Consider the following 46,851-nt stretch of genomic DNA (forward strand, 5'->3'; position numbering starts at 1 on the left):
CGACCTCCTCGTTTCAAGGCCGCGCAGGATCGGCCTGGAGGTCAGGCGCTACAAGGCGTCGTAGTTCGGACGGTTACGTGGCTACCGTCGGAGCTCACCGACCAGGGGGCCTGCTGGAGGTCGGGCGACCAGCCCTCATCGAGGAGGGAGGTCGAGCAGTCGGTGATCACCTCGACCTTGCCCGCCGGGCAGGAGAGGGCTGCCGTGGCGTCAACCGGCGACAAGGCTCCGAAGAGGAGCAGGAGGGCCGCTAGAACCGGGGGGGGGCTCTCATCTTGCCGACACCGTCCTCTCTCCTGCGGGGAGGCGAACCGAAGGGAGCGTGACAGGTCGGTGTGGGTATCGTGTGATCGGGCCCCCCGCCCACTCGCGGATCAGTCTAGGCGATCGGGGATCGCCCTGTCGCTGTAGGAGATGTAGGGAATGGTCGCCCATCTGGGATACCCTGCGGCCCGACGATGAAGCACCCCGAGATCCCCGGCCGTCAGGCCGCCATCGACGCTCACCGGGCCGCCGGTGGAGGCCTCGCGGCGGTCTATCCCATCCACCCCCCGCGGGCCCTCCTGCGCGCCTTCGGCCTCCTGCCGGTGGAGATCTGGGGGCCGCCGGGCGTCGACTGTGCCCGGGCCGACGGGCACGTGCAGGCCTACGCCTGCTCGATCGTCCGGGGCGGGCTGGCCTTCCTCCTCGACGGCAAGCTCGACGACGCCGACCTGATCCTGGTGCCGCACGGCTGCGACAGCCTCCAGGGGCTGGGCAGCGTGCTCATCGACTTCGTGAAGCCGAAGGCCCCGGTCGAGACCTTCTACCTGCCGCGAGGCGCGGAAGGAGGGCCCTCGCGGGCCTTCGTGAAGGAGGAGCTGCGCCGCTTGCACGACAGCCTGGTGAAGCTCACCGGCAAGCAGCCCACCGAGGCCGAGCTCCTCGAGGCGCTGGAGCGTGAGGTGGACGCCGACGATCTCCTGGCCGCGCTGCTGGCCGGCCGGCGCAGGCTCGAGCTCTCGAACGCGGAGTTCTACCGGCTGGTGCGCGCCCGCGAGTACCTGCCGGCGGAGGACTTCTCCCGGATCGTCCGAGAGGTCCTCGAGGGGGCGAGCGAGGAGGAGAGCGGGGCGCCCGGCGTCGTCCTCTCGGGGCTGGTGCCCGAGCCCAGGGCGCTGCTCGAGCTCTTCGACGAGGCCGGGGTGCTGATCGTGGGCGACGACCTCTGCAGCAGCGGGCGGCGGCTCTATCCGGCGGGGGAGGGGAGCGACGCGCTGGCCCGCATGGCCGACCGGCTGATGTCGGCGGCCCCCGACTCCACCCGGGGGGACGGGGTGCAGGCCCGCGCCGACCACCTGCTCGGCCTCTGCGCGGCCGGCGGGGCGAAGCAGACGCTCTTCCTCATCGTGAAGTTCTGCGAGCCGGAGCTCTTCTACCTGCCGCAGCTGCGCGAGGCGCTCACCGCCGGCGGGGTCGCCAGCCAGGTGCTGGAGGTGGACGTGACCACGCCGCTCGCGGATCAGACCCGCACCCGGATCGAGGCCATGCTGGAGGTGATGTCATGAGCGCGAAGTATCCGCGGGCCGAGACCAGCGGCCTGAAGAAGGCGCAGTACCTCCTGGGCGCCAAGGTCGCGGGCGGCGCCCTGCTCAAGCTCGACCGGATGAAGCTGGCGCGGAAGCTCGCCCGCCCCCCGAAGCCCGGCCCCTTCGGGCCGCCCCTGAAGTCCTCGGCCTGGCTCAAGGAGCTGATCACCGGCCACTACCTCAAGGGCCGCTTCGCCAGCGGCGCGCGGCCCGTGGCCTGGGTCACCAGCGGCGCGCCGGTCGAGCCCCTCATCGCCCTGGGCTTCTTCCCGATCTACCCGGAGAACCACGGGGCGGTCTGCGGGATCCGCCGCAGCGCCGAGGAGATCTGCGAGGAGGCGGAGAGCGCCGGCTACAGCCGGGACATCTGCTCCTACGCCCGCACCGACATCGGCAGCATGCTCTCGGGCAAAACCCCGGTGGGCCGCCTGCCGCCGCCGGACCTGCTCGTCTGCTGCACCAACATCTGCCAGACGGTGCTGCTCTGGTACCGGGTGCTCGCCCAGCACTTCGGCTGCCCCCTGGTGAACATCGACACCCCCTTCCTCTACGGCGAGGCGCAGGAGCACCAGATCGCCTTCGTGGAGAAGCAGCTCGAGGAGCTGGTGCGGGCCGCCGAGGAGGTGTCGGGCAACCGCCTGACCGAGAAGAAGCTTCACCAGGTGACGCGCTACTCCAAGCAGGCGACCGAGCTCTGGGCCCAGATCATCCAGATGGGCCGGCACCGCCCGGCGCCGATCACCGCCTTCGATCAGTTCATCCACCTAGCGCCCATCGTCGAGATGCGCGGCGAACCCTTCACCGTCGACTACTACGGCGCCCTCCTCGAGGAGCTGCAGGAGCGGGCGGCGCAGGGGGTCGGCGCCCTGAAGGAGGAGAAGATCCGCCTCGTCTGGGACAACCTCCCGGTCTGGCACAAGGTGCGCTGGCTCTCGGAGGTGCTGGCCGAGTCGAACGCCACCCTGGTGGCCTCGACCTACACCAACGCCTGGGGTGAGCTCACCGAGTTCATCGATCCCGAGAACCCCATGCGCTCGGCGGCGCTGACCTACCTCCACCCGATCCTCAACCGCGGCACCGGCCACAAGCTCTCCCTGATGAAGGGGATGGTGGAGTCCTTCGAGGCGGACGGCGTCATCCTCCACTCGGATCGCTCCTGCAAGCCCTACTCGATCGGCCAGGTCGATCAGCGGGAGCGCCTCACCAAGGAGGCGGGGGTGCCCGCGCTCCTGCTGGAGGCGGACCACAACGATCCCCGGGCCTTCTCCGAGGAGCAGTCGCGGGCGCGGGTCGAGGCCTTCCTCGAGGTGGTGGAGGCGAAGGCGTGAGGCAGGAGATCGTCGGGCTGGGCGTGGACGCGGGCTCGACCACCACCAAGCTGGTGGGGGTCGACGGCCGGGGAGAGCGCATCTTCGATCGGATCGAGCCGACCCGGCCGCAGCTGCAGCTGCAGGTGAAGGGGCTCCTGGCCGTCGCCCGGGCCTCGGGCGCGAAGGAGGGGACCCCGGTGGTGGCCACCGGCTACGGCCGCAAGCTGGTCGAGGACGCCGACAAGCGGGTCACGGAGATCACCTGCCACGCGCGGGGCGTCTTCCGCAGCGTCCACCACGGCGGCACGCTCATCGACATCGGCGGGCAGGACGCCAAGGCGATCCGCTTCGACGACAAGGGCGCGGTGCAGGACTTCGCCATGAACGACAAGTGCGCGGCGGGCACCGGGCGCTTCCTGGAGGTGGTGGCCGGGCGCCTGGGCCACGATCTCGACGAGTTCGCCCACCTGGCCGCGAACGCCGGCGAGACCACCGCCATCTCCAGCACCTGCACGGTCTTCGCCGAGTCGGAGATCATCTCGCTGATCGCCCAGGGGGAGACCATCGAGGCCATCGCCCGCGGCCTGCACACCTCCCTGATGGGGCGGATCGCGGCGCTGGCCCGCAGCGTGACGGTCACGCCGCCCCTGCTCCTCTCGGGGGGCGTGGCCCGCTCGCCGGCGGCGCAGCGCTACCTCGGCGAGGCGCTGGGGCTGCCGGTGGAGGTGCCCGAGGGGCCCCAGCTGATGGGCGCCTACGGCGCGGCCCTGATGGCGCTGGACATCGCCGACGGAAGGGGTTGAGGACGTGTCGAAGGGAATGCTGGAGCTGCGCTTCGCGATCGAGGAGCGAGGGTCGAGCAGCCGCCGGGAGGTCCTCGGCGGCCTGACCACCTTCCTCACGATGGCCTACATCGCCTTCGTCAACCCGGCGATCCTCTCGGCCGGCGGCATGCCGCGGGAGGGGGCCTTCCTCGCCACCTGCCTCGCGGCGGCGGTCGGCTGCCTCCTGATGGGGCTGCTGGCCAACCTCCCGGTGGCGCTGGCGCCGGGCATGGGGCTCAACGCCTTCTTCGCCTTCGGGATCTGCCTGGGGGCCGGAGTGCCCTGGCAGACGGCGCTGGGGATCGTCTTCTGGAGCGGCGTGCTCTTCCTCCTGCTGACGGTCACCGGCGCCCGCCGGGCCATCGTCAAGGCGATCCCGAAGAGCCTCCGCTTCGCCGCCGCCGCCGGCATCGGCCTCTTCCTGGCCCTCATCGGGCTGGAGCACGCCGGGCTGGTGATCGATCACCCGGTCACCCTCGTGACCCTGGCCTCGCCCACCAGCGCGCCGATCCTGGTCGCCCTCTTCGGGCTGGCGGTCGGCGTCGTGCTGATGGCCCGGGGCGTGATCACGGCGGTCTTCTGGAGTCTCCTGGCCTCGACGCTCCTCGCCCTGATCCTCGGGGTCGTGCCGCTGCCGGAGGCGGTGCTGGCGCTGCCCACGGGATCGCTGCCGGGGGCCGAGATCGACCTCCTGGGCGCGCTGAAGCTGCAGTACCTGCCCCTGATCTTCGTCGTGCTCTTCTTCGACGTCTTCGACACCCTCGGCACCCTGCTCGGGGTCAGCCACGAGGCCGGGCTCCTGGACGAGGAGGGTGAGCTGCCCGTCCTCGATCGCGCGATGGGCGCCGACGCCGGGGCGACCCTGGCGGGCGCGCTCCTGGGGACCTCGACCGTGACCTCCTACATCGAGTCGGGGGCCGGGGTGGCGGTGGGCGCCCGCACCGGCCTCGCGGCGCTGGTCACCGGCGCCGCCTTCCTCCTGCTGATGCCCTTCGCGCCCCTCGCGGCGGTGGTGGGGGCGCCCATCGAGGGCGGCCTGCACCCGGTGACCGCGCCGGCGCTGATCCTGGTGGGCGTCCTGATGGCCCGTACCCTCGCCGAGATCCCCTGGAAGGAGACCCTCGAGGGGGTGCCGGCCTTCTTCACCGTCGTGCTGATGCCCCTGACCTTCAACATCACCCACGGGCTGGCCGCCGGCATCGTCTGCTGGGCCGGGATGCGGCTGGTGGCGGGGCGCGGGCGGGAGGTGCACTGGGTGCTCTACCTGATCTGTGGGCTCATCGTGCTGCGGTACGCGCTGCTGGCGGTCTAGCCCATGCGAGCTCTTCGCTTCGAGGGTGAACACCCCAGGGTGGCCACGGTGGACACGCCGGTTCCCGGTCCAGGCGAGGCCCTGGTGAAGGTCCGCCTGGCCGGGGTCTGCAACACCGACCTCGAGATCGTCCGGGGCTACATGGGCTTCACGGGCACCCTCGGCCACGAGTTCGTGGGGGAGCTCGCGGACGGCCAGCGGGTGGTGGGCGAGATCAACCTGGGCTGCGGCGCCTGCCCGGCCTGCGCGGCGGGCCTCTCCCGTCACTGCCCCACGCGAACCGTGCTGGGGATCCTCGGCAAGGACGGCGCCTTCGCCGAGCTGCTCACCCTGCCGGAGCGGAACCTCCACCCGGTCCCGGCGTCGATCACGGACGAGCAGGCGGTCCTGGTCGAGCCCCTGGCGGCGGCCCTGGAGATCCTCGATCAGGTGACGATCGAGCCCGCGACGCGGGTGCTCCTCCTCGGCGCCGGCAAGCTCGGCCAGCTCATCGCCCGGGTGATCGCGAGCACCGGCGCCCGCCTCACCGTCCTCGGACGCAGCCCGGCCAAGCTGAACCTCCTGGAGGCCGAGGGGATCGCGGTCACGACCGAGCCGCCGCCGGCGGGGTCCCAGGACCTGGTGATCGAGGCGACCGGCAACCAGGCCGGGCTCGAGCTCGCCCTCCAGGCGGTGCGCCCGCGAGGCACGGTCGTGCTCAAGAGCACCTTCGCCGGCACCCACACCTGGAACGCGGCCAAGGTGGTCATCGACGAGCTCACGATCGTGGGCTCGCGCTGCGGGCGCTTCGAGGCGGCCCTGCGCTGGCTGGAGGAGACCGGCGCGGATCTCTCGCCCCTCGTCTCCGATCGCTTCCCGCTCTCGAGAGGAGACGCCGCCCTCGACCGCGCGGCCGAGGACGGCGTCCTCAAGGTGCTGCTGGATCCGGCCGGCTGATCCGCTACTGGCAGATCCCCGGGCAGTCGGCGCCACCCGCGTTCGGGTCGCAGTCGTCGCTCGGGTCGTCGACGCAGAGGAGACCCTGGGCGCAGGGCAGCCCGGCGAAGCCGCCGCAGGCGTCGCCCACCTGACCCACGCAGCTCGGATCGCCCGAGGCGCAGGTGGCGTCGGGCTCGCAGATCCCGGCGCAGTCGGCGCCGGTGGCCGGGTCGCAGTTGTCGGTCGGATCGTCCACGCAGACGTGGCCCGGGGCGCAGGGTACGCCGGCGAAGCCGCCGCAGAAGTCCCCGGTGACGCCGCAGGCCGGGATGCTGCTCCGGCACTGGCCCCAGGCGTCGCAGGACTTCAGGACGGCGGTCTCGGCGCAGGTGGGATCGTTCGGATCACAGAGGGTGCAGCCCTCGCCGCAGGCCTTCCCCCGGCAGGGATCGTAGGGGAGGCCGTCGGTCTGGCAGACGCCGTACACCATGCAGGGGGCACCGCAGGGCATCGTCGGATCGTTGGCGCAGTCGGGGCACCAGGTCTCCATGATGCAGTAGGCGCCGGAGGGGCAGTCGGCGTCGGCCTGGCACTCCGAGGGCGGCGCGTTGGTGCCGCACTCGGGGAAGGCCCAGCTGCAGCCGCCGCTGGCGTCGCACCACTTCACCACGTCGGTCTCGGCGCAGCTGGCGTCGGCGGGGTCGCAGAGCTGGCAGGTGTCGCCGCAGGCCTTGCCGGCGCAGGGCTGGTAGGTCCCGCCGCAGGCCGGCGGAGCGCCGCCGGCGGTGGCGCTGCAGGCGCCGTTCGCGTCGCAGAAGCCCATCAGGCCGTCGGGGGTGGCGCAGAGCTCACCGCAGGGGAGCCCCGCGCAGTCGCTGCTGGTGGGCTGGCAGGCCCAGCCGGCGTAGCAGGGCATGGCGCAGGCCGGATCGGCGTCGACGCAGGGCGGGCAGTACTCGTAGGGGAGGCAGGCCTCGCCCGGCGCGCAGTCGGCGTCGGCGTTGCACTCGGGCGGCGGCACCACGCCCCCGCACTCCACGGCGCCGGAGGGGTCGGGCATCACGCAGGCGCCCCAGCCATCGCAGACGCCCATCACCGCGGCGCAGCCCTGGTTCGGGTCGGCGGGATCGGTGGCGTCGCAGGGGTTGCAGAGCTCGCCGCAGAGCTTCCCGGCGCAGGGGTCGCCCGGCGTGGGGAGGCAGACGCCGTGGCTGTAGCAGACTCCGTCGCAGGTCGGGTCGTTCGGATCGGAGCAGCCGGTGCACCAGGCCTCGCCCACGCAGATCTCGCCCGGGGCGCAGTCGAGGTCGCCCTGACACTCGGGGGGCGGGGGCGGGAGGATGCCGCAGTCGACCTGGGCCGGGTCGGCGTAGACGCAGGCCCCGAAGCCGTCGCAGGTCATCAGCACGCCGGGCTCGACGCAGCTCGTGGCGTCGGGCGGACAGAGGGAGCAGGGCTCGCCGCAGGCCGCGCCGGCGCAGGGGACGTAGGCGCCACAGGTGGGCTGGTTCATGCCGCAGAGGCCGGCGTCGTTGCAGGTGAGGACCACCGCGGGCTCGAGGCAGCCGGTGGCGTCCGGCGGGCAGAGGCTGCAGGTGTCGCCGCAGGCCAGGCCGGCGCAGGGATCGTAGGCGCGGCCGGCGCAGGTGCTGCCGTCGACATCCGGCGCGCCGGGCACGCAGGCGCCGTTCGCGTCGCAGTAGGTGGGCGCCCCCATCGGGATGCAGCTCGGGTCGCCGTCGGGGCAGGTGTTGCAGGGCTCACCGCAGGCGCGCCCGAAGCAGGGGGCCGAGATGTCGATGGCCCCGTAGTTGGAGAAGTGCCGCAGGTTGCCGGTGAGGGTCCGGGCCGCGGGATCGTAGGTGCTGCCCTCGATCACCTGCGGGGCGGCGCCGTCGAGGTTCGCCAGCACCAGGGTGCCGCCGGGCTGGTAGTCACCCACGTCGAAGCGCATCGTTACCGGGCCGTCGAAGGTCAGGCCCTCGGGCCCCAGGCGGTAGGCGCGCCCCACCAGGCCGGTGGGCGTGAGGTCGGAGAAGCCGACGGTCACCAGGGTGCCCTCGGCGACCGCGCCCCGGGTGAAGTCGACCGTCAGGCGGCCGTCGGGGCTCACCGCGACGCGGGTGCCGCCCTCGATCGTGGTCTCGGTCTCCTCCTGGACCGCGTTCTCCACGGGGCAGCCGGCCGAGAGCAGGAGCAGCCCGGTACAGCCCAGGGCAGCAGCCAGATTCCAGTACTTCCGCTTCATCTCGTTTCCCTCCAGGAAGAGTGCGACCGTTCGAGAGCTTGGTTGCCGAAGGGCCGCTCGACCTTCAAAAATAACAGGGGCGCTCAGGGCGCCAGGCGCCGCAGGAGGGCCTGGTGCCGGGCATCCCAGGCCGGGGAGAGGCTCTCGAGCCGGGTGGCGGAGAGCAGGCGCCGGGCCGCGGCCGGGTCCGACGCGAGGCGCTCCTCGGCCAGGCGGATCCGCAGGCGCTCCAGCTCGGGGCTGTGCAGGCCCTCGGCGGCCAGCAGCGCCTCGAGGGCGGCGCCGGGCTCGCCCTCGCGGCCGAGGAGCTCGACGCTCAGGGCCACCCGCTCCGGGGCCAGCATCCCCTCGGGGAAGCGGCGCTCCGCCTCCTCCAGGGCGGCCAGCGCCGCGCCGGCCTGGCGCTGCCGGTCGCGCAGGATGGCCAGCTGCAGCAGGCTCTCCTCGGCCAGGCCTTCTCCGGCGGGGTGGTGGGCCACGCGGGCGTAGGTCGCGGCGGCCTCCTCCAGCTGGCCCGCGCGGCGGTGCCCGTCGGCCATCACCGCCAGGGCCGCGGCCTCGATCTCCTCGCTGACGGCCTGGTCCAGGACGCCCCGGGCCAGATCCACCGCCTCGCTCGGGGCCTGGCGCAGCACGCGGCGGGCCTCGGCCAGCTGGCGGCGCTGCTCCCGGGGGCGATCCGGATCGGCGACGTGGGTGGGCGGCGGGCTGAGCTCGACCGGCGCGGGCGGCGGCGCGGGGGCCGCGACCGGCGCCGGGCGGTCACGGCGGGGGCGACGCTGCCGGGCCCGCTCGCGGAGGGCCAGCTCGGCCAGATCGTCGGGATCGACCCCCGGGGCCTCGGCGGCCTCGGCGGGGGCCGGCGGCGGGGCGAGGGTGGGGGCCGGAGGGGCCTCCTCCTCGGGCGGGAAGACCGCCCGGTCGCCGGCGCGCAGCTCGAGGCGGCGGCGGCCGTCCGGGCTCACCGCGAGGACGACGCCGTGCTCGACCTCGACCACCGTGCGGCCCTCGGCCCGCTCCACGCTGAAGGCGGTCCCGACCACGGTGACGAGCGCCTCCTCGGTGTGGACCGCGAAGGTGCGGCCCTCGCGCAGGGGCGTGACCTCGGCGTGCACCCGGCCGGCCCGCAGGCGGACCTCGCGCACGTAGCGGTCCCGCTCCCTTCGCCCGGGGGCGGCCCGCAGCTCGAGCTCGCTCTTCGGGGCCAGGGAGAGGCGGGAGAGGTCGGTGGCGATCCGGGTCTCGCCCCGGGTGAGCAGGGAGGTCGCCAGGGGGACGGGATCGTCGGTGGAGAGGAGGCCGGCCTCGGGGTGGCCGAGGGTGGCGAGGGAGCCCTCGGTGACCACCGCGCGCTCCCGGGCGTCCACCTGGAGGAGGAGGGCGAGGACGGCCGCGGTGGCGGCGAGGCCCAGCCCCAGGACGAGGCGCTGGGAGAGGGAGGGGCGGGGGCTCGCCGGGAGGGCGGTCGCCACGCGCAGCTCGGCCAGGATCCGCGCCTCGACCCCGGGGCGGGGCACCGGCGCGTGCTCGGCGAGCTCTTGGCGGATGCTCACCAGCCCCCCGGCGGCCTGCTGGCAGTCCGGGCAGCCTTCCAGGTGGGCGGCCAGGGCCTCGGGCGAGCCGGTGCGCAGGGCCGGCGGCAGGAGGAGCTCCTCGGTCCGGGGGCAGCGCGCGCTCATCGCGAGACCTCCTCGTCCGGCGGCAGGGCCGCCAGGATCTCCTTGCGGGCGTGGTGGAGGCGGGTCCAGACCGTGCCCTCGGGGATCCGGAGGGCCCGGGCGATCTCCGGCCCCGGCATCCCCTCGAGCTCGTGGAGGACGTAGACCGCTCGCTTGCCCTCCTTCATCGAGAGGAGGACCTCCCAGACCTTGCGGAGGCGGTCCCGGGACGCGGCCGAGCGCTCCGGCGCGTCGGCGGCGCTCTGCCTCGTCTCCGCCTGCAGCTCCAGGGCGAGGGCCTCCCGCAGCCGGCGGCGACGGCCCCGGCCCCGCATCCACTGCAGGGTCGTGCGCATCGCGATCCCGCAGAGCCAGGTGGAGGGCTTGCAGTCGCCCCGGAAGCTCGCGAGGCCCCGGTGGGCCTGGAGGAAGGTGAGCTGGGTGAGGTCCTCGAGGTCCGCGGGGGAGGCCCCGGGCCCCAGGCTCCGCCCGACGACCCGGTAGACCATCGCGAAGTGGGCCCGGTAGAGCCGCTCGACCGTCAGCTCCACCTCACCGGTGGCAGCCTGCGCCCGGGAGGCGGCCTCGGGGCCTGGGAGGGTCATCGCGTAGAGCATTCACGAGATGAGTTGCCGGGACCAGGGGCGCCCTTCAAAAAATCGCGCGCAGGCCCACCTCGAGGACCGGCATCAGGAAGCCCTCCTCGATCCCGGTGCGCTCCTCGCCCAGGCTCGGCGGCAGCACGACCCGCCGGGGCAGGGGCCGCAGGGCGAAGCCCGCCCGCCCGAGGAGCTCGACCCGGGGATCCCCCGGATCGAGGGCCAGGTTGGCCGTCACCTGGGCCCAGGGGGCCGGATCGAAGAAGTGGGAGACGACCCCCTTCGAGCCCGGCGCCGCCGGGAAGCGGGCCCGGGCGGAGGTCCAGCCCAGGAGCAGGCCGGCGGCGGCCCCCAGCCCGAGCTCGCCGCGCACGCCCCGCAGGAGGCCCAGCTCGACCTGCGCCGCGAGCTGGGCGTCGGTGATCCGCGCCTCGACCTCGGCGGTGGTGATGGTCTGGGGGGGCGCCGCCTGGAGGCGGACCGAGAGGCGCAGGAGGTCGGTGCCCACCCCGGACTCCAGGGCCACCCCGGGGTGAGGCAGCGCCGGGCGCTGCCACCAGGGGAGAGTGGCGAGGAGGGCCAGCGCGGCCCGGCGCCTCGCCGGGGCCGGCGCGGCGGGCTCTCGCTCGAGCTCGGCCTCGACCGGTGCCGGCTCCAGCTCGACGAGGGCCTCGGGGGCCACGTCGTCTCCGGGGCCGAAGCGGGCCAGGGTGCGCGAGGTGAGGAAGACCACCACCCGCAGGGCGGCCTCCTCGCCGCCGCCCAGGGCGAGCTCCCGGGAGAGGAGGAGGCGCCCGCCGGGGCGACGCAGCTCCAGGCGCCAGCCCTCACCGGCGGGCAGCACGATCACCCGCATGGCGTGGGGCTGCTGGAGGGCGGCCCGGGCTCCGGGGAGCTCCTCCTCCAGGGCCAGCTCCAGCGCGGGCGGCGCCGGGCCGCGGATCAGCAGGTAGTGCGGCCCGCCCTCGGCCCGGAGGGCGGCCGGGCCCCCGAGGGTCACGAGCAGGACGAGCAGGGAGAGGGCGCGGCGCATGTCGGCCCCCCGACGCTCCCTCAGGCCTCGGCGCCCGAGCCCGAGATCATGAAGCCGCCCGGGGTCAGGCCCAGGCGGCGCAGCGCCTCGTCCCAGCGCTCCTCGAAGGGCACGTCGAAGACCAGGTCCTCGGTCAGGCCCAGGGGCAGCCAGGCCCCGGCGTGGGTCTCGAGCTCGAGCTGGCCCGGTCCCCAGCCGGCGTAGCCGAGGATCACGTGGAAGGGGCCGGCCCGCCGCCCGCTGACGAAGTCCTCGAGGATGTCCCGGGTGGCGGCCACCGCCAGGTGCTCGCCGACGCCGAGGATGTCCTCGCCCTCGTCACCCTCGAGCTCCTCGTCGCTGCGATGGAAGAGGAGCCAGACCGCGGTCTGCTGCACGGGCCCGCCCACCAGCACGTCGTGGGAGCCGAGGCCCGACTCCCGGGCCAGCTTCGCCAGGTCCTCGTCGACGTTCTCGAGGAGGGTCTCGAGGTCGATGGTCGCCGGGCGGTTCACCACGAAGCCCAGCGCCCCCTCCTGGTTGAACTGCGCCATCAACACCAGGGTCTCGGCGAAGTTCGGATCCTCCAGCTGGGGTCCCGAGATCAGGAACCCCGGCGCGACGGTGGCGACCTCGGTCATGAGATCAGTCTACTCGTCCTTCGGCACCGCTTCGACCTCGACCATCTCGATGGCGCCGCCGAGCTCGCCGAGGGCCTCCTTGATCAGGCTGGCCGGGCCGACGAGGCCGATGACCTCGTTGCCGATGCAGGGCTCGAGCTGCGCGGCGACCACCTCGGCGTTCACCTTGGAGAGGCGGTCCGGCACGAAGGCCAGGCTCTGCGGGGCGGCGCCCCAGGCGGCGCGGCTCATCAGCTCGCCGGTCATCGCCTGCAGGCCGAGGTAGCGGCTGTGGGAGGAGCGGGCGATCTTCCAGCGGGCCTTGTTCAGGCGGGCGGGATCGATGCCGCCGTCCTTCAGCTCCTGCATCCGGGAGAGGATGGTCTTGATGGCCGGGATGGCCTTCTGGACCATGATGTTGCCGCCGACGCCCAGGGTGGCGGCGCCGCCGGGCAGGGCGTTGATGTAGGCGCGCACGCCGTAGCTCGCGCCCGACTGCTTGCGGATGGTCTGGAAGAGATCGTCCGAGAGCATCGAGGAGAGGACGTCGCGGATCTCCTCGGTGTCGGCGGTCGCCCGGGGAAGCTGGCAGGCGAGGGTGAGCTCGACCTGGGTGGCGTCGGGTCGGTCGGCCAGGAGGATGGTGCGCTTGGGCGGCGAGGGCAGGGAGGGCAGGGGATCGATGGCGGTGCCCGGGTTCGCCGGACGCCACTTCTCGAAGCGCTCCCGCACCTTCGCCTCGGCCTCGGCCAGATCGATGTCACCGACCACGAAGAGGGTGGCGTTCGCCGGCGCGAAGACCCGGTCGATGTAGGTCTTGTAGAAGTCCTCGGTCAGCGGCTCGACGGCGTCGAGGTTCGCCTCCCGGATGCCCAGCGGGTGCTGGGGCATCAGCTTCGCGGCCACCGCCTTGGAGAGCTGGTAGCGGTGGTTGCGCTTCATCAGCTTCTGCTGGCGGCGCAGGGTCTCGAACTGGATCCGCCGCTCGTCGATCTCGATGTAGGAGCGCACCGTCTCGACCTTGGTGGCGAGGATGTCGAGGGCCGCCGGCAGGTTGCCGGAGGGGGTCGAGGTGGAGAAGTAGTCGGCGGTGGCGGTGGTGCCGCCGCCCTCGCGGCCGGCGACCTCGAGGGCGGGCCGGGCGTCGTCGCGGATCCAGACGTAGTCGCCGGCGAAGTAGGGGGTGATGCCGTAGTCGCCGCCGCCCATCCGCAGGGTGGTCTGCACGAAGGGCGTGTTGCCGTGCTTCTTCAGGACGACCTTGAGCTGGTTGGCCAGCCGGAAGGTCTTCATCGTCGTCTCGTCCGGCGCCACGGTGGCGGCCTTGACTTGATCGTCGCTGAGCTTCTCGAAGAAGGGCTTGAGGGCCTCGGACTCCTCGAGGAGGGCGCCGGACCAGGCGGCGTCCGAGTCGAGGTTGATGTCGGGCTCCTTCTCGTCCTTGTCGAGGGGCTCGATGATCATCGCCACCGCGCGGTCGCGGTTCAGGTACTTGTAGGCGAACTGGCGCATCTCGAGGTCGTTGAAGCTGTTGAGCTCGACGATGGCCTTGGAGAAGGCGTTGGGCTCGCCGGTGTAGTGGATGCTGTCGGCGACCTCGAGGGCACGCATGAGGCTGGCCGTCGAGAGGAAGACGTCCGCCATCCGGTAGGTGCGCATCCGCAGGAAGGCCATCTTGGTGAGGTTGGCGGAGGAGACGTCCCAGGCCTCCCAGGCGCCGTCGATGGCCTTGCGGGCCACGACCTCGGGATCCATGTCCTCGGTGGGCTGGATGATGCAGATGACCTGGGTGCCGTGCATCCCGCCGTTCGGGAAGCAGCCCATGCCCTCGACCTTGTCCTCGTCGTGGAGGGAGTCCTTGCGCAGGTAGGCGCCCACGGCGTTGTTGAGCATCGTGGTGGCCGACTGCATCAGCGCGTCCTGGCCGCGGTAGGAGCCGGGCAGGGACCAGGCGACCAGCACGTTGGTGGAGGTGACCGGGCCCTTCACCCGCTTGATGCTCTTCGAGTAGGGCATCGGCGGCGCCGGCGGCGCGGGGGCCTCACCGGAGAGGCGCACCTTCGGGGCCGCCAGCTCCAGGGGGGCGTCCGGGGCGGAGCCCGGGGCCGCGACCAGCTCGCGGGGGAAGGTCTTGCCGAGCAGCTCCGGCACCTTCGCCGGATCGAAGTCGCCCACGTAGACGGTGGTCGCGTTGTCCGGGCGGTAGTTCTCCTTCACCCACTTCTGCACGTCGGCCAGGGTGATCGAGGTGAGGCTCTCGTGGGAGCCGATGATCGAGCGGTGGTAGGGGTGATCCTCGGGGAAGAGGAGGGGGTTGAGATCCTCGAGGGAGCGCCCGAGCTCCTCCATCTCGACCCGCTGCCGCAGCTCGTTGCGGACGACCTCGATCTCGACCTTCACCACCTCCTCGGTGACGTTCTCGAGGGGGTTCTGGATGCGGGCCGCGTCCAGCCGCATCAGATCCTCGAGGGCCGCCTTCGGGGCGATGGCGAAGTAGGTGGTCTGATCGGAGTTGGTGAAGGCGTTGGAGACCGAGCCCAGGGAGTCGAGGGTCTCCCAGACGGTGGGGACGCCCTCGCCGTGGCGGGCCCGGAAGATCAGGTGCTCGACGAGGTGGGCGAGGCCCTCCTTGCCGATCGGATCCTGGGTGGCGCCGCTGCCGAAGGTCGTGACCGTGACCACCGAGGCCTGGTCGTGATCCTCCTGGAAGAAGAGGCGCAGGCCCGAGGGCATCGGGAAGTCGAGGCCCTGCAGATCGTAGGGCTTGAGCTTGGGCTCGTAGAGGCCCGCGGTCTTGATGGCGGCGCAGCCGGCGGTGAGGCCCATGAGGGCGAGGAGGACGGCGAGGCGGCGCAGGATCGGGCGGTTCTTCATGACGGGCTCCCTTCTTCGAGCCCGGCAAGGTAGACGCCTACGGGGCGAAGGTCCAGCGGCTGCAACCCCACCGCTCGAGGGCCTCCTCCAGGCCCTGCTCCAGGGAGGCGGCCTCGGCCGCGTCGCCCTCCGCGAGGGCGCCCTGGCGGGCCAGCAGGAGCAGGAAGCGCTCGGCGTGGCAGTCTCCCCGCTCGCGGCAGGCCACCACGCTGCGCTCGAGCACCTTGCGGCGCTGGGCCGCGGAGGTGACCAGCAGATCGAGGCCCCGCAGCTCGACCTCCAGCCGCCAGCGGCCGCTGCGCCGGGCGTGGCGCCAGTTCAGCTCCAGCAGGCTCTCGGCGGCGCGCCCGGGGGTGCCGGTGAGGAGCCGGCAGGCGGCCCCCAGCACCTCGGCCCGGGCCACCTCGTCGCCGGCCTCGATCTCCTCGGCCTCCTCCTGGATCTCGGCAAAGCGGCGCTCGAGCCCGGAGAGCTTGCCGGCGAGGAGGCGCTCGACGGCGTCGTCGAGGCGGCAGCCCACCGACTCGTAGCGCATCCCCACCCCGGTGTAGGCCTCGATGGTCCGGCGGCGCAGGGTGGAGGCCTCGCTCCAGCGCCCCTGCAGCTCGTGGAGGTAGGTCGTGCGGGCCGCCAGATCGGCGGTGAAGCGGGTGTCGCCGGTGGAGAGGGCCGCCTGGCGCACCGCCTCCAGGTACTCGGCCACCTTCTTGGGCTGCGCCCGGAAGTAGGCCACCAGCCCGCGATCGAAGGACATCGCGGCCCGGGCCGCCCCCTCGGTGCTCTCGTGGGGAGGCAGGACCTCGAGGGCCTGCTGGTAGTGCCCGAGCTGGATCATCACCGTGGCGAGCGCCGAGCGGATGCCGAAGAGCGGTGCGTCCGGGGCGACCCGGAGGGCCTCCTCCAGGTACTGCCGGGCGTCGGGGTAGAGCCCCCGGCCCCAGGCGTTCCACCCCTGCACCATCAGGAACTTGGCCTGGAGGAGCCCGTCGCCGAGGGCGGCGGCGCGGGCCAGGCCCCGGGTGATCGCCTCGTCGCTCTCCGGGTAGCGGGCGAGGCGGGAGTGGATCGAGGCGAGATCGTAGTAGAGGCTCGCCTCGTCCTCGTCGAGGCGCAGGCGGCGGGCGTCGTGCACCAGCCGGGTGGCCAGCTCGAGGGCCTGCTCGCGCTCGAGGGTGAGGGCCAGGGCCCGCACCCGCACGATCTCCAGCTTGCAGCGCAGCAGCTCGTCGTCGGTGTGCTCGAGGCCCAGGGCGGTGAGCTCGAGGCAGCGGGTGCTGGCGCCGAGGCGCGAGGCCTCCTGCGCCGCCTCGTAGGCCAGCTGCGCCAGGCGATCCGTCTCGCCGGCCTCGACGAGGTGCTCGAGGAGGGCCTCGGGGTGGACCTCTTCCCGCGCCTCCAGCTCGCGCAGGACCCGGCTGTGCAGCCCCTGCCGGGCCCGGAAGGGCAGGGTCTCGTAGGCCGTGCGTCGCTCGAGATCGTGGGTGAAGCGGAGGTGATCCCCGACGCGGCCCAGGAAGCCCTCGCCGACGAGGTGGCGGATGGCGCCGGCCACCGCCTCGGGGGGGACGTCCTCGACCACCCGGGAGAGGAGCTCCGGCTCCACGTGCATCCCCAGCACGCTCGCGGCGAGGAGCACCCGGCGCTGCACGGGGCTCAGGGAGTCGATCCGCAGCCGCAGCGCCGCCTCGAGGGAGGCGGGGAGGGCGCCCGCCTCCTCCTCCCGGTGGCGCACGAGGGCCTCGACGTAGAGGGGGTTCCCGAGGGAGCGCTGGGCGATGAGCATCGCCGGCCCCTCCTCGAGGCGGGGATCGAAGTGCCGGGCCAGCTCGCTGGCCTGCAGCTCCGGGAGGGGAGGGACCTCCAGGACCGTCCCCAGGGAGACCTCGGGGTTGCGGCTCGTGGCCAGGAGGAGGAAGCCCAGGCGCTCGGCCAGGAGGGCCAGCTTCACCACGCTCTGCAGCTCGTCGGCGGCCGCCAGGTGGAGGTCCTCGAGGATCAGGAGGGTGCTGGCCGCGCCCGCGGCCTCGGCCGCCTCGGCCAGGTCCCCGAGGGGATCGTCGCCGACCTTGCCGCCCAGCGCCCGGGTGAGCTCGTGGATGGCGCTCTGGGACTCGCTGCCCCCGAAGTGCCCGAGCACGGGCGAGAGCCCCAGCGCCAGGGCGAGGCGGGAGGTCTCCCGCACCAGGCGGCTCTTGCCGATGCCGGTGGGGCCCTGCAGGGTGAGGGGCTCGGCGGCGGCCTGCTCCAGCCAGGCGGTGAGGCGGGCGAGGAACTCGCGGCGGCCCACCATCGGGGTGCGCTCCTCCACCTCGTAGCTGGCGAGGCGCTCGACCCCGGCCTCCGGCGTGAAGACCTTCATCTTCCGCGAGAAGCCCTTGGGCTCGATGGCGGAGAGCTCCTTGAAGCGCAGGTCCTCGAGGGCGGCGCGGGTGTTCTCGTCGCAGACGAGGGTGCCGGCCTCGGCGGACTGCAGCAGACGCGCCGCGAGGTTCACCGGCGCGCCGATGGCCGTGTGCTCGTGCCGCCGGGGCGAGCCGAGGACGCCGGCGAAGACCCGGCCGGTGGTGAGGGAGGCCGTGAGGGCGCCCCGGGCGGTGAGGGCCCGGGCGGCCATCAGGGCGCGGCGCGCCGGATCGGGCTGGGCCAGGGGGAGGCCGAAGAAGGCGATGAGCAGGGTGCCCTTCTCGGCGGACTCGATCTTCTGGAGGTAGCCGCCCTGCCGCTCGATGACCCCGGCGGCGTGATCGAGGGCGGCCTCGACGGCGGCCAGGCCCGGATCCGTGTGGTCGGTCTTCTCGAGCCGGGCGAAGAGGGTGGTCACCGTCCGGTGCTCGCCCAGCTCGGGGGGCAGGAGGAGGGCGTCCCAGATCGCGGGGGCGAAGAAGGCGCGCAGGGTGCCCTCGGCGGCCTCCTCCTCGCGGGCCGGGATCGGCTCCTCCTCCGGCGCCAGGGGCGCGGGCCGCGGGGCGGGGGAGGGCAGGCGCACGGCGCCGAAGCCCTGGCCGGCGTCGGCGACCGGCAGCTCGTCGTGCAGGGCCGGCGCCCAGACCTCGCCCTCGGCCGCCAGCTCCATGGCCGTGGCGGCGGTGCGCACCGCGAAGCCCAGGGTCACGGGCTGCCGGGTCCGCTCGGTGCCCACGGTGCCCACGCTCACCGGGCCGTCGGCGACGCCGACCCGCACCGGGATGGGGCTGTCCTCGATGATCCGGGCGGCGACCTCCACCGCCCGGCGCAGGCGATCGGGCCGGGAGGGGCCCTCGAAGAGGGCGGTGCAGCAGTCGCCGCCGAAGGCCACCACGTCGCCGCCGTTGTCGAGGATCGGGGCGAGCACCGCCTGGAACCAGGCGCCCAGGCGATCGAAGACCTCCTCGGTGCCGGCGGCGCCGCGCACCTCGAGGCGGGTGGTGAGGGAGGTGAAGCCCGCCATGTCGACCAGCAGCACGCACGCGTGGAGGCTGCGCGGCTCGCGCAGGGACTCACCCCGCCCGGCGGCCTGGAAGACCCAGCGGGGCAGGTAGGCGCGGGCGGCGGAGAGGAGAGCCTGGTGTTCGGAAGCGCGGGCCATGGGGTGGGGCAAAGGTAGTATCCTTCGGCCCATGAGCGAAGAGCGCGGACAGAAGCTCCTCAGCGCCGTCGAGCGACTGGTGGCGGACACCGAGAAGCTGCTGGCGATCGTCGCCGAGCACCAGGAGCGGGTCGACGCCGGCCGCCACGAGGACGAGGCCGCCTACCGCAAGGCCGTGGCCGGGGAGCTGATCTCGACCTTCTCCAACCGCACCGCGCTCTCGGGCGGGGCCGCGGCCCTGCCGGCCGTGATCCCGGGCCTCGGGAGCGTCGTCACCCTCGTCGGCGGCACCCTGGCCGACATGGCCCTGATGCTGAAGTTCGAGGTCGAGCTGGCCCTCTGCCTCACCGCCCTCTACGGCTACGACATCCACCAGGACCGCGAGCGGCAGCTGGCCTTCCTCCTGGCCGGGGTGAAGACCTACGAGGAGCGCGAGCAGCGCCACGTGGTCCTCGACGCCGCGATCGCCGAGGGGACGGCCATCTGGAACTACTCGGGCCGCGAGATCACCAAGGGCGTGACCTCGGTCTTCACCAAGATCGCCCTGATCGGCGTGAGCCGGGGCTTCCTGCGGGTGCTGCCGGTGGTGGGCGTCGCCGTGGGGGCCGGGATGAACAAGGCCCTCACCCGCCGGGTGGGCAAGCGCTGCCAGGAGGAGCTCGCCCGCCGGGTGCAGTTCGAGGACGTGAAGGTCGCCAACAGGTAAGGGCCTGCGGTCTTGCCGGGGTCGCGGCGGGCTGCTCTCTTCCGGCGCCTATGAACCGGTTCATCCTGGTGGGGGCTCTCCTCGTTCCCTTCTCCGCGGCGGCGCTCACCGCCGACGTGGGCGAGATCGCCGTGATCGAGGATCTGCAGGGGACGACCTTCTGCAACCCGGATACCGACGAGAACTGCTTCCCGGCCCCCGACGTGCTCTGCCGGGAGACCGCGAAGATCTTCTTCGAGACTCACTGCGACGACTACGACGGCCTGGTGGTCTTCCGGCAGGCGTCGATCGCGGGCAACCCGATCCTCGCCAGCATCCTCAACGTGCAGCAGGGGACGCCCGTGCTGCAGGAGGAGCAGGGCATCGGGCGGGTCGCCTGGAACCAGACCGCCGCCTACGGCAGCGCGGGCCGCCTCGAGCAGTGCGTCTCCATGGCCGGGCTCTACTCCATCCCGGACAACCCCGAGGACCGGGCGACCGCCCTGCTGGGCATCCCGATGGGGATCTCCGGGCTCGAGCTGCTCGCGCACGAGTACGGCCACCACTGGCTGCTCTCGGTGCAGTACGACCAGGACGACGGGAACGGCCCGCAGGGCGACCTGCGTGGCTACGAGAGCGGGCCGAACCAGCACTACAGCGCCCGGGTCCACTCCGAGTCCGTGATGTACGGCTCCTTCATCACCGACAACGGCGGCGGCAGCTTCGACCTCTGCGGCGGGGACCGGAAGTTCGGCCCCCTCGATCAGTACCTGATGGGCCTGCGGGGACCGGCCGAGGTCCCGCCGATCCTGCTGGTGGACGACGGAAGCGGGCAGGGCGATCCGGCCACCGGCGCCGCCCCCAACCAGTGCTACGGCGCCACCGGCACCGCGAAGTACGTCACCATCGACGACATCGTCCGGGTGGAGGGGCCGCGGATCCCCGCCTACGGCGCCGAGCGCACCCACCACAAGATCGCCTTCGTGCTCGTCACCCCCGCCGGGGTCGACGCCACCCCGGCCGAGATCGCCAAGGTGGAGACCTACCGCGCGGCCTTCGAGGCCTGGTGGCCCTGGGGCACCGACTATCGCAGCACCATCGACACCACCCTCGAGCCGCCGGGCAACTGCGGGATCACCCCGCCCACCGACGGCGGCACCCCCGACGGGAGCGTCGCGGATGGCGGCGTCCCCGACAGCGGCACCCCCGACGCCGGCACGCCGGACGCCGGCCTCCCCGACGGCAGCGAGCCCGACGCGGGTGACCCCGACTCCGGCTTCGACCCCTGCCTCCTCGGCGGCTGCGAGGACGGCGGCACCCCCGACGGCGGCGGCCCCGACATCGAGACCCTCGATCCCGGCGGCTGCTGCTCCACCGCCCCGCGGGCGGCCGATCCCCTGGCGCTGGCCGTCGCCCTCGGCCTCCTCGCCCTCGCCCTGACCCGGCGCCGGCGCTAGAGCTAGAGCTAGAGCCCGTTGCGCGCCAGCAGGTGCGCCAGGTCGGGGGAGGTGCAGAAGGGCGTGGGGTCCGCCTCCAGGCGCAGATCCGCCAGCACCGTGAGCAGCCGCCACCCGCGCTCGGTATGCACCCCCACCGCCCAGATCGGCAGGGTCAGGATCTCCCCGAACTCGGTGCCCCCCGTGATCTTCCCGGTCACGATCGTGACCGGCGCCGCGCCCTGCAGGCGCCCCGGGCACTCCACCGCCCGACCCACCTCGAGCTCGCCGGGGTTCCGGAAGAGGGCCTGTCCCCCCCGGTTCTCGACCCAGCAGTCGTCGCAGCGGCGCCTCCCGCGGGCAAGCCGCCAGGAGCAGCCCCACCAGCACCACCAGCCCGACCGCCCCGAACCTCCCGCGCTCCGTGATTCCTGCCATCTACGCGTCCTCCAACCCGGAAGCGCCCCTCCACCCCCAAAGGTTCAAAGAGAATGGTACCCCCGGCTCGCCCTACAAATCCCCCCCGAGCAACTGAAAGGCCGATCCAGGCCCTCCGATGGGGCAGAGCCGCCGCACAACCAAAGAGAAAAGCCGCACCTCCAACGGAGATGCGGCCTTTCAGTTGCGGGGGGGGGATTTGAACCCCCGACCTTCGGGTTATGAGCCCGACGAGCTACCTGTCTGCTCCACCCCGCGGTATTCGTTGGGCGGCGGAATCTAGGTGGAGGCGGACCCGGTGTCAAGCGGAACGTCCCAGCCTTCGAACTTCTCCTTCCGGGTCCAGGCGAGGAGGGCCTCCAGGAGGAGCCAGATCGCCAGGACCAGGAGCAGGCCGCCGACCACCGTCAGCAGCCAGGAGTGGCTCGGGGAGGCCGGGTCGGCGAAGCCGATCAGGTTCTCCACCATCGCGAAGAGGGTCACCGCCAGCATGTAGAACATGGGCACAGCGGTGAACCAGGGGTTCTTGCCCCGCTGCTTCAGGTAGAGGCTGACCACCAGGAGGGTGAGGCCCGCCAGGAGCTGGTTGGTGGTGCCGAAGAGGGTCCAGAGGGCGAGGGCCACCGGCTTGCCGCCGACCTTCAGGGTGGCGAAGCCCAGGATGACGAGCACCGCGGCGAGGGAGGAGACGATCCGGCGCTCGAAGATCCTCGGCAGGTGGAGCGATCGGACCATCTCCTCGATGTTGAAGCGCAGGAGGCGGGTCGCCGAGTCGAGGGTGGTCAGGGCGAAGCTCACCACGATGATCGCCACGAAGGAGGCGGCCAGGTCGCGGGGCAGGCCCAGCTCGGTGAGGAAGGTGGCGGCGCCCCCGATGAAGGCGTCGATCTTGGTGGCCAGCCCCGCCGAGGACTTCCAGGTGGCGTAGTGCTGGTGCCAGACCTCCGAGGAGCTCATCCCGGCGGTGGTCGCCAGGACGGCCAGCAGGGCCAGGAGGCTCTCGCCGATCATCCCGCCGTAGCCGATGGGGCGGGCGTGGCTCTCCCGGTCGAGCTGCTTGGCGGTGGTCCCGGAGGAGACCAGGCCGTGGAAGCCGGAGACCGCGCCGCAGGCGATGACGATGAAGACGAAGGGCAGCATCGGCGGCGCGCCCTCGGGGTCGGTGTTCACCGCCGGGGCCTGGAAGGTGGGCGCGAGCACGAAGAAGCCGAGGTAGGCGAGGGCCAGCCCCAGGTAGAGGAGGAGGGAGTTGATGAAGTCCCGGGGCTGGAGCAGCGACCAGACCGGCAGGACGCAGGCGGCCAGGGCGTAGGCCATCAGGATGAAGGTCCAGGTCAGGGGCGAGGGCCAGGCCTCGGCCGGCAGGCCGAAGGTGGGCGCCATCATGGCCAGGCGCACGCTGCCCAGGGTCAGGAGGAAGGCGAGGATCGTGGGCCAGCCCAGGCCCACGCCCTTCTTGAAGGTGAGCCAGCCGACGATCAGGGCGGCCACCATGATGAAGGCCGAGGGGCCCACCGCCTGGGGGTAGCCCGGGCGCCCCGGGGCCAGCTCCACGGCGAAGAGGCGGGCGATCACGAAGACGAAGACGCCCATGGCCAGGGCGATGCCGAAGAAGATGATCGCGTGGAAGAGGCCCATGGCCCGGCGGCCAACCACGCCCTCGGCGACCACCCCGATGGAGAGGCCCCGCGCCCGCAGGGAGACCACGAGGGCGGCGAGATCGTGGACGCAGCCGATCAGGATCGCGCCGCCCACCACCCAGAGCATGGCCGGCAGCCAGCCCCAGATCACCGCCACCGCGGGGCCGAGCATCGGGGCCAGGCCGGCGATCGAGGCGTAGTGGTGGCCGAAGAGGATCCCCGGCCGGGTGGGCAGGTAGTCCACGTCGTCCCGGAGCTGGTGGGCCGGGGTGGGGCGGGCGTCGTCCAGGCCGAAGATCCGCGTGGAGAGGAAGCGCGAGTAGAAGTGGTAGCCCGCCGCGTAGGCGACGAAAGCCAGCAACACCGGCCCTACGGCGTTCATCTCTGGTTCCTCCCCGGCATCGATCCCGGATGCTGTGTCGCTCGTATAGCACGGCGCGCGGCGGAGCCTCGACCTCCGGGCCCGGCGGTGCGTTCCCGAACCTCCTTCGAGGGTGTAAACTCCCGCACCCCCTGGGGCCTCGATCTCGAGAGGTCCTGGCCTTCACGAGGCGGCCGAGCCGCAGCCCCGATGGCCTGCGCGCCGACAGCCCAAGCAGAAACGACACCTCGATGACTAGCAGTCTCCGATCCCCTCGACTCGCCCTCTCCGGCGCCCTCCTCCTCCTCGCGCTCGCGACCACCGGTTGTCCCAAGAACGGCGACGATCCGGTCTGCGGCAACTCGATCACCGAGGGCAGCGAGACCTGCGACGACGGCAACACCACCGACGGGGACGGCTGCTCGGCGCTCTGCCAGACCGAGTCTACCTCTCCGGTCTGCGGCGACGGCGTCCTCGGAGCGGGCGAGGAGTGTGACGACGGCAACACCACCGCCGGCGACGGCTGCTCCGACACCTGCACGAGCGAGGTCGTCCCCGGCTGTGGCAACGGCATCCTCGAGGCGGGTGAGGACTGCGACGACGGCAACACCACCTCCGGCGACGGCTGCTCGGATCTCTGCGCGGTGGAGATCCCGCCGGGCTGTGGCAACGGCACCCTCGATCCGGGAGAGGAGTGCGACGAGGGCGCCCAGAACGGCAGCGGCAACTGCCAGGCGAACTGCACCCTGGCCGAGGTGGTCGTCTGCCAGACCCTCACGCCCCTGGCCTCGGGGGTCTGCGAGGTCACGGCCGGGAACGCCAGCCGCCTGATCGTCGGCAACGTGCTCGGCAAGAACACCCTCTTCCGGGGCGGCGAGGTCCTCGTCGACGGCTCCGGCGCCATCACCTGCGTCGGGTGCGACTGCGCCGCCCAGGCGGCGGGCGCCACCGTCGTCACCTGCCCCGAGGGCGTGGTCTCCCCCGGGCTCATCAACGCCCACGACCACATCACCTACGTCAACAACTGGCCCTACACCGACAGCGGCGAGCGCTACGAGCACCGGCACGACTGGCGCAAGGGCACGAACCAGCACACGCCGATCCCCTACGACAGCGGCGCCACCTCGAACCAGGTGCGCTGGGGTGAGCTGCGCTTCTTCATGGGCGGCGCGACCGCGGTGAATGGCTCGGGGAGCGCCTCCGGCTTCATGCGCAACCTCGACCGCGCCGCCCAGGAGGGCCTCGGCCAGCCCGAGGTCTACTACCAGACCTTCCCCCTCGGGGACGGGAGCGGCACCCAGCTCGATCTGGCCGACGGCTGCGGCTACAGCTACCGGGACACGAACAGCTCGATCCAGGGCAACGACGCCTACACGCCCCACATCTCCGAGGGCATCGACGAGTACTCGCTCAACGAGTTCGTCTGTACCCAGTCGAACGACCCCGGAGAGGACCTCCTCGAGCCCTTCAGCGCCTACATCCACGGCATCGGCCTCACGCCCTTCGAGTACTCGCAGATGGCCCTGGAGGGCACCGGCCTCATCTGGTCGCCCCGATCGAACATCACCCTCTACGGGGACACCGCGCAGGTCGCGGTCGCCTCGCGCCTCGGGGTCACCGTGGCGCTGGGCACCGACTGGATTCCCACGGGCTCGATGAACCTGCAGCGAGAGCTGCAGTGCGCCGACAGCTGGAACCGAGACCGCCTCGACGGCCACTTCACCGACCGGCAGCTCTGGCTGATGGCCACCCGCAACGCCGCCGAGCTCCTGGCCGTCGACGACGCCATCGGCAGCCTGGCCCCGGGCCTGGTGGCCGACCTCGCCATCTTCGATGGCAGCGCCCACCCGGACTACCGGGCGGTCATCGACGCCCAGCCGCAGGACGTGGTCCTGGTCATGCGTGGTGGTGAGGTGCTCTACGGTGACGATGCCCTGGTGAGCACCCTCGGCCCCGGGGGCTGCGACACCCTGGACGTCTGCGGAACCGGCAAGCGGGTCTGCGCCACGGCCGACACCGGCAGCTCCCTCGCGCAGCTGCAGGCCGACAACAACGGCCAGTATCCGCTCTTCTATTGCGGCGCTCCCCAGAACGAGCCCAGCTGTCATCCCGTGCGGCCCGCAGCCGTGAACGGCAGCACGGTCTACACCGGTGAGCTGACCGCCGCGGATCCGGACGGCGACGGCATCCCCGACGCCTCGGACAACTGCCCCAACGCCTTCAACCCGGTGCGACCGGTCGACAACGGCGCGCAGCGCGACCACGACGGCGACGGGCTCGGCGATGCCTGCGATCCTTGTCCCCTCGACGCCGACACCCTGAACTGCTCCACCCCGGATCCGGCCGACATCGACGGCGATGGCGTCCCGACGGTCTCGGACAACTGCCCCAACATCCGCAACGCCGACCAGCTCGACGGGGACAACGACGGGCGGGGCGACGTCTGTGACGCCTGCCCGGCCGACTCGAACCCGGCCCCCCGAGCCTGCCCGGTATCGGTCTACGACGTGAAGCAGGGGGTCGCCACCGGCGTGGTGGCGCTGCGCAACATGCTGGTCACCGCCTGCTCCTCGAGCCGCGGCTACTACGTCCAGATGAAGGACGGAGACCCGGGCTACCTGGGCTCCGACTACTCGGGCATCTTCGTCTATTCGCCGGACGTCTCCTGTGGCACCACCGTCTCGGAGGGCGATCGGGTCGATCTCGATCCGGCGACCGTCGAGGACTGGTGGGGCCAGATCGAGCTGACCTACGCGACCGTCACTGTCCTCTCGAGCGGCGAGGCCCTGCCGGCGCCCGTGGTGGTCACCCCGGCCGAGGCCGGCGGCACCCTCCCCACGCCCCTCGAGTCCGTCCTCGTCCGGGTGCAGGGCGTCTCGGTCACGGAGGTCGAGCCGGCCCCCGGTCCGGGCGACGCCAGCCCCAACAACGAGTTCGTCGTCGACGGCCAGCTGCGGGTCAACGACTACATCTACCTGACGACGCCGCTGCCGACCGTGGGGGAGACCTACTCGAGCATCACCGGCGTCCTCGACTATCGGAACGGCAACTCCAAGCTCGAGCCGCGGCGGGCGGCTGACCTGAGCAGCGGGCCCCCGGTGCTGCGGCCCTTCGACGGCGCCACCCGCTTCCTCCGCGAGGGCGTCACGGCGAGCCCGACGATTCCGGCCGCGCTCGAGGTCGTCCTGAGCGCCCCGGCGCTCACCGACACCTTCGTGACCCTCACCTCCGGCGATCCCACCGCGGTGGGCGTGGTCGGGGGCGGCGTCACCGTGCCCACCGGCAGCACCCGCGCGGTGGTCCTCCTCGATGGCCTGCAGCAGGCCGCCGCCGTGACCCTCACCGCCACCCTCGACACCGCGACCTTCATCACCGACGTGCGGGTCGTCGGCGCCACCGAGGTGCCCCAGGTGATCGAGGTCCGCCCCGCCGGCGCCTCGGTCCCCCTCGGTGGCACCGTGGACCTCGAGGTGGTCCTCGATCTGCCGGCCTCGCCCACCACCGGTGAGTCGGTCGTCCTCTCCTCGGCGCCGGGCACGTCCGGGAACGTCCCCGCGACGGTCGTCGTCGCCCCCGACACCCTCACGGCGACCTTCACCTTCACGGCGACCACCACCGAGGGGGCCGAGACGGTCACGGCGACCCTCGGCGCGAGCAGCGCCAGCACCGACGTCTACGTCGTCGCCAGCGTCGGCGGCCTCGTGGTCAACGAGGTGGACTACGACCAGGTCGGCACGGACAGCCTGGAGTTCGTCGAGCTGCTCAACGGCTCGTCGGCCCCCCGGGATCTCACCGGGCTCGCCCTGGTCCTGGTGAACGGGAGCGGAAACGCCGAGTACGATCGGGTGGTCCTCGACGGGATCACCCTCGCCTCCGGCGAGTATCTGGTCATCGGCTCCAGCGCGCTGCTGGCGACCGTGCCGGGCGGGGTCCAGACCCTGGCCTTCGGCGCCGCGACCAACAACATCCAGAACGGCGGCCCGGATGCCCTGGGCATCCTCGACGTGGCCGCGGGTACCCTGGTCGACGCCATCTCCTACGAGGGCCTCGTGACCGCGGGGATCGTGTCCGGCGTCACGGGGACCCTCGACTTCGTGGAGGGCACCTCCGCCACGGCCACAGACAACAACAGCACCGAGGCGTCGATCTGCCGGCTGCCCAATGGCACCGACACCGACGACGCGGAGGCGGACTGGGCCGTCTGCGCCACGCCCACCCCCGGCGCCGCGAACCTGCAGTAGCGGCGACATGGCGCCTTGACCGGGGAGCCCGGAGGCATAGATACCCGGCCCATGCTGGGAATCGATCTGAAGGGGAAGCGCGCCCTCGTCGCCGGGGTGGCCGACGACGGGGGCTTCGGCTACGCCATCGCGAGGGCCCTCGCCGACGCCGGGGCCTCGGTCTGCGTGGGCACCTGGCCGCCGGCGCTGGGCATCTTCGAGAAGCTCATCGCCCGGGGGAAGGTCGACGGCGCCTTCATCGAGCGGGTCTACCCGCTGGACGCGCTCTACGACACCCTCGAGTCGGTGCCGGACGAGGTGCGGGAGAGCCGCCGCTACAAGGACGCCGGAGACTTCTCGATCCAGGGCCTCGCCGACCGGCTCGTCGCCGACTTCGGCGAGGGGGGCCTCGACATCGTGGTCCACTCCCTGGCGAACGGCCCCGAGGTGAAGAACCCCCTCCTCGAGACCAGCCGGGCCGGCTACCTCGAGGCCATCAGCGCCAGCGCCTACTCCTACGTCTCGATGCTCCAGCGCCTCGGGCCGGTGATGGCGCCCCGCGGAAGCTTCCTGGCCCTCACCTACATGGCCAGCGAGCGGGTGGTCCCCGGCTACGGCGGGGGGATGGCGACGGCGAAGGCCGCCCTCGAGTCGGACACCCGCACCCTGGCCTACGAGGCCGGCCGGAAGTGGGGCCACCGGGTCAACGTGATCTCGGCCGGGCCCTACGCCTCCCGGGCCGCCTCGGCCATCGGCTTCATCGGCGAGATGATCGAGTACTGCAAGGCCAACTCGCCCCTGCCCGAGGCCCTCGAGGCCCGGGAGGTCGGCGCCACCGCGGCCTTCCTCGCCAGCCCCCTGGCCAGCGGCATCACCGGCACCACGGTCTACGTGGACAAGGGCTACCACGCCATGGGCAAGGCGGTGGCCGGCGACGCCAGCCCCGCGTAGCGCGGCCTAGCGCCCCTTCGCCGGGCGGATCAGGTAGTGCCGGCGGCCCACCTCCTCGAAGTCGAGGCGGGTGTAGAGGCGCAGGGCCGGCTTGTTGCCCTGGTCGACGATCAGGCTGACCCGGGTGTGGCCGCGGTCCACCAGGTAGTCGATGGCGGCGCGGGTGAGCGCGCGCCCCAGGCCGCGCCCCTGGTGCTTGGGCCGCACGCCGATGGACTCGATGTGCCCGCCGTCGGCGGTCTCTCGCAGGAAGAGGTAGCCCACGCGCTCGCGGTTCACCTTGGCGAAGCGCACGTGCTCCGGGCGGAAGTCCACCGGGCGGTGCTCCTCGAGATCGTCGGCGTCGTGCCGGATGGCGTCGTCCTGGCCGGCGTAGGCCTCGTTGTGGATGGAGGCCCAGTCGTGGAAGGCCGAGGCGCCGACGAAGCGCTCGATCTTCAGGCCGGGGACGTCCTGATCGGGCAGAGGCCGCCCGGGCAGCTCGCGCTCCATCACCAGGCGGGTGTAGCCCTTCTTGAAGCCGGCCTTGGTGGCGAAGCGCCGGCCGGCCTCCGAGGACTCGTCCACGGTGGTCGTGGCGAACCAGCCGGGATCCCGGGAGGGATCCACCGGCTCGCCCAGGGTGGCCTCCAGCAGGCGGGTGCCGATGCCGGTGCGGCGGTACTCGGGGTGCACGACCACGTAGACCGCGCGGTAGCTCCCGCCCTCCACCCGGGGGGGATCGAAGCGGTAGGAGAAGCCCACGATCTGGCCCGAGGCGGTCTCGGCCACCCGGAAGTGGCTCTCGCTGTCGGCGTAGGGATCGGCGCAGACGTAGCGCCAGCGGGGAGCGTCGAGGTGGGGAGCCCCGGGGTCGAGGGCGCGGATCGCCTCGGCGGCGGCCACGATGCGGTTGACGTCCTCGGGCAGATAGCGCCGCAGGTGGACGGGTCCGGCCTCTGCCGCCGCCTTCTTGCCCCCGGCTCGCCGGCCGGCTTTCTTCTTGCCAGTGGCCACGACCCGGGAATCGTCTCACGACGTCGGTTCTGGAAACAAGCGGCCTTTGTGTGGCCCCCGTGATAAGGCGAGAGAGATGGCTCCCCCTCTCGAAGAAGGCGCACGGGCCCTGGCCTCCCTGGTGATCGACCGCTCCCTGGCGACCCCCGCCGAGGCGCTCCTGCCCCCGGACCTGCTGGCCCGGGTGGTCCTGACCTCCCTGCGGGAGGCGGACGCCGAGCGGCTGCGGGAGAGCCTGGAGGAGGGGTTGGAGCGGCACCGCGGCCGGCTGCAGGAGGTCGCGGCGAAGCGCGGCGACGAGCCCCTGCACGCGCTGCTGCCGGCCGGGGCGGGCAAGCCGCTGGCGGCCCTGGCGGCCGAGGCGCCGATGCCCGAGCGGGAGACCCTGGCCACCCTCCTGGACCACCCGGCGATGCGCGACATCCTCCGGGCCGTGCTGGTCGACACCCTGAGCGGCTTCGCGACGAAGGCCGGGGCCCTCCTCTCCGAGGCCTCGAAGCTCCCGGGCGCCTCCCGGATCCCGGGGAGCGGGCGCCTCTCGGGGGTGCTCGGGGTGGCCAAGGGCGTCGGCTCGGCGCTGGTCGACGAGCTCTCCCGGAAGCTGGAGGGGAGGGTGGGGCCCTTCGTGGACGAGGCCCTCTCCCGGGCCGTGAAGGTGGGGCTCGACGCCATGAGCGATCCCGCCCGGGCCGCCTCCCTGCGGGAGTGGCGCCGCAGCACCGCCGGCGCGGTGCTGGACCTGCCCCTGGAGCTGGCGGTCCGGGAGGCCGGACGCCTCGATCTTTCGGCCCTCTCCCGGGCGTTGACGGGCCTCGTCCTGCAGGTGGCTCGCTGGGAGGAGGCCGAGGAGAAGCTCACCGAGCTGTTGCGGGTCAGCGGGGGCGAGCGCTGGGCGATGCCCCTGGGCGAGCTCCTCGAGGCGGAGGGGATCCAGGCGGCGAGCTGGCGCAGCGAGGTGGAGGCCCACCTGGCCGGGCACCTGGCGGACCTGCTGGCCTCGGAGGAGTGGGCGGCCTGGCTCGGGAAGCACGGTCCGGGGGCCTGAGGGTGAGCCTCCGGCGCAGCGATCGGGCGGGCTTCGTCGAGCGCCTGACGGACTTCTTCGCCCGGGTGCGGGGTGGGGGGCTCGTGCTCTCGCCCCTGGACCTGACCCTGGCCCGGCGCTGGGAGTCCGAGGGGCTGCCCCTGGAGCTCGTCTGCCGGGCCATCGAGGCGGCGGCGGAGGCGCACCGGCAGGCGAACCCGGCCCTGCCCGTGCCGCGGCACCTGAAGTACTATGCCGCGGCCGTGGACGAGGCCGTGGAGGCCGCCCGAGAGAAGTCCCTCGGGAAGCGAGAGTGATGACGATGGTGGAAGCGATGCCAGAAGAGATCTGCCCGGTCTGCGAGGGCTCGGGACGTGAGCTCTTCGAGCGCGAGGGCGCGACGGTGGTGCGCACCTGCGCCTGCCAGGCCGCGCGGGTGGGGCAGCGCCTCTTCGAGGCGGCGCGGATCCCCCGCATCCTCCACGACTGCGGGATCGAGCAGGCCCCCCTCGAGGCGAACGACCGCTTCTTCCTCCCCCAGAGCAACCCCCAGAAGAAGGCCCTGGAGGCCGTCCGGCACTTCGTCGAGACCTACCCCGAGGAGCGCGGCTCCCGGCGCGGCTTCCTGCTCATGGGCAAGCCCGGCACCGGCAAGAGCCACCTCCTGGCCGGCGCCCTGCGGGAGCTCACCCTGCGGCACCACATCCCCTGCCGCTACGTCGAGTTCTTCCACCTCCTCTCCGAGCTCAAGGAGGGCTACTCCCGCGGGAAGTCCGAGCTGGAGATCATCGCCCCCCTGGTCGACGTCGAAGTCCTGGCCGTCGACGAGCTGGGCAAGGGGCGCGGCTCGGAGTGGGAGCTCTACGTCATGGACGAGATCATCTCTCGCCGCTACAACGCCGGAAAGGCTACGCTTTTCGCCACCAACTACACCCTCGACAAGAGGACCACGCTGGAGACCATGGGCCGCTACGTGAAGACCGGGACGGCGCGCGACGCCGAGCGCCTGACGGCCGAGACCCTCGAGGAGCGGGTGGGGGTGCGGATCTTCAGCCGGCTCTACGAGATGTGCGAGCTGGTCGACATGGGCTCCGAGACCAAAGACTACCGACGTGCGTGACGAGCTCTTCCAGAAGTCCTGCGGGGTCGTGCCGGTGCGCCTCGTCGACGGCGAGCCGCGCTACCTGCTGCTCCACTCGGGGCTGGTGCGCAACCCGAAGGCAACCTGGGAGTTCCCCAAGGGCTCGATGGAGGAGGGCGAGAGCCCCATCCAGACCGCCCGGCGCGAGTGCCGGGAGGAGACGGGCCTCTGCGAGGTGAGGGTGGTCGAGGGCTTCTTCGCCCTGGACACCTACTCCTTCCGGCGGGAGGGCCGCCGCATCCAGAAGCAGGTCTCTTACTTCCTGGGCATCGTCGACGACCCCTCGGGCCTCAAGGCGGAGCCCGACGGCCGGGAGCACGTCCTCGACGCCGAGGGGGAGTGGGCGCGCTGGCTCTCCTACGAGGACGCCCGCACGACCCTCTACCACGAGGGGCAGCGGGCCGTGCTCGCCTGCGCCCACGCCCACCTCGTCGCGTTGAAGATCCTCGAGGAGCGCGCCGCCCCGGCCCCGGCTCCCCAGGAGGCCCCGTGATGCGCTGTCCGATCTGCGAGGCCCCCGCCGGCCCCCGCTCCGGAAACCCCGCGGCGCCCTTCTGCAGCGAGCGCTGCCGGCTGATCGACCTGGGCCGCTGGCTCGACGGCGACTACCGCATCCCCGGGTCGCCCGCGGCGGTGCCCGAGGAGGTGCCGGGGCAAGAGGAAGATCCTGAATGGCCAGGATATTCGTGACCCGCCGGCTCCCCGGGGACGCCCTCGAGCGCCTCCGGGAGGCCCACGAGCTCGAGATCCGCGACGCCGACACGCCCATCGGCCGGGAGGAGCTGATCGCGGGCGCCCGCCGCTCCGAGGTGGTGATCTGCGCGCTCACCGACCGGATCGACGCCGGGGTGCTCCACCCCGGGCTGAAGGTGGTGGCGAACTACGCCGTGGGCGTGGACAACATCGATCTCGCGGCCGCGCGGGAGGCCGGGGTGGTCGTGACCAACACCCCGGACGTCCTGACGGACGCCACCGCCGACCTCGCCTTCGCCCTGCTCCTGGCGGCGGCCCGCCGCCTGCCCGAGGCCGAGCGCTTCCTGCGGGCCGGGCGCTGGGAGGGCTTCCGCGCCTCGGCGCTCCTGGGCCGCCGGGTGGCCGGAGCCCACCTCGGGGTGGTCGGCGCCGGCCGGATCGGCCAGGCCGTGCTCTCCCGGGGGAAGGGCTTCGGGATGGAGCTCTCCTACTGGAGCCGAGAACCAAAGGATCCGGCCCGGGTCAGCGGCGCAACCCACCGGCCCCTGGACGAGCTGCTGGAGCGCTGCGACTTCGTCAGCCTCAACGTGGCGCTGACCCCCGAGACCCGGCACCTCCTCGACGCCCGGCGCCTCGAGCGCATGAAGCCCGGGGCGGTGCTGGTGAACACCTCCCGGGGTCCGGTGGTGGACGAGGCGGCCCTGGCCCGGGTGCTGGCCGAGGGGCCGCTCTTCGCGGCCGGCCTCGACGTCTACGAGGAGGAGCCCCGGGTCCACCCGGCGCTCCTCGAGCTCGAGAACGTCGTGCTCATCCCCCACCTCGGCAGCGCCACCGACGTCTGCCGGGAGGCCATGGTCGAGCTCTGCGTGGACGGGGTCGAGGCGGTCCTCGCCGGGCGCGAGCCCGCCAACCGGGTGATCTAGATGTACGTGGACCTGCACCTGCACCTCCTGCCCGGGGTGGACGACGGCGCCCGGGACCTGGACGAGTCCCTGGCCATGGCGCGCCTCCTCTGCGAGCGCGGCTACGAGCGGGCGGCGGTGACCCCTCACATCCGCCCCGGCTTCTTCGACAACGAGGCGGGGGCCCTCCGGGAGGTCCTCGCCGGCGTGCGGGCGGCCCTGAGCGAGGCCGGGATCCCGCTGGAGCTCGTGGAGGGGGCGGAGCACTACCTCTCCCCGGAGGTGATCGAGCTGCTGCTGGCCGGCGAGGGGCTGCCCCTGGGCGGCACCACCCACGTCCTGCTGGAGGCCCCCCTGGAGGGACCGGTGCCGGTCCTGGAGCAGGTCGCCTTCCAGCTGGAGGTCGGTGGCCTGCGGCCCCTCTTCGCGCACCCCGAGCGCTGCGCCTGCCTCCAGGACCTGGAGCGGGCCCGCGGCCTGCACGAGCGCGGCGTGCGCTACCAGCTGGATCTCGGCTCCCTGGCGGGGGCCTACGGCCGGGCGCCGAAGAAGTGGGCCCGGCGGCTCCTGGAGGAGGGGCTCTACTCCGTCGCGGGCAGCGACCTGCACCGCGCCGAGCAGGGCAGGAAGCTCCTGGCGCGCTGGCAGGAGACGCTGATCGACCGGATCGGGGAGGACGCCGCCCGGCGCCTCCTCTCCGAGAACCCCGGGCGGCTGCTCCGAGGGGAGGCCCTGGCGTGAAGCACGGCAAGTCGCTCCTCCGGGCCTTCATCGGCTGCGTGGTCAGCGCCTTCTTCATCTGGCTGACCCTGCGCGGCAAGGACCTCGGCGCCATCTGGGAGTCGGCCAGGAGCGCCGACTACTCCTACCTCGTCTACTACGTGGGCACCCTGCTGCTCATCCACCTGCTGCGGGTCTTCCGCTGGGGGATCCTCCTCGAGCGGCTGGGGGCCGTGCGCTTCTCCCGCCTCAACCGGGCCGGGGCCATCGGCGCCGCCGCCCTGATGACCTTGCCCTTCCGGCTGGGGGAGTTCGCGCGGCCCTACCTGATCTCGGACCGGGGCGCGCCGCCGGGGGAGGGTGAGACCCCGATCCGGATGAGCGCCGCCCTCTCGACCATCGTCGTCGAGCGGATCATGGACGGCCTGACGACCTCGGCGGTGCTGATCGTCTCGCTCCTGCTCACGGTGGGGCAGAGCAACGAGACCGAGCAGGTGACCTGGCTGCGCTACGGGGCCCTCGGCATCGCCGCGATCTTCGGCGGCGCCGGCGTCACCCTGCTGATCCTGCTCTGGCAGCGGGAGCGCGCCGTGGGCCTCATCCGCAGGATCGTCGCCCTGGTCTCGGAGCGCCTGGCGGAGCGGGTGGTGGCGATCCTGGACGGCTTCCTCGGCGGCGTGGCGCAGTTCCCGCGGCCGGCCCGCTTCCTGCTCTTCCTCGTCCTGACGGTGGTCTACTGGGGCGTGAACGGGGCGGGCATGGTCCTGCTGGCCCGGGGCTTCGGGATCTACCTGACTCTCGAGCAGGGCTACGCCGTGCTGGGGGTGCTGGTCATCGGCGTGATGATCCCCGCCGGGCCCGGCATGGTGGGCACCTTCCAGTTCTTCGTGCTGCTCGGCCTGGGGCTCTTCCTGCCGGCCGAGCAGGTGGCGGAGTCGGGGATGGCCTACGCCAACGTGCTCTGGGCGGCGCAGTTCGGGCAGCAGGTCGGCCTCGGCCTGATCTTCCTGCTGCTCAAGCCCGGCAGCGTCCGGGCCTTCGTCCCCGAGCCGGAGCCCTAGAGAGCAGGGAACCGAACCCGCAGGGTTCGCCCGCACACCTTCTCCGACAGGCGGTCGATTTGTTGACGGGATCCGATCGCGTGATACGGCCTGTAACAGGATCGATCATCACGCTGCAGGAGGAGCCGTGAGCGAATACACCCCCGAGAACCCCGAGACCTTCGACCCCGAGGCCCAGGACATCGTCTCCGGCCCCGAGCGCCAGCCCCGCCGGGGCAGGAGCGTCCCCACGAACGTGCTCATCCCGATGGTGCACCGGGAGGCCCTCCGCCGGCTCTCGGCGGTCACCCGGGTGTCCCAGAGCGAGTACCTGCGGGAGGCCGTCACCGACCTGCTGCGCAAGTACCGGCACGTCGTGGACGAAGAGCGGTCCCGCAAGGACCGGCTGGCTGGATAGGGCGAACCCTTCGGGTTCGGGCCCCTCTCTCTATTGGAGCTCGGCCGCGAAGCGGTGGCGCAGGGCGATCCGGCCCCGGGCGGGGATCTTCCCCGCGGAGCTGGTGCCCACGTCCAGCTTCACCAGGCGGCTGCGCTCGATCATCAGGGTGGCGGCGCCCAGGGGCAGCTCCTCGAGGTACTTCGCCTTGATGGTGAAGGCGCCGTCGTCCTTGGCCCGGCAGACGACCCGGCTCTCGGCGGCGGAGAGGACCACGAAGAGCTCGTCCTCGGGATCGGTCGAGGCCGGGGCCCAGGTGAGGTCGAGGTCGGTGGTGGAGGGCAGCACGGCCGTCCCGGGGCCCGGGGTCACGAAGCCCAGGGTCTCCATGGAGAACTCGGCGGGCGCGATCAGGTTGACCGAGAAGGGCGGGGCCTCCATGCCGTCGGTGCGCAGCTGGTAGCCGCCGCCGGGCTGGTAGTCGATCTCGCCGGACTCGAAGCGGGCCGTGTAGCCGGTGCCCTCCCCGAAGGCGGGGGCGGTGGCGGTCAGGGCCTGCTCGCCGGCGGGGCCCCCCAGGTAGGCGGGCCCCGGATCCATCAGGCGCAGCACCGCCACGTCGGAGGCCACCCCGGTCTCTACCCGGCAGACCTCCAGCGCGGCGTCCACGGCCGGGGCGGCGACCGCCGAGATCCCGGCCCGGTCCAGGCCCATCCAGGCCGGCGCCTTGTCGGCGTCGATGACCACCGCCGAGGCGAGGGTCACGGCGTAGGTCGGATCACCGCTGCGCTCGAAGGCCACGTCGAGGTAGGCCCCGAGGGGACCCTGCCCGCAGGCTGCGCTGGAGGCGGCCAGGGCGAGGAGAGCGAGGGAGGAGAGTGGGGCAGCGGGACGTAGCATGGGCCGGATCCTCGACGCCCTCCCGGCAGGATGTCAACGGCGGCCGGTCGGCCTAGGACACCCGGCGGAGGCGATGGGCCGCGAGCTGGTGGGCTGGCGTGACCAGCCGGCGGAAGGCCAGCAGGGCGGCGATGAGGGAGCCGATGGCCGCCCCCGCCGCGATCATGAACATGACCACGATCTGGTACTTCACCGCCTGCATGGGGGGCTCGCCCGCCAGGATCTGGCCGGTCATCATCCCGGGCAGGGTGACGATCCCCGCGACGGTCATCACGTTGAGGATGGGCACCATCCCGGTGCGGGCGGCCTCGGCGACGATCGGCCGGGTGGCCTCCCAGCCGGTGGCCCCCAGGGCCAGCCAGCCCTCGACCTCGACCCGGCGGGTGTCGAGATCGGCGGTGATCCGATCCAGGCAGAGCGAGAGGCCGGTGAGGGTGTTGCCCAGCACCATCCCCATCAGGGGGATGAGGTAGCGGGGCTCGTACCAGGGGTCCACGCCGATCACGATCTCGGTGACGGTGAAGGTCACCAGGACGCAGCTCACCGAGACGGCGAGGAGGGCGTCGAGCCAGATCCCCCGGTAGCGGCGGCCCGTCCGGCGCACGCCGGCGATGCCGGCGTTGACGACCATCGAGAGGAGGATGGCCGCGATCACCCACCAGCGGTCGAGGGCGAAGACCCAGCGCAGGACCAGGCCCACCAGGAGGAGCTGCACCACCGTCCGCGCCGCGGCGACGGCGATCCGCCGCTCCAGCCCCAGGCGCAGGGCGAGGGAGACCCCGCCGGCGACGGCCACCAGGCTGCTGGAGAGGAGGATGTCGAAGGCGGTGATCGGCAGGGTGTTCACGGTGTCCCCACCGGGAGGGTGCGGGTGCAGAGGCGCTCGGCGAGCTCGGGGTCGTGGGTGACGAGCACCGCCGCGCGCTCACCGCCGGCGTGCCAGCGCTGGAGCGCCGCCGCCGCGGCCTCCTTGGCCTCGGGGTCGAGGGCGCTGGTGGGCTCGTCGAGGAGCAGCACCCGCGGCTCGAGGTAGAGCGCCCGGATCAGGCTCATCCGCTGCTGCTCGCCCACCGAGAGCTCGCCGAGGGGCCGGTCGAGCGCCCCGGGCGGCAGCTCGAGGGAGCCCAGGAGCGCGTCGAGCCGCGCCTCGTCGAGGGCCACGCCGCCGCCGCTCTGGAAGCCGGCGATCCGCGTGAGCACCTCCCGGCCGGAGCAGGCGAAGGCCGGGGGGAGCTGGGGCAGGTAGACCACCTGGCGGCGGTAGGCGGGCAGGGCGCTGGCCTCGACCGGGCGGCCCTCGAGGGCGAGAGTGCCCTTCGCCCGGGCCTCCAGGCCGGCCACCGCGCGCAGGGTGGTGGTCTTGCCGCTGCCGGAGGGGCCGCCCAGCCGGACGAACTCGCCGGGCGCCAGGTGCAGATCGAAGGCCCCGGGGAGGAAGGGGACCTCGATGCCGGTGGCCTTCAGCATCGGGCGCCCCGACCTAGAAGTGCTCGCCGAGGTCGGCGTGGGGCCGGGCCACCCGCTCGATCTGCTGCAGCATCCCGGGGGTGGTGGCGGCGGCGGCGGCCTCCAGGGCCGCGTCGAGATCCTCGAGGCTGCCCGAGAGGAAGAACCAGCCCTTGCCGCCGAGCTGGTTGGCCAGCTCCAGGCGGGTGGCGGTCACCGCGGCGGCCTTGCAGGCGGCGTCCAGCGCGGCCACCGCCGAGGCGGAGGTGAAGCACTCGACGATCGCCACGGCGTCCCACTCGACGCCCACCGGCTCGCCCTCGAGGAGCGAGAGGAGGTTCGCGTGGGGACTCGGCAGGAAGACCTCGTCCAGGAGGGTGCTGCCGGCGACGGCCTTGCCCTCGAGGTAGGCCGCCTCGACCTCGCCCACGCCGCCTCGCAGCCGGATCAGGTAGCGGCCGGGGGAGACGCTCCGGGCCTCGACGATCTCGACCACGGCCTTCTTGGCCATGGCGTCCACCGCGAGGAGTCCGCGGGCGATGGAGTCGAGCTCCAGGAGCGCGAGAGCGTGTCCTTCCATCGCGTCCGTCAGACGATCCGGAAGTGTTCCTTCAACACGCAGCGCCGCTCGCGAGTGAAGGAACGGGCCGTGGTCAGCCCCTCACCGGTGGGCGAGGCGATGGTGAAGGAGGTGAAGCCCTCGCCCCCGTAGCCCATGCCGGCCAGGCAGGGGGCGTTCTTCACGAAGATCGAGGTGTTCACCGCCCGGGCCATCTTGCTCATGGCGTCGATGTTCCGCGAGTACATCGTCGCGGTGTGGCCGTAGCCGTGCTCGACGCGCACCGCCATCTCGATGCCGGCCTCGACGTTCGGCACCCGCACCAGGGGGTGGAGCGGCATGAGCTGCTCGTGCTGGACGAAGGGGTGGGCCTCGTCGACCTCGGCGATGACCAGCCGGGGGTCGCCGCTGACCTTCACGCCGATCCCCTCGAGGAGGACCTTGGCGTCCTTGCCGATGAAGTCGCGGTTGATGTGGTTGTCGGGGGTGACGATCAGCTTCTCCATCTTGGCGAGCTGAGCGCCCTTCACCTCGACGCAGCCGAGGTCGATGAGGCGCGCCTTGAAGGCGTCGAAGACCTCGTCGACGATCAGGGTCTCCTTCTCGGAGATGCAGACGATGTTGTTGTCGATCGAGGCGCCGGCCATCAGGTTGCGGGCCGCGTGATCGATGTTGGCGGTCTCGTCCACCAGGCAGGGCGGGTTGCCGGGGCCCGCGCAGATGGCGCGCTTCCCGGACTGCATCGCCGCCTTCACCACGGCGCCGCCGCCGGTGACCACCACCAGGCGGATGCCGGGGTGGGTCATGAGGGCCTGGGCGCTCTCGATGGTGGGGGTGCCCACCATCGCGATCAGGTTGTCGGGGCCGCCGGCCGAGACGATGGCCTCGTTGAGCAGCTCGACGTGGAAGCGGCTCGTCGCCTTGGCGCCGGGGTGGACGTTGAAGACCACGGCGTTGCCGCCGGCGATCATGCCGATGGCGTTGCAGAGGATGGTCTCGGTGGGGTTGGTGGAGGGGGTGATGGCCCCGATGACCCCGTAGGGCGCCCGCTCGATGATCGTGAGCCCGTCGTCCCCGGAGTAGGCCTCGGGACGCAGGATCTCGGTGCCGGGGGTCTTCTCGACCACCAGCGTGTTCTTCTTGATCTTGTCCTCGTAGCGGCCGAGGCCCGTCTCGTCGACGGCGCGGCGGGAGAGCTCCGGGATGTGCCGCCGGGTGACGTCGCGCATGGCGGCGATCATCCGGTCCCGGGTCTCGAGGCTGGTCATCCAGTGCAGCTCTTCGTAGGCCGCGTGGGCCGCGGCCACCGCCGAGTCGATGTCCTCGAAGATGCCCTTGCGGCCCCGGAGGATCGCCGGCGGCGGCTTGATGGACCGCCCGATGACGTAGTTGGGGGAGGCCGGCGACTCGGCCAGGGCGAAGCGATCCTCGAGGAAGGTCGGGCTGCGGTGCGCGCCGGCCGCGCCGGCGGCGATCGTGGCGGTGCCCTCCACGACCGGCAGGGAGCCGGCGCTCGGACCGACGTTGCTGCCGAGGGTGCCGTCGGCCACGAGGCGGCTCACCACCGCCTCGACGATCTGCCGGACCCGGGTCTCGTCGTACTGGCTCATGCGGACCTACTTCCGATAGGTGGTCGTCTCGCCGACCGCGACCTCGTCGACGATGGCCATGATGGTCGCGTCCACCGGCCGGTCCCTCGTCTGGAGGGTCTGCCGGGCGGAGGAGCCGCTCGCGTAGAGCACCACCTCGCCCACGCCGGAGCCGACCGCGTCGGCGGCGACCACCGTGGCCCCGGTGAGCTGCCCCCGCTCGTCCATGGCCTTGACGACCATGAAGCGCAGGGACTCGAGCGTCTCCTCCTTGCGGGTGGAGACCACGGTCCCCACCACCTTGCCGAGCAGCATCTAGGGGTCCTACTCGCCGTCGCCGTTGCGACCCAGCGGAAGCACGGCGTCGATGTTGGCGTGCGGACGAGGGATCACGTGGACGCTGACCAGCTCGCCGACGCGCTCGGCGGCGCGGGCGCCCGCCTCGGTGGCGGCCTTCACCGCGGCGACGTCGCCCCGGACCACTGCCGTCACGTAGCCACCACCGATCTTCTCGTAGTTCACGAGGTCGACCTTGGCGGCCTTAACCATGGCGTCGGAGGCCTCGACCATTCCGACGAAGCCCCGGGTCTCGATCATGCCGAGCGCATCAGCCATTTCTTTCGTTCCTCTCGTTGCTGGGGGGTAGCCCCGTTTGAGTCGTTACTTCTTCTGCACCTCGACGCCCTCGATGCTCTCGATGGCGGCGGTGCAGGCGGCAGCGGCCGAGTCGATCTCGGCCTCGGTGCCGCTCATGTAGAGGCGGCCGAAGGCGCCGAAGAAGCGCATCTCGACCAGCTTCACGTCGGCGGCCTTCTCGGCCTCGTTCGCCGCGAAGGCGGCGTAGCCGGCCGGCTCGCACTCGAAGATGAAGAGGGACTCGCCGGGCAGGATCATGCTGCCGTAGCGGATCCGGTTGAGGAGCTGCGCCTGGTAGGGCTCGACGTTCCGGATGATCTGGCTCGTCGCCACCCGGGGGCGCATTCGATCGGTCTCCTTGAGACCGAGGTGGTCCAGGATGGCCTCACCCGCCGAGCGGACCTCACCCTGATCCTCGTGGTGGAGCTCGAGGGCGCCGAAGGCCCGCTCGACCACCATCGCCGCCGGCGCGACCTTGGTGGCCTTCAGCGCGGCGTCGGTGAGGGTGTTGATCGCCATCCCCGGGGCGATCTCGATGAAGAGGGACGCGACGAAGGGCACGGGCAAGAAGCCGCGCGATCCGGTCCCGATGAAGGACGCCAGCTGGGGCTGCATGGAGTCCAGGAAGCTGTAGGTACGTAGCGTGACGCTCAAAGTTGCCACCTCCGGCGGCCTGCGGTGGTAGCACCGTACCCGGGGGCGGTCAACGGAGGTCCGAGGCCGCTTTCCCCGGATGCCCGCCTACAGGTATCAAGGAAGGGTGAGGAAGCTGCTGGCAACCCTGCGGGCCCCCGGGGTGGGGCTCCTGACGATCCTGGTCCTGGGGTCGCCCGCGTCCCTGTGGGCGCAGGAGGCAGGGGAGGAGTCCGCCCGCCCGGTGGCGGTCGTCGGGGAGGAGGGCAGCGCCTACCGCCTCCAGACCCGGCCCGGGCGGATCGTCCTGGGCAAGGATCAGAAGATCACCTTCCTGGTGGAGGCCCCCGAGCCCGAGGGACCCCGGCGGCCCCTGCGCGCCAGCGTGAACGTGGGGCAGGTGGGCAAGATCGTCCGGCAGAAGCCCGGCCGCTACGCCGTGACCTACCTGCCGCCGAAGAAGGCCTTCCCCCAGGTGGCCATTCTGGCGCTCTGGCGGGAGACCGGCATCGACGCCTCGGTGGCCTTCTTCCGGATCCCCCTCCTGGGCAGCGCCAAGATCCCCATCGACGCGGTGCCCGGCGCGACGGTCGTCGCCGACGTCGGGGGGGTGGTCTCGGCGCCGGTGAAGGCCGGGCCCAGCGGCAAGGTCGAGCTGAAGCTGGTGGTGCCGCCGGGGGTGCCCGTCGCCCTGCTCAAGATGTCGGTGCCGGGGGAGGCCGATCGGGCCGGCACCTATCCCCTGACCGTGCCGCCCTTCAACCGCATGACGATGGCCGCGGTGCCCCACGCGGTGCCGGCCGACGGGAAGAGCCAGGCCCGGATCCTGGTCTACTACGACGCCTTCGGCAGCAAGGCGCTCGATCCCAAGGGGCTGCTGCTCCAGGCCAACACCGGCCACCTCTCGCCGCTGGCGGCCCGCGGCCAGCTCCTGGCCTCGGTCTGGACCGCGCCCGAGCGCACCACCAAGGCCAAGGTGGCCCGCTTCACCGCCGCCGCGAAGCCGGACCCCGCCAGCCAGGCCAGCGCCAAGATCCGCCTGGGGCCGCCGGCGCCCTCGCAGGTGGTGGTCGAGGCCCAGCCGGAGCGCATCCTCGGCGACGGCAAGGAGAAGGTCTCCGTCACCTTCCACGTCCTCGACGAGGAGGGCCTCGGGGTCAGCGGCCTCAAGGTGAAGGTGAAGGCCGATCTGCCCGGCACGGGCGGGGCGGCCCAGGGGCTGACCGCCCTGGGCGGGGGCAAGTACCGCTTCGAGATCTCGCCGATCACCTTCCGTCCCAAGGTCCGGCCCGATCGCCCCTACCACGCCCGCCTCACGGTGCAGGCCGGCGAGGTGGTGGGCGAGGCGAAGGTGCGGGTCGATCCCTGGATCCCCGAGCGGGTGGAGGTGACCCCCGAGCGCCTGGGGCTGGTCGCGGACGGCAGGACCCGCGCCGCCCTGCGGGTGAGGGTCCTCGACGCCCGGGGCCGGATCATCACCGGCTTCCCGGTGGAGGCCACCGCCAGCCACGGCACCCTCGACGCCGAGCCCACCCGCGCGCCGGACGGCAGCCTCACCTATGGCTACCGGCCTCCGCGGATCGAGCAGACCTCGATCGGCAGCGAGGGCGAGCTGCAGACGGTGGACGGCCAGGTGCAGGTGAAGGTGGGCGATCTCGAGAGCACCGTGCCCCTGCGCCTGACCCCCGAGAGCCGGGTGGTCGGCGGCGAGCCCTCCTTCGTCGAGGTGGCCGGCGGCTACGGCACCAACCTCGGCAGCCTCCTGGGGCCCCGGCTGCGCCTCGCCGCGGGCACCCGGCTGCTGCGGGCGGGGCGCTTCCTCTTGGAGCTGGGCGCCGGCCTGGGGGGCGCCCAGGGCAGCGCGGCCCTCACCTGGAGCAGCGGCAGCGGCGGCGCCGACGGATGGCTGCAGGTCTGGGAGGCGTGGGCCCAGGGCGAGCTGCGCCTGGCCCTCGTGGGCACCCTCTGGCGGGTCGAGCTGGTCGGCGCCGGCGGTGCGGGCTACCTCCACACGAGCGCGGCCTGGGGTGGGGGCGAGCCCGCCACCTACCAGGCGATCGCCCCCTCGGTGGAGGGGCGCCTCGGCTTCGGGATCACCCTCGGGCCCGGCCGGATCTCCCTCTCGGCGGGCTACGCCCGGCGCCTCCACGAGGAGAGCGCCGCCGCGCCGACCTCGGGGCTGGCCCTCGGCGGGGCCGTCGGCGGCCTCTTCGGAACCCTCGGCTACCGGCTGGAGATGTGATCGATGCGCCCTTGTTTCAGAGCGGGGCTCGGCTCGCTGCTCCTCCTCGGCCTGGCCGCCCTCGTCGGCGGCTGTGAGCCCGAGCAGAGCTCTCCCGTCCCCGCCCTGAGCGGCCTCACCCCCGAGCGCCTGCCCGCGGGCGCGCTGGCCACCTTCGTCGTGCGGGGCGAGAACCTCCTGCCCGGCGCCCGCGTGGATCTGGACGAGGGCACCGTCACGACCCTCCTGGAGAGCGACCCCTTCGTGATCCGGATCGGCTCGGTCGAGCTCGCTTCGGTGACCTGGGTCGACGCCGGCACCCTCACCGGCGTGCTCGACACCGCCCTGCCGGTGGGGCGCCATCCCCTGGAGGTGGTGACCCCGGGCGGCGCGCTGCTGCGCCTGGACGACGCCCTGGAGGTGCTCGACTCCCGGCGCCCCACGGTGACGATCCTCGACCCGGGGGGCGCGGATCAGGTCCACCCGGGGGAGACGATCCGGGTGCGGATGCGGGGGGAGGACGACGAGCGCCTCGCCGCCCTGGAGCTGGGCAGCTGCCTGGGAGACGCCAGCGGCTGCGCGCCGCTCGATCCCCTGCGCCGGGACCTGCCGGCGGGGCTGACCACCCGGGAGGAGGCCTTCGATCTCGTCGTGGACGCGGCGGCGAGCGAGGGGCAGGTCCTGGTGATCGAGGCCCACGCCGAGGACGGGGAGGGGAACCGCTCCACCGCGCGGGTGCGGGTGCCGGTGCTGGAGGCGGTCGCCCTCGACGCGATCGCGCCCGTCGAGGGAGGCGAGGCCGGCGGGACCCAGGTGACGATCACCGGCGCCGGCTTCGATCACCTGACCCGCTTCCTCGTCGGCCTGCAGAGCCAGCCGGCGACCCTGGTGGCCGTGCCGGCCGTGGTCGACGATCCCACCCGGGCGATCGTGACGATGCCCGCGGGGCAGGGGAGCGTGGATCTGGTGGCCGAGCGGGGCTCCGCCACCACCGTCCTCCTGGACGCCTACACCTACCGCCCCGGCCCCGCGATCATCGCGGTGGTGCCGCCCGTCGGGCGGGCCGATCTCGATCAGACCGTGCAGCTGCAGGGCCAGCGCCTGGCCGACGCGCCGGTCGAGGTCCGGGCGGACGGTACGCTCCTGCACCCGGCCTCCGTCGCGGCGAACCGCGTCGAGGTGGTGGTGCCGGCGGGCACCCCGGGGGACGCGACCCTCACGGTGCGCACCCTCTACGGCGAGGCCAGCGTCACCTACACCCGCCGCGGGGCGCCGGTGATCACCGGCCTCGAGCCCGACGGGGCCCCGGAGGCGGGCGGGATCGAGGTCTCGGTGCTCGGCTCCGGCTTCGTCGGCGACGGCTCCACCCGGATCGAGCTGGGCGGGATCTCGATCCAGCCCACGGCCCTCGCCGCCGATCGGCTCCGCTTCCTGGCGCCTCCCGGGGTGGGGGTGCAGTCCCTCCGGGTGGTCTCCGGCCAGCACCCCCCGAGCGACCTCCATCCCTTCCCCTATCATCCGCCGCCCTGCGTGGAGTCGCTTAGCCCCGACCAGGGGCCGACCGAGGGAGGGATGACCGTCACCCTCTCCGGGCGGGACTTCACGCCGACCACCACCGTCAGCCTGGGAGGCCGCGCCGTCTCCGCGACCTACGTCGACGAGGCCACCCTCCAGATCGTCACCCCCGCGACCACGAACGACGGCCCGGAGACCCTGGCGGTCGCTAGCCCCGAGGGCGGCCTGGGGACCTGCACCGTGGAGTACTGGCGCAACAACACGCCCCTGATCACGAACGTCGCGCCCACGGCGGTGCCCGCCGGGCAGGTCACCCGGGTCACCTTGTGGGGCTCGGACTTCCTGGACCCCGGCACCACCACCGTCACCTTCGGCGGCGTGCCCGGGACCGTCGTCTCCCAGGAGCCCGACCGGCTGGTGGTCGACGCGCCGGCCCAGCCCCCGGGCAGCGCTCCGATCACGGTCACCAGCGCTTACCAGAGCGACGGGGAGTGGCTCTTCTTCACCTACACGAGCGCGCCCGTCGTCACCGCGCTGACCCCGGCGGACGGCCCGACCTCCGGCGGGACGCTGGTCACCGTCACCGGCGGCGGCTTCGACTCCGCCAACACCTACGAGACGACGCTGGGCGGGACGACGGTGACCCTGACCTACCTCTCCCCGACCAGCCTCCAGCTCACCACGCCGCCGGGGGGGCCGGGGATCGCCGACTTCCCCCTGCGGGAGAACGGCACCGAGGTCTCCTCGCTCTTCCGGGGGTGGACCTACAACGCGGCGCCGAGCTGCTCGGGCATCGCCCCCGGGGGCGGCCCCCTCGAGGGGGGCGACACCCTCACCCTGACGGGCACGGGCTTCCGCGACGACGCGACCCTCACCGTCCTCTTCGGGACGATCCCGGCGGCCTCCACCACCTTCGTCGACGCGAGCCACCTCGAGGTCGTCTCGCCGGTGGGGGTGAGCGTGGGCGAGGTCGCGATCTCCATCGAGAGCGTCCGCCACGATCCCGGCGGCGGGTGCAGCTGGTACTGGGGCGCGCCCCGCCTCCACCTCGCCTCCCCCTCGGCCGGGGAGGCGCTCCCGGTCGGCAGGCCGATCGGGGTCGTGCTGGCGGCCACCGGCGCCGGCGATCCCATCGAGGCGCTCCGGGCCAGCATCGATCACGGCGCCATCGGCGCCAGCGTCGCCGTGCCCTCGCTGCTCGAGGCCGTCGAGGTGCTCGAGCTGACCATCGTCCCGGGCACCGCGCCGGGGACGCCGGTGAAGATCTACCCGCAGGTCCTCCTGGGCGGCGGGCGCCTCGTCAGCGGCGTCCCCCTGGAGGCCGTCGTGGAGAGCAGCGGCGTGCAGGGCGCGCTCGCCCTCGCGCCGGCCAGCCTCTCGCTGGTGCCCGGCGAGGTCGCGGGCCTGGAGCTGCGCGATCTCCACGGTGACGCGCCTCCCCGCGCCCTGGCCGCCGGGGACTACACCTGGGAGAGCCTCGGCCCCGCGGTGGAGGTCTCGAGCGAGGGCCTCGTCCGCGGCGTCCTCCCCGGGAGCGCGACGGTGATCGCCTGGGATCCCGCCAGCGGCCGCTCCGCCGCCGCCCGGATCGTCGTCGAGGAGCGGCGCACCCGCCTGGCGGCGGGCGACCTCCTCCTCGCCGTGGGGCAGGGCTTCACCCTGAGCTTCACCGACACCGACGCCTCCGGCACGGTCGACCTCTCCGCCGACGCGCTCACCTTCTGGGCCAGCTCGGATCCGGCGGTGGCCACGGTGGACGCGGTGGGCGCGGTGCTGGCCCTGGCGCCGGGGACGACCACGATCAGCGCCGACTACGCCTCCGGCACCCTCGTCGCCTCGGTCGAGGTGCGGGTCGGCGGCGCGGGGGCGGGGGAGGGCGTCAGCCTGCCGGCGGGCACCCACCTGGCCGGCGGCACCCTCGCCCTGGAGGGCCTCGACCTCGCGCCCGGCGCCCTCCTGCGCGCCGCGGGCGCCGCCTGCCTGCGCCTCGAGCTCGGCGCCGGGGGGCTGACCCTCCCGGTGGGGGCCCGGATCGACACCACGAGCGAGCCGGGGATCCTCGCCGAGGGCAGCGGCTGGCTGCCTCCCACGGGCGGCGCCGGGGGCGCCGGCCTCGCCGCGGGCGGCGCGGGCGGGGACGGCAGCGACGGCGCTGGCGCGAGCGACGGCCTCGGCGCCTCGGCCGGCCTGGGCGGCAGCG

The 46,851-nt window shown here is 72.9% G+C and carries 39 protein-coding genes and 1 tRNA gene; 20 read left to right on the top strand and 20 right to left on the bottom strand.

The features are described 5' to 3' along the window. Window positions 1-41: 41 nt before the first annotated feature. On the bottom strand, window positions 42-224 hold the full coding sequence (locus P1V51_21705; protein ID MDF1565668.1) for a hypothetical protein: 183 nt from the start codon (window positions 222-224) through the stop codon (window positions 42-44). Window positions 225-458: 234 nt separating this feature from the next. Here P1V51_21705 and P1V51_21710 point away from each other — a divergent pair, with 234 nt between their 5' ends. Genes P1V51_21710 through P1V51_21730 form a run of 5 tightly spaced genes read left to right on the top strand, consistent with a single transcriptional unit; the run spans window position 459 to window position 5,950 of the window. Beyond that, on the top strand, window positions 459-1,547 hold the full coding sequence (locus P1V51_21710; protein MDF1565669.1) for a 2-hydroxyacyl-CoA dehydratase family protein: 1,089 nt from the start codon (window positions 459-461) through the stop codon (window positions 1,545-1,547). Beyond that, window positions 1,544-2,896, top strand: a complete 1,353-nt coding sequence (locus tag P1V51_21715; GenBank protein MDF1565670.1) for a 2-hydroxyacyl-CoA dehydratase family protein — start codon at window positions 1,544-1,546, stop codon at window positions 2,894-2,896. Before P1V51_21710 ends, P1V51_21715 begins: the two co-directional genes overlap by 4 nt. Beyond that, window positions 2,893-3,681: an acyl-CoA dehydratase activase gene (locus tag P1V51_21720; protein MDF1565671.1), complete on the top strand. Its 789-nt coding sequence runs from the start codon at window positions 2,893-2,895 to the stop codon at window positions 3,679-3,681. Before P1V51_21715 ends, P1V51_21720 begins: the two co-directional genes overlap by 4 nt. Window positions 3,682-3,685: 4 nt before the next feature. Further along, complete coding sequence (locus P1V51_21725; protein ID MDF1565672.1) at window positions 3,686-5,014, top strand: NCS2 family permease; 1,329 nt, start codon at window positions 3,686-3,688, stop codon at window positions 5,012-5,014. Between the two features lie 3 nt (window positions 5,015-5,017). Continuing rightward, window positions 5,018-5,950, top strand: coding sequence for an alcohol dehydrogenase catalytic domain-containing protein (locus tag P1V51_21730; protein MDF1565673.1), 933 nt, complete (start codon window positions 5,018-5,020; stop codon window positions 5,948-5,950). 4 nt (window positions 5,951-5,954) lie between these two features. Here P1V51_21730 and P1V51_21735 read toward each other — a convergent pair whose 3' ends face one another. The 7 genes from P1V51_21735 to P1V51_21765 all read right to left on the bottom strand — a co-directional run bounded on the left by P1V51_21735 (window position 5,955) and on the right by P1V51_21765 (window position 18,508). Then, on the bottom strand, window positions 5,955-8,180 hold the full coding sequence (locus tag P1V51_21735) for a hypothetical protein (protein MDF1565674.1): 2,226 nt from the start codon (window positions 8,178-8,180) through the stop codon (window positions 5,955-5,957). An 83-nt stretch (window positions 8,181-8,263) separates the two neighbouring features. After that, window positions 8,264-9,859, bottom strand: coding sequence for a FecR family protein (locus P1V51_21740; protein MDF1565675.1), 1,596 nt, complete (start codon window positions 9,857-9,859; stop codon window positions 8,264-8,266). Next, on the bottom strand, window positions 9,856-10,443 hold the full coding sequence (locus P1V51_21745; GenBank protein MDF1565676.1) for an RNA polymerase sigma factor: 588 nt from the start codon (window positions 10,441-10,443) through the stop codon (window positions 9,856-9,858). Before P1V51_21745 ends, P1V51_21740 begins: the two co-directional genes overlap by 4 nt. Before the next feature lie 46 nt (window positions 10,444-10,489). Next, the gene (locus P1V51_21750) at window positions 10,490-11,470 is read right to left on the bottom strand and encodes a hypothetical protein (protein ID MDF1565677.1); all 981 of its coding nucleotides are present in this window, start codon (window positions 11,468-11,470) and stop codon (window positions 10,490-10,492) included. Window positions 11,471-11,490: 20 nt separating this feature from the next. Then, window positions 11,491-12,090, bottom strand: coding sequence for a YqgE/AlgH family protein (locus P1V51_21755; GenBank protein MDF1565678.1), 600 nt, complete (start codon window positions 12,088-12,090; stop codon window positions 11,491-11,493). Between the two features lie 9 nt (window positions 12,091-12,099). Then, window positions 12,100-14,943, bottom strand: coding sequence for an insulinase family protein (locus P1V51_21760; protein ID MDF1565679.1), 2,844 nt, complete (start codon window positions 14,941-14,943; stop codon window positions 12,100-12,102). 37 nt (window positions 14,944-14,980) lie between these two features. Next, on the bottom strand, window positions 14,981-18,508 hold the full coding sequence (locus P1V51_21765) for a hypothetical protein (protein ID MDF1565680.1): 3,528 nt from the start codon (window positions 18,506-18,508) through the stop codon (window positions 14,981-14,983). A gap of 31 nt (window positions 18,509-18,539) precedes the next feature. Between P1V51_21765 and P1V51_21770 the strand changes: the two genes are divergently transcribed. Both P1V51_21770 and P1V51_21775 read left to right on the top strand, forming a co-directional pair. Then, entirely contained in the window at window positions 18,540-19,214 is a 675-nt protein-coding gene (locus P1V51_21770; protein MDF1565681.1) for an EcsC family protein, read from the top strand. 50 nt (window positions 19,215-19,264) lie between these two features. After that, complete coding sequence (locus P1V51_21775) at window positions 19,265-20,650, top strand: MYXO-CTERM sorting domain-containing protein (protein MDF1565682.1); 1,386 nt, start codon at window positions 19,265-19,267, stop codon at window positions 20,648-20,650. Window positions 20,651-20,658: 8 nt separating this feature from the next. Here P1V51_21775 and P1V51_21780 read toward each other — a convergent pair whose 3' ends face one another. The 3 genes from P1V51_21780 to P1V51_21790 form a co-directional block, all read right to left on the bottom strand. Continuing rightward, window positions 20,659-20,895: a hypothetical protein gene (locus P1V51_21780; GenBank protein MDF1565683.1), complete on the bottom strand. Its 237-nt coding sequence runs from the start codon at window positions 20,893-20,895 to the stop codon at window positions 20,659-20,661. A 356-nt stretch (window positions 20,896-21,251) separates the two neighbouring features. Further along, window positions 21,252-21,325: transfer RNA gene (locus P1V51_21785), tRNA-Met, on the bottom strand. 21 nt (window positions 21,326-21,346) lie between these two features. Further along, entirely contained in the window at window positions 21,347-23,089 is a 1,743-nt protein-coding gene (locus tag P1V51_21790) for a carbon starvation protein A (GenBank protein ID MDF1565684.1), read from the bottom strand. A 230-nt stretch (window positions 23,090-23,319) separates the two neighbouring features. Between P1V51_21790 and P1V51_21795 the strand changes: the two genes are divergently transcribed. Together P1V51_21795 and P1V51_21800 are read left to right on the top strand one after the other, a co-directional pair. Beyond that, entirely contained in the window at window positions 23,320-27,309 is a 3,990-nt protein-coding gene (locus tag P1V51_21795; GenBank protein MDF1565685.1) for a DUF4215 domain-containing protein, read from the top strand. Window positions 27,310-27,360: 51 nt separating this feature from the next. Then, entirely contained in the window at window positions 27,361-28,239 is an 879-nt protein-coding gene (locus tag P1V51_21800; GenBank protein ID MDF1565686.1) for an enoyl-[acyl-carrier-protein] reductase, read from the top strand. A gap of 6 nt (window positions 28,240-28,245) precedes the next feature. On the opposite strand, the gene P1V51_21805 is transcribed toward P1V51_21800, so the two are convergent. After that, the gene (locus P1V51_21805; GenBank protein MDF1565687.1) at window positions 28,246-29,235 is read right to left on the bottom strand and encodes a GNAT family N-acetyltransferase; all 990 of its coding nucleotides are present in this window, start codon (window positions 29,233-29,235) and stop codon (window positions 28,246-28,248) included. Window positions 29,236-29,311: 76 nt separating this feature from the next. On the opposite strand from P1V51_21805, the gene P1V51_21810 reads away from it, so the two are divergent. The 9 genes from P1V51_21810 (at window position 29,312) to P1V51_21850 (ending at window position 35,173) form a co-directional block, all read left to right on the top strand. Beyond that, entirely contained in the window at window positions 29,312-30,280 is a 969-nt protein-coding gene (locus P1V51_21810) for a hypothetical protein (GenBank protein MDF1565688.1), read from the top strand. A 2-nt stretch (window positions 30,281-30,282) separates the two neighbouring features. Further along, window positions 30,283-30,576 carry a hypothetical protein gene (locus tag P1V51_21815; GenBank protein ID MDF1565689.1) on the top strand — a complete coding sequence of 98 codons (294 nt, stop codon included), beginning with the start codon at window positions 30,283-30,285 and terminating at the stop codon, window positions 30,574-30,576. A 17-nt stretch (window positions 30,577-30,593) separates the two neighbouring features. Continuing rightward, a complete protein-coding gene (locus tag P1V51_21820; protein MDF1565690.1) occupies window positions 30,594-31,379 on the top strand; it encodes an ATP-binding protein in 786 nt (261 codons plus the stop codon). Further along, window positions 31,372-31,893: an NUDIX domain-containing protein gene (locus tag P1V51_21825; protein MDF1565691.1), complete on the top strand. Its 522-nt coding sequence runs from the start codon at window positions 31,372-31,374 to the stop codon at window positions 31,891-31,893. Before P1V51_21820 ends, P1V51_21825 begins: the two co-directional genes overlap by 8 nt. Next, window positions 31,893-32,090, top strand: a complete 198-nt coding sequence (gene yacG, locus P1V51_21830) for a DNA gyrase inhibitor YacG (GenBank protein ID MDF1565692.1) — start codon at window positions 31,893-31,895, stop codon at window positions 32,088-32,090. Before P1V51_21825 ends, yacG begins: the two co-directional genes overlap by 1 nt. Next, window positions 32,072-33,016 carry a D-glycerate dehydrogenase gene (locus P1V51_21835; GenBank protein MDF1565693.1) on the top strand — a complete coding sequence of 315 codons (945 nt, stop codon included), beginning with the start codon at window positions 32,072-32,074 and terminating at the stop codon, window positions 33,014-33,016. The genes yacG and P1V51_21835 overlap by 19 nt, the downstream gene beginning before the upstream one ends. Then, window positions 33,017-33,736 (top strand): protein tyrosine phosphatase, encoded by a 720-nt coding sequence (locus P1V51_21840; protein MDF1565694.1) that lies wholly within the window; start codon window positions 33,017-33,019, stop codon window positions 33,734-33,736. Beyond that, on the top strand, window positions 33,733-34,776 hold the full coding sequence (locus P1V51_21845) for a lysylphosphatidylglycerol synthase transmembrane domain-containing protein (protein ID MDF1565695.1): 1,044 nt from the start codon (window positions 33,733-33,735) through the stop codon (window positions 34,774-34,776). Before P1V51_21840 ends, P1V51_21845 begins: the two co-directional genes overlap by 4 nt. A 127-nt stretch (window positions 34,777-34,903) precedes the next feature. Further along, window positions 34,904-35,173, top strand: coding sequence for a ribbon-helix-helix domain-containing protein (locus tag P1V51_21850; GenBank protein ID MDF1565696.1), 270 nt, complete (start codon window positions 34,904-34,906; stop codon window positions 35,171-35,173). A gap of 30 nt (window positions 35,174-35,203) precedes the next feature. Here P1V51_21850 and P1V51_21855 read toward each other — a convergent pair whose 3' ends face one another. The 8 genes from P1V51_21855 to P1V51_21890 are packed head-to-tail and all read right to left on the bottom strand — an operon-like array spanning window position 35,204 to window position 40,936. After that, window positions 35,204-36,052: a hypothetical protein gene (locus P1V51_21855; GenBank protein ID MDF1565697.1), complete on the bottom strand. Its 849-nt coding sequence runs from the start codon at window positions 36,050-36,052 to the stop codon at window positions 35,204-35,206. Between the two features lie 52 nt (window positions 36,053-36,104). Then, entirely contained in the window at window positions 36,105-36,899 is a 795-nt protein-coding gene (gene fetB / locus P1V51_21860; GenBank protein ID MDF1565698.1) for an iron export ABC transporter permease subunit FetB, read from the bottom strand. After that, window positions 36,896-37,519: an ATP-binding cassette domain-containing protein gene (locus P1V51_21865; GenBank protein ID MDF1565699.1), complete on the bottom strand. Its 624-nt coding sequence runs from the start codon at window positions 37,517-37,519 to the stop codon at window positions 36,896-36,898. Before P1V51_21865 ends, fetB begins: the two co-directional genes overlap by 4 nt. 13 nt (window positions 37,520-37,532) lie before the next feature. Then, window positions 37,533-38,078, bottom strand: a complete 546-nt coding sequence (locus tag P1V51_21870; GenBank protein MDF1565700.1) for a BMC domain-containing protein — start codon at window positions 38,076-38,078, stop codon at window positions 37,533-37,535. Window positions 38,079-38,086: 8 nt separating this feature from the next. Then, complete coding sequence (locus P1V51_21875) at window positions 38,087-39,667, bottom strand: aldehyde dehydrogenase EutE (GenBank protein ID MDF1565701.1); 1,581 nt, start codon at window positions 39,665-39,667, stop codon at window positions 38,087-38,089. A gap of 6 nt (window positions 39,668-39,673) precedes the next feature. Continuing rightward, window positions 39,674-39,961, bottom strand: coding sequence for a EutN/CcmL family microcompartment protein (locus tag P1V51_21880; protein MDF1565702.1), 288 nt, complete (start codon window positions 39,959-39,961; stop codon window positions 39,674-39,676). Window positions 39,962-39,970: 9 nt separating this feature from the next. Next, window positions 39,971-40,261, bottom strand: coding sequence for an ethanolamine utilization microcompartment protein EutM (eutM, locus tag P1V51_21885; GenBank protein ID MDF1565703.1), 291 nt, complete (start codon window positions 40,259-40,261; stop codon window positions 39,971-39,973). 45 nt (window positions 40,262-40,306) lie between these two features. Further along, window positions 40,307-40,936 (bottom strand): hypothetical protein, encoded by a 630-nt coding sequence (locus P1V51_21890; protein ID MDF1565704.1) that lies wholly within the window; start codon window positions 40,934-40,936, stop codon window positions 40,307-40,309. Between the two features lie 106 nt (window positions 40,937-41,042). Here P1V51_21890 and P1V51_21895 point away from each other — a divergent pair, with 106 nt between their 5' ends. Next, entirely contained in the window at window positions 41,043-43,157 is a 2,115-nt protein-coding gene (locus tag P1V51_21895; protein MDF1565705.1) for an Ig-like domain-containing protein, read from the top strand. A 3-nt stretch (window positions 43,158-43,160) separates the two neighbouring features. Continuing rightward, on the top strand, window positions 43,161-46,851 hold a 3,691-nt coding region (locus P1V51_21900; protein MDF1565706.1), incomplete at its 3' end, for an IPT/TIG domain-containing protein.

It is taken from the genome of Deltaproteobacteria bacterium, from assembly GCA_029210625.1.
GTDB lineage: Bacteria > Myxococcota > Myxococcia > SLRQ01 > SLRQ01 > JARGFU01.

Coding starts and splice junctions, on each gene's coding strand:
- P1V51_21710 (MDF1565669.1), top strand. CDS start 459: ATGAAGCACCCCGAGATCCCCGGCCGTCAGGCCGCCATCGACGCTCAC.
- P1V51_21715 (MDF1565670.1), top strand. CDS start 1,544: ATGAGCGCGAAGTATCCGCGGGCCGAGACCAGCGGCCTGAAGAAGGCG.
- P1V51_21730 (MDF1565673.1), top strand. CDS start 5,018: ATGCGAGCTCTTCGCTTCGAGGGTGAACACCCCAGGGTGGCCACGGTG.
- P1V51_21735 (MDF1565674.1), bottom strand. CDS start 8,180: ATGAAGCGGAAGTACTGGAATCTGGCTGCTGCCCTGGGCTGTACCGGG.
- P1V51_21740 (MDF1565675.1), bottom strand. CDS start 9,859: ATGAGCGCGCGCTGCCCCCGGACCGAGGAGCTCCTCCTGCCGCCGGCC.
- P1V51_21745 (MDF1565676.1), bottom strand. CDS start 10,443: ATGACCCTCCCAGGCCCCGAGGCCGCCTCCCGGGCGCAGGCTGCCACC.
- P1V51_21750 (MDF1565677.1), bottom strand. CDS start 11,470: ATGCGCCGCGCCCTCTCCCTGCTCGTCCTGCTCGTGACCCTCGGGGGC.
- P1V51_21755 (MDF1565678.1), bottom strand. CDS start 12,090: ATGACCGAGGTCGCCACCGTCGCGCCGGGGTTCCTGATCTCGGGACCC.
- P1V51_21760 (MDF1565679.1), bottom strand. CDS start 14,943: ATGAAGAACCGCCCGATCCTGCGCCGCCTCGCCGTCCTCCTCGCCCTC.
- P1V51_21765 (MDF1565680.1), bottom strand. CDS start 18,508: ATGGCCCGCGCTTCCGAACACCAGGCTCTCCTCTCCGCCGCCCGCGCC.
- P1V51_21770 (MDF1565681.1), top strand. CDS start 18,540: ATGAGCGAAGAGCGCGGACAGAAGCTCCTCAGCGCCGTCGAGCGACTG.
- P1V51_21775 (MDF1565682.1), top strand. CDS start 19,265: ATGAACCGGTTCATCCTGGTGGGGGCTCTCCTCGTTCCCTTCTCCGCG.
- P1V51_21790 (MDF1565684.1), bottom strand. CDS start 23,089: ATGAACGCCGTAGGGCCGGTGTTGCTGGCTTTCGTCGCCTACGCGGCG.
- P1V51_21795 (MDF1565685.1), top strand. CDS start 23,320: ATGACTAGCAGTCTCCGATCCCCTCGACTCGCCCTCTCCGGCGCCCTC.
- P1V51_21800 (MDF1565686.1), top strand. CDS start 27,361: ATGCTGGGAATCGATCTGAAGGGGAAGCGCGCCCTCGTCGCCGGGGTG.
- P1V51_21810 (MDF1565688.1), top strand. CDS start 29,312: ATGGCTCCCCCTCTCGAAGAAGGCGCACGGGCCCTGGCCTCCCTGGTG.
- P1V51_21820 (MDF1565690.1), top strand. CDS start 30,594: ATGCCAGAAGAGATCTGCCCGGTCTGCGAGGGCTCGGGACGTGAGCTC.
- yacG (MDF1565692.1), top strand. CDS start 31,893: ATGCGCTGTCCGATCTGCGAGGCCCCCGCCGGCCCCCGCTCCGGAAAC.
- P1V51_21835 (MDF1565693.1), top strand. CDS start 32,072: ATGGCCAGGATATTCGTGACCCGCCGGCTCCCCGGGGACGCCCTCGAG.
- P1V51_21840 (MDF1565694.1), top strand. CDS start 33,017: ATGTACGTGGACCTGCACCTGCACCTCCTGCCCGGGGTGGACGACGGC.
- P1V51_21855 (MDF1565697.1), bottom strand. CDS start 36,052: ATGCTACGTCCCGCTGCCCCACTCTCCTCCCTCGCTCTCCTCGCCCTG.
- P1V51_21865 (MDF1565699.1), bottom strand. CDS start 37,519: ATGCTGAAGGCCACCGGCATCGAGGTCCCCTTCCTCCCCGGGGCCTTC.
- P1V51_21870 (MDF1565700.1), bottom strand. CDS start 38,078: ATGGAAGGACACGCTCTCGCGCTCCTGGAGCTCGACTCCATCGCCCGC.
- P1V51_21875 (MDF1565701.1), bottom strand. CDS start 39,667: ATGAGCCAGTACGACGAGACCCGGGTCCGGCAGATCGTCGAGGCGGTG.
- P1V51_21880 (MDF1565702.1), bottom strand. CDS start 39,961: ATGCTGCTCGGCAAGGTGGTGGGGACCGTGGTCTCCACCCGCAAGGAG.
- eutM (MDF1565703.1), bottom strand. CDS start 40,261: ATGGCTGATGCGCTCGGCATGATCGAGACCCGGGGCTTCGTCGGAATG.